This is a genomic window from Paenibacillus sp. GCM10027628 (assembly GCF_042676385.1).
Taxonomy (GTDB): Bacteria; Bacillota; Bacilli; order Paenibacillales; family NBRC-103111; genus Paenibacillus_E.
This window is the reverse complement of sequence record NZ_JBHTHA010000013.1, coordinates 57,672-115,342: the sequence shown is the minus strand read 5'-3', so window position 1 is coordinate 115,342 and position 57,671 is coordinate 57,672. Positions and strand designations below refer to the sequence as shown.

49 protein-coding genes (2 of these 49 cut by a window edge) are annotated in these 57,671 nt (G+C 50.1%); 36 read left to right on the top strand and 13 right to left on the bottom strand.

Annotation, left to right across the window (positions count from 1 at the left end):
- Window positions 1-279: the 5' end (the start) of an MFS transporter gene (locus tag ACFQZT_RS13905; RefSeq protein ID WP_379300749.1), read on the bottom strand. 933 nt of this gene lie to the left of the window's left edge; only the first 279 of its 1,212 coding nucleotides appear in the window; its start codon is at window positions 277-279; its stop codon lies beyond the left edge, outside the window.
- Window positions 280-348: 69 nt separating this feature from the next.
- On the bottom strand, window positions 349-1,389 hold the full coding sequence (locus tag ACFQZT_RS13900) for an LLM class flavin-dependent oxidoreductase (RefSeq protein ID WP_379300747.1): 1,041 nt from the start codon (window positions 1,387-1,389) through the stop codon (window positions 349-351).
- Between the two features lie 339 nt (window positions 1,390-1,728).
- Between ACFQZT_RS13900 and ACFQZT_RS13895 the strand changes: the two genes are divergently transcribed.
- The 13 genes from ACFQZT_RS13895 to ACFQZT_RS13835 all read left to right on the top strand — a co-directional run bounded on the left by ACFQZT_RS13895 (window position 1,729) and on the right by ACFQZT_RS13835 (window position 19,459).
- Window positions 1,729-2,151, top strand: coding sequence for a cupin domain-containing protein (locus ACFQZT_RS13895; protein ID WP_379300745.1), 423 nt, complete (start codon window positions 1,729-1,731; stop codon window positions 2,149-2,151).
- 230 nt (window positions 2,152-2,381) lie between these two features.
- Window positions 2,382-3,101: a 3-ketoacyl-ACP reductase gene (locus ACFQZT_RS13890; RefSeq protein WP_379300743.1), complete on the top strand. Its 720-nt coding sequence runs from the start codon at window positions 2,382-2,384 to the stop codon at window positions 3,099-3,101.
- Window positions 3,102-3,146: 45 nt separating this feature from the next.
- Window positions 3,147-4,175 (top strand): NADH:flavin oxidoreductase/NADH oxidase, encoded by a 1,029-nt coding sequence (locus ACFQZT_RS13885; protein ID WP_379300741.1) that lies wholly within the window; start codon window positions 3,147-3,149, stop codon window positions 4,173-4,175.
- A 175-nt stretch (window positions 4,176-4,350) separates the two neighbouring features.
- Window positions 4,351-5,283 (top strand): carbohydrate ABC transporter permease, encoded by a 933-nt coding sequence (locus tag ACFQZT_RS13880; RefSeq protein ID WP_379300739.1) that lies wholly within the window; start codon window positions 4,351-4,353, stop codon window positions 5,281-5,283.
- A gap of 15 nt (window positions 5,284-5,298) precedes the next feature.
- Window positions 5,299-6,132, top strand: coding sequence for a carbohydrate ABC transporter permease (locus tag ACFQZT_RS13875; RefSeq protein WP_379300737.1), 834 nt, complete (start codon window positions 5,299-5,301; stop codon window positions 6,130-6,132).
- Window positions 6,133-6,254: 122 nt separating this feature from the next.
- Window positions 6,255-6,680 (top strand): hypothetical protein, encoded by a 426-nt coding sequence (locus ACFQZT_RS13870; protein WP_379300735.1) that lies wholly within the window; start codon window positions 6,255-6,257, stop codon window positions 6,678-6,680.
- Window positions 6,634-8,085, top strand: coding sequence for a cache domain-containing sensor histidine kinase (locus ACFQZT_RS13865; protein WP_379300733.1), 1,452 nt, complete (start codon window positions 6,634-6,636; stop codon window positions 8,083-8,085). Before ACFQZT_RS13870 ends, ACFQZT_RS13865 begins: the two co-directional genes overlap by 47 nt.
- Window positions 8,078-9,700 carry a response regulator transcription factor gene (locus ACFQZT_RS13860; protein ID WP_379300731.1) on the top strand — a complete coding sequence of 541 codons (1,623 nt, stop codon included), beginning with the start codon at window positions 8,078-8,080 and terminating at the stop codon, window positions 9,698-9,700. Before ACFQZT_RS13865 ends, ACFQZT_RS13860 begins: the two co-directional genes overlap by 8 nt.
- Before the next feature lie 112 nt (window positions 9,701-9,812).
- Window positions 9,813-11,192 carry an ABC transporter substrate-binding protein gene (locus tag ACFQZT_RS13855; protein WP_379300729.1) on the top strand — a complete coding sequence of 460 codons (1,380 nt, stop codon included), beginning with the start codon at window positions 9,813-9,815 and terminating at the stop codon, window positions 11,190-11,192.
- Window positions 11,193-11,261: 69 nt separating this feature from the next.
- Window positions 11,262-13,283, top strand: coding sequence for a beta-galactosidase (locus tag ACFQZT_RS13850; RefSeq protein ID WP_379300777.1), 2,022 nt, complete (start codon window positions 11,262-11,264; stop codon window positions 13,281-13,283).
- Window positions 13,284-13,286: 3 nt separating this feature from the next.
- On the top strand, window positions 13,287-15,185 hold the full coding sequence (locus ACFQZT_RS13845) for a heparinase II/III family protein (RefSeq protein ID WP_379300727.1): 1,899 nt from the start codon (window positions 13,287-13,289) through the stop codon (window positions 15,183-15,185).
- A gap of 560 nt (window positions 15,186-15,745) precedes the next feature.
- Window positions 15,746-16,873 (top strand): glycoside hydrolase family 88 protein, encoded by a 1,128-nt coding sequence (locus ACFQZT_RS13840; RefSeq protein WP_379300726.1) that lies wholly within the window; start codon window positions 15,746-15,748, stop codon window positions 16,871-16,873.
- A 213-nt stretch (window positions 16,874-17,086) separates the two neighbouring features.
- Window positions 17,087-19,459 carry an S-layer homology domain-containing protein gene (locus ACFQZT_RS13835; RefSeq protein WP_379300724.1) on the top strand — a complete coding sequence of 791 codons (2,373 nt, stop codon included), beginning with the start codon at window positions 17,087-17,089 and terminating at the stop codon, window positions 19,457-19,459.
- Window positions 19,460-19,504: 45 nt separating this feature from the next.
- On the opposite strand, the gene ACFQZT_RS13830 is transcribed toward ACFQZT_RS13835, so the two are convergent.
- On the bottom strand, window positions 19,505-20,095 hold the full coding sequence (locus ACFQZT_RS13830; RefSeq protein WP_379300722.1) for a YitT family protein: 591 nt from the start codon (window positions 20,093-20,095) through the stop codon (window positions 19,505-19,507).
- A 105-nt stretch (window positions 20,096-20,200) separates the two neighbouring features.
- Complete coding sequence (locus ACFQZT_RS13825) at window positions 20,201-20,737, bottom strand: YhcN/YlaJ family sporulation lipoprotein (RefSeq protein ID WP_379300720.1); 537 nt, start codon at window positions 20,735-20,737, stop codon at window positions 20,201-20,203.
- Window positions 20,738-21,040: 303 nt separating this feature from the next.
- On the opposite strand from ACFQZT_RS13825, the gene ACFQZT_RS13820 reads away from it, so the two are divergent.
- On the top strand, window positions 21,041-22,282 hold the full coding sequence (locus ACFQZT_RS13820; protein WP_379300718.1) for an MFS transporter: 1,242 nt from the start codon (window positions 21,041-21,043) through the stop codon (window positions 22,280-22,282).
- 101 nt (window positions 22,283-22,383) lie between these two features.
- Here the strand turns inward: ACFQZT_RS13820 and ACFQZT_RS13815 are convergent, their stop codons facing one another.
- From ACFQZT_RS13815 to ACFQZT_RS13800, 4 genes are all read right to left on the bottom strand, one after another.
- Entirely contained in the window at window positions 22,384-24,312 is a 1,929-nt protein-coding gene (locus ACFQZT_RS13815; protein ID WP_379300716.1) for an ABC transporter permease, read from the bottom strand.
- A complete protein-coding gene (locus ACFQZT_RS13810) occupies window positions 24,287-25,057 on the bottom strand; it encodes an ABC transporter ATP-binding protein (RefSeq protein WP_379300714.1) in 771 nt (256 codons plus the stop codon). Before ACFQZT_RS13810 ends, ACFQZT_RS13815 begins: the two co-directional genes overlap by 26 nt.
- A 152-nt stretch (window positions 25,058-25,209) precedes the next feature.
- The gene (locus ACFQZT_RS13805; protein ID WP_379300711.1) at window positions 25,210-26,184 is read right to left on the bottom strand and encodes a sensor histidine kinase; all 975 of its coding nucleotides are present in this window, start codon (window positions 26,182-26,184) and stop codon (window positions 25,210-25,212) included.
- Complete coding sequence (locus tag ACFQZT_RS13800) at window positions 26,181-26,891, bottom strand: response regulator transcription factor (RefSeq protein ID WP_379300709.1); 711 nt, start codon at window positions 26,889-26,891, stop codon at window positions 26,181-26,183. The genes ACFQZT_RS13805 and ACFQZT_RS13800 overlap by 4 nt, the downstream gene beginning before the upstream one ends.
- Window positions 26,892-27,008: 117 nt before the next feature.
- Between ACFQZT_RS13800 and ACFQZT_RS13795 the strand changes: the two genes are divergently transcribed.
- The gene (locus ACFQZT_RS13795; protein ID WP_379300707.1) at window positions 27,009-28,013 is read left to right on the top strand and encodes a DUF3231 family protein; all 1,005 of its coding nucleotides are present in this window, start codon (window positions 27,009-27,011) and stop codon (window positions 28,011-28,013) included.
- A gap of 220 nt (window positions 28,014-28,233) precedes the next feature.
- Window positions 28,234-29,277 (top strand): Delta(5) desaturase DesA, encoded by a 1,044-nt coding sequence (gene desA, locus ACFQZT_RS13790; RefSeq protein WP_379300705.1) that lies wholly within the window; start codon window positions 28,234-28,236, stop codon window positions 29,275-29,277.
- Window positions 29,278-29,307: 30 nt separating this feature from the next.
- Here the strand turns inward: desA and ACFQZT_RS13785 are convergent, their stop codons facing one another.
- Entirely contained in the window at window positions 29,308-29,985 is a 678-nt protein-coding gene (locus ACFQZT_RS13785; RefSeq protein WP_379300703.1) for a helix-turn-helix transcriptional regulator, read from the bottom strand.
- 206 nt (window positions 29,986-30,191) lie between these two features.
- Between ACFQZT_RS13785 and ACFQZT_RS13780 the strand changes: the two genes are divergently transcribed.
- Both ACFQZT_RS13780 and ACFQZT_RS13775 read left to right on the top strand, forming a co-directional pair.
- Window positions 30,192-31,352, top strand: coding sequence for an MFS transporter (locus ACFQZT_RS13780; RefSeq protein WP_379300701.1), 1,161 nt, complete (start codon window positions 30,192-30,194; stop codon window positions 31,350-31,352).
- 100 nt (window positions 31,353-31,452) lie between these two features.
- Complete coding sequence (locus ACFQZT_RS13775; RefSeq protein ID WP_379300699.1) at window positions 31,453-31,608, top strand: NADPH-dependent FMN reductase family protein; 156 nt, start codon at window positions 31,453-31,455, stop codon at window positions 31,606-31,608.
- A gap of 492 nt (window positions 31,609-32,100) precedes the next feature.
- On the opposite strand, the gene ACFQZT_RS13770 is transcribed toward ACFQZT_RS13775, so the two are convergent.
- Window positions 32,101-32,712, bottom strand: a complete 612-nt coding sequence (locus tag ACFQZT_RS13770) for a flavin reductase family protein (protein ID WP_379300697.1) — start codon at window positions 32,710-32,712, stop codon at window positions 32,101-32,103.
- Window positions 32,713-32,908: 196 nt separating this feature from the next.
- Between ACFQZT_RS13770 and ACFQZT_RS13765 the strand changes: the two genes are divergently transcribed.
- The 9 genes from ACFQZT_RS13765 to ACFQZT_RS13725 all read left to right on the top strand — a co-directional run bounded on the left by ACFQZT_RS13765 (window position 32,909) and on the right by ACFQZT_RS13725 (window position 45,704).
- A complete protein-coding gene (locus ACFQZT_RS13765) occupies window positions 32,909-33,871 on the top strand; it encodes an ABC transporter permease (protein ID WP_379300695.1) in 963 nt (320 codons plus the stop codon).
- 18 nt (window positions 33,872-33,889) lie between these two features.
- Window positions 33,890-34,771, top strand: coding sequence for a carbohydrate ABC transporter permease (locus ACFQZT_RS13760; protein ID WP_379300693.1), 882 nt, complete (start codon window positions 33,890-33,892; stop codon window positions 34,769-34,771).
- Between the two features lie 154 nt (window positions 34,772-34,925).
- Complete coding sequence (locus tag ACFQZT_RS13755; protein WP_379300691.1) at window positions 34,926-36,509, top strand: extracellular solute-binding protein; 1,584 nt, start codon at window positions 34,926-34,928, stop codon at window positions 36,507-36,509.
- Window positions 36,510-36,606: 97 nt separating this feature from the next.
- Entirely contained in the window at window positions 36,607-37,647 is a 1,041-nt protein-coding gene (locus ACFQZT_RS13750) for a response regulator transcription factor (RefSeq protein WP_379300689.1), read from the top strand.
- Window positions 37,644-39,500, top strand: coding sequence for a cache domain-containing sensor histidine kinase (locus tag ACFQZT_RS13745; protein WP_379300687.1), 1,857 nt, complete (start codon window positions 37,644-37,646; stop codon window positions 39,498-39,500). Before ACFQZT_RS13750 ends, ACFQZT_RS13745 begins: the two co-directional genes overlap by 4 nt.
- A 527-nt stretch (window positions 39,501-40,027) precedes the next feature.
- On the top strand, window positions 40,028-40,795 hold the full coding sequence (locus ACFQZT_RS13740; RefSeq protein WP_379300685.1) for an SDR family NAD(P)-dependent oxidoreductase: 768 nt from the start codon (window positions 40,028-40,030) through the stop codon (window positions 40,793-40,795).
- On the top strand, window positions 40,792-42,852 hold the full coding sequence (locus ACFQZT_RS13735; RefSeq protein WP_379300683.1) for a heparinase II/III domain-containing protein: 2,061 nt from the start codon (window positions 40,792-40,794) through the stop codon (window positions 42,850-42,852). Before ACFQZT_RS13740 ends, ACFQZT_RS13735 begins: the two co-directional genes overlap by 4 nt.
- Window positions 42,853-42,869: 17 nt before the next feature.
- Complete coding sequence (locus ACFQZT_RS13730; protein ID WP_379300681.1) at window positions 42,870-45,173, top strand: DUF4962 domain-containing protein; 2,304 nt, start codon at window positions 42,870-42,872, stop codon at window positions 45,171-45,173.
- 126 nt (window positions 45,174-45,299) lie between these two features.
- Window positions 45,300-45,704, top strand: a complete 405-nt coding sequence (locus tag ACFQZT_RS13725) for a hypothetical protein (RefSeq protein ID WP_379300679.1) — start codon at window positions 45,300-45,302, stop codon at window positions 45,702-45,704.
- A 248-nt stretch (window positions 45,705-45,952) separates the two neighbouring features.
- On the opposite strand, the gene ACFQZT_RS13720 is transcribed toward ACFQZT_RS13725, so the two are convergent.
- A complete protein-coding gene (locus tag ACFQZT_RS13720; RefSeq protein ID WP_379300677.1) occupies window positions 45,953-46,627 on the bottom strand; it encodes an SIMPL domain-containing protein in 675 nt (224 codons plus the stop codon).
- 177 nt (window positions 46,628-46,804) lie between these two features.
- Between ACFQZT_RS13720 and ACFQZT_RS13715 the strand changes: the two genes are divergently transcribed.
- The 6 genes from ACFQZT_RS13715 (at window position 46,805) to ACFQZT_RS13690 (ending at window position 54,113) form a co-directional block, all read left to right on the top strand.
- Window positions 46,805-48,157 carry an extracellular solute-binding protein gene (locus ACFQZT_RS13715; protein ID WP_379300675.1) on the top strand — a complete coding sequence of 451 codons (1,353 nt, stop codon included), beginning with the start codon at window positions 46,805-46,807 and terminating at the stop codon, window positions 48,155-48,157.
- Between the two features lie 95 nt (window positions 48,158-48,252).
- A complete protein-coding gene (locus tag ACFQZT_RS13710) occupies window positions 48,253-49,143 on the top strand; it encodes a carbohydrate ABC transporter permease (protein WP_379300673.1) in 891 nt (296 codons plus the stop codon).
- Between the two features lie 15 nt (window positions 49,144-49,158).
- The gene (locus ACFQZT_RS13705; RefSeq protein WP_379300671.1) at window positions 49,159-50,040 is read left to right on the top strand and encodes a carbohydrate ABC transporter permease; all 882 of its coding nucleotides are present in this window, start codon (window positions 49,159-49,161) and stop codon (window positions 50,038-50,040) included.
- Between the two features lie 121 nt (window positions 50,041-50,161).
- Complete coding sequence (locus ACFQZT_RS13700; RefSeq protein WP_379300669.1) at window positions 50,162-51,022, top strand: PP2C family serine/threonine-protein phosphatase; 861 nt, start codon at window positions 50,162-50,164, stop codon at window positions 51,020-51,022.
- Window positions 51,023-51,052: 30 nt separating this feature from the next.
- A complete protein-coding gene (locus ACFQZT_RS13695; protein WP_379300667.1) occupies window positions 51,053-52,915 on the top strand; it encodes a sensor histidine kinase in 1,863 nt (620 codons plus the stop codon).
- A 7-nt stretch (window positions 52,916-52,922) separates the two neighbouring features.
- Window positions 52,923-54,113 (top strand): response regulator, encoded by a 1,191-nt coding sequence (locus ACFQZT_RS13690; protein WP_379300665.1) that lies wholly within the window; start codon window positions 52,923-52,925, stop codon window positions 54,111-54,113.
- Between the two features lie 52 nt (window positions 54,114-54,165).
- Here the strand turns inward: ACFQZT_RS13690 and ACFQZT_RS13685 are convergent, their stop codons facing one another.
- On the bottom strand, window positions 54,166-54,531 hold the full coding sequence (locus tag ACFQZT_RS13685) for a VOC family protein (protein WP_379300663.1): 366 nt from the start codon (window positions 54,529-54,531) through the stop codon (window positions 54,166-54,168).
- A 329-nt stretch (window positions 54,532-54,860) separates the two neighbouring features.
- Here ACFQZT_RS13685 and ACFQZT_RS13680 point away from each other — a divergent pair, with 329 nt between their 5' ends.
- The 3 genes from ACFQZT_RS13680 (at window position 54,861) to ACFQZT_RS13670 (ending at window position 57,070) form a co-directional block, all read left to right on the top strand.
- Window positions 54,861-55,397 (top strand): C40 family peptidase, encoded by a 537-nt coding sequence (locus tag ACFQZT_RS13680; protein WP_379300661.1) that lies wholly within the window; start codon window positions 54,861-54,863, stop codon window positions 55,395-55,397.
- Between the two features lie 458 nt (window positions 55,398-55,855).
- On the top strand, window positions 55,856-56,794 hold the full coding sequence (locus tag ACFQZT_RS13675) for a DMT family transporter (protein ID WP_379300659.1): 939 nt from the start codon (window positions 55,856-55,858) through the stop codon (window positions 56,792-56,794).
- Window positions 56,795-56,851: 57 nt separating this feature from the next.
- Window positions 56,852-57,070, top strand: coding sequence for a helix-turn-helix domain-containing protein (locus tag ACFQZT_RS13670; protein WP_379300657.1), 219 nt, complete (start codon window positions 56,852-56,854; stop codon window positions 57,068-57,070).
- Between the two features lie 4 nt (window positions 57,071-57,074).
- On the opposite strand, the gene ACFQZT_RS13665 is transcribed toward ACFQZT_RS13670, so the two are convergent.
- Window positions 57,075-57,671, bottom strand: partial view of a TetR/AcrR family transcriptional regulator gene (locus tag ACFQZT_RS13665; RefSeq protein WP_379300655.1) — the 3' portion only. 9 nt of this gene lie beyond the right edge of the window; 597 of the gene's 606 nt are visible here — the last part of the coding sequence; its start codon lies beyond the right edge, outside the window; its stop codon occupies window positions 57,075-57,077.

Below are 57,671 nucleotides of genomic sequence, written 5' to 3'. Positions count from 1 at the left end.
AAGCAGGCTTTTTTGAGGCAGCCTGTGGGTGAGCATGGCGAGAATGGGAGCGCCGAAAGCAACGCCCAGCGCATAGCTGGTAATCAATTGTCCGGCCTGCGAAATACTAACACCCAGGTCCGTTGCGACGTTAGGCAAAATACCCATAATGACAAATTCGGTCATGCCAATGGCAAAAGCGCCTGCCGTTAAAGAAAAAAGCGATACGGGCAGCTTATCTTTCGTTGCAAGTTGACCTTGCTGACTCTGCTGACCTTGTAGCGTTTGAGACGGGTTCATGGTGGTGGTACCAACCTTTCTATCATCAAAAAAATGAGAACCTAACGTGCTTCCGCACGTTAGGTAAGTTTATTGCCCTTTTACAATGTCCGCAACCAATTGATACGATTTTAAGCGGGCTGCATGATCGTAAATCGGAGCGGCTATGATCCATTCATCGGCTTGCGTTTGCTGATAAATCTGGCTTAACCTCTCCCGGACCGTGTCTTTATTGCCGACAATGGCGTAGGTCAGCATCTTTTGAACGTACGCCTTTTCCTGAGCGGTCCAAAGAGGCTCCATGCTGTCAACAGGAGGGTTTAACAGGCCGGTGCGTCCGCGCACAAGGTTGAGAAATTGCTGCTGCTGTGAAGTAGCCAACCGCTGGGCTTCTTCATCCGTATCGGCGGCAATGATGTTGAGGCCGACCATGGCATAAGGCTTCTCCAGTGCTTCCGATGGACGGAACTGGCTGCGATACAGTTCTAGCGCAGGGAGCAAATAGTCGGGGGCAAAGTGGCTGGCAAATGCGAAAGGAAGGCCTAGTTGACCGGCCAATTGAGCACTGAAACCGCTCGAGCCGAGCAGCCAGATCGGGATGTTCAGCCCTTCCCCCGGAATGGCGCGCACGCCCGGCACTCCCGAGCCCAGTTCGGGATGGAAGTAGCCGCGGAGCTCGCTGAGCATCTCGGGGAAGTCATTCCCGTCGCTCCCCAGACCGCGGCGGAGCGCACGGGCGGCGGGCTGATCGGAGCCGGGTGCTCTGCCCAGGCCGAGATCGATCCGGCCGGGATACATGGACTCCAGCGTTCCGAACTGTTCGGCAATGACAAGTGGCGCATGGTTAGGCAGCATAATGCCGCCGGAGCCTACGCGAATCTTGGTGGTGCCGCCCGCTACATAGCCGATAACTAACGAAGTGGCCGAGCTCGCAATACCCGGCATATTATGGTGTTCGGCGAGCCAGAACCGATGATAGCCCCATTTCTCGGCATGCTGTGCCAAATCGAGTGAACGATGAAACGAATCCTTCGGCGTTCCGCCAACTATGACAGGAGCCAAGTCTAATATCGAAATAGGAATCTCACCGATCCCCACGGGTGGCTGATGTGTAGCTATATGATCATTCATTTGGTAAAACCTCCTATTCCTAGACGGTTTGAAACGAGTGCCTATTCGTATATCATAGACCTAATCTGCCGAGAAGCAAGTACTTACTTTTTTGTGAATTAGTATACTTTATTATAGTGTAAAATGAAGCCGATGCTTATTTAGTAGCATGTGCGCAAGAGGCTTATTCGTTAATGGCATATGGATTATAGGACCGGTTTTTTGTTATGCAGCATATAGAAGAAAAATTCATTGGAAGGGTAACTTGGTATTGGCAAGATTAGCAATCGAGAAGAAACGATAGCACCATTTATATGTTAGCCTTAAATAGAAAATAAGATCTGAAGGGGTTGTTAAATCGTGGTTATTGGAACAAACTTTAATGTTGTGGAAGCGGGTTCTTTTGGAAGTCTTCTGAGTGTGACGGAGGGTCCTGCTGCAGGCAAGTACTTTCTGAAAGACAGGCTTGGACTAACGGGTATGGAAGTTTCTCTTAACCAACTGCCGGAGGGAGCGGCGGTCCCGTTCTACCACAAACATCGCGAGAATGAGGAGCTATACCTTTTCATTGGTGGCCGCGGTCAGTTCCAAGTGGATGGACAGATTATTGAAGTCAAGGAAGGTACGGCAGTTCGCGTAGGGCCTGAAGGCGAACGCACGCTCCGCAATAACGGAACTGGGGATTTATATTTCATCGTTATTCAAGTCCAAGAGGGCAGTCTCCGCCAATGGGTAATGACTGATGGCGTCATTCTGGATAAACCGGTGATCTGGCCGGAATAGGGAATCGAATAATGGAAACACAAGAAGGCCGTAGAGTGTGTGCATTACTCTGCGGTCTTTTTGCCTCCAATCGGAGATAGCGCCCCTTTCCGATGGGCATTCTTACGAGTTCCTCAAACACTCTATTTTCGTGTTATGGACTGCTTTTTGATCAGTTTGCGTAGTTCTTTGCTCAAATTGGGAATCCTGATAGGGTTAAACTTATGATTTATTCGATAGGAGAGATCCAAATGGATTTGTACAATAGAACGGCAATCATCACGGGTGCAGGAAAAGGCATCGGCAAAGCGACGGCAATCGCGCTTGCGAAAGCAGGTGTACACTTAGGCTTGATCTCCAGAAGCGGCGCAGATCTTGAATCCCTTCAGCAAGCGTTAATGAGCACGTGTGGCGTAAAGGTATACATTACTACAGCGGATATTTCGGATAAAGATGAAGTGCAGCAAGCCATTGAGGCGTTGTGGCAGGAATTGGGCAGGGTCGATATATTGCTGAATAATGCCGGCATTGCTCAATTTGGCACTCTGGTCGAGATGGATTCGGAGGATTGGGAGCGAATTATTCAAACGAATCTTATGGGCACGTACTATGTGACCCGCGCCGTATTGCCTGTGATGATTGAGCAGAACAGCGGGAATATTATCAATATCGCGTCGACAGCCGGAGAGCGCGGATTTGCGACGGGCTCCGCTTACTGCGCATCCAAGTTCGCAGTCTTGGGCATGACAGAATCGCTAATGCAGGAGGTTCGCAAATCGAACATCCGCGTAACGGCGCTGACGCCCAGCACGGTGAACACCGAGCTGGCGGTGAATGCGGGCTTGCCCATCGGCGAAGAGGACCGGATGATGCAGGCGGAGGATGTGGCCGAGCTCGTGCTGGCCGCATTGAGGTTACCTCAACGCGTTTTCATCAAAAACGCGGGCATTTGGACGACCAATCCGCAATAACCAAGAGAGGTTAGGCATAAATCAGACATCATTGGAGGGCGCAACATGGTTACTTCATTATTTTCTTCTTACCGGCTTAAAGGTTTGCAGCTAAAAAATCGCATAGTCATGGCACCGATGTGCCAGTATTCAGTGACAGCGAAAGATGGAAGCCCCAACCAGTGGCATTATGTCCATTATCTTAGCCGCGCAATCGGCGGAACGGGTCTAATCATCATGGAAATGACGGATGTAGACCCGGATGGGCGCATCTCGGATCAAGATCTGGGCTTATGGTCGGATGAGCAGATTCCGGCTTTTGCCCGAATCATCGATGGTGTGCATGAGCATGGAGCCAAGATCGGCATTCAAATCGCGCATGCCGGGCGCAAAGCCGAGGATGCTGCGGTACCTGTGGCTCCTTCTGCCATCGCGTATCCGGGATCGGCGTACAAAATGCCGCGTGCGCTAACGACGGAAGAGGCGGCCGGAGTCGTGCGGCAGTTCGGAGATGCTGCCCGCCGCGCCGTTCAAGCCGGCGTGGACACAATCGAGCTGCATGGTGCGCACGGCTACTTGATCCATCAGTTCCAATCCCCGCTAACGAATAAGCGGGAAGATGTGTACGGGAAAGACCTCACCCGATTCGGCGTGGAGGTCATTCAGGCGGTGAAGCGGGAGATGCCCGCGGATATGCCGCTGATCTTTCGCATTTCCGCCGTAGAATACGCGGACGGCGGCTACGATATCGATCACGCCATCGAGCTGAGCAAAGCGTACCGGGCAGCCGGCGTGGATGCCTTCCACGTAAGTTCCGGCGGCGAGGGCCCGGCCGGTGTGCGGAAACCGGGCAATTATCCCGGTTATCAGGTGCCTTTTGCCCGTCAAATCCGCGATGCGCTTGACGTCCCGGTCATCGCCGTCGGCATGCTGGAAGACCCGGCGCTGGCGCAATCCGTCGTCGGCAGCGAAGACGCCGACTTGGTGGCCGTCGCACGCGGCATGCTGCGCGACCCGTATTGGGCCACGCATGCGGCGGTAGCGCTGCGCAGCGAGCAAAATTATGCGCCGCAGCAATACGCGCGCGCATACTAATACAAGAAGCCTCCCAAGGATGAGTCCTGGGAGGCTTCTTCATGTACCGCAATTCGAGGAAGTGGTCAAAATAGGAGACGGAAAAATCAAAATAACGTTATGGTTCACCCTCCCCATTTCTCTATAATGAGTCCATACAGTCGCACAACCATCACGATTATGAGGTGAAGATGCCGTGAATACAACAACACAAACGCTTACTGAAGCTAAGGTTCGACATAAAAAAGGGGCTCTGCGCCGACACGAAAGCCTGGCCGGTTTTTTGTTCGTCTCCCCGATGCTCATCGGCGTAACCATTCTAACGCTGCTCCCGATTATAGCGACATTCGTTCTTAGTTTCGCCGACTGGAATTTTGTCGCAGGCTTGAAGGGTCTAAAATGGGTAGGCGCGGCTAACTTTACGAAACTGTTCACGGACGAGGTTTTTATCAAGTCACTGAGCAACAACCTGATTTTTCTCATTACGGTTCCGGTGTACATGATGATTTCTCTTGTGCTAGCCATTCTAATTAATAAGTATGTGTACTGGAAAAGTTTTTTCAAAGTCGCTTACTTCATGCCATACATCTCCAGCACCGTTGCGGTAGCCATTGTCTGGATGGTGCTCTTTCACCCGTCTGCCGGACCTGTCAATCAGTTCCTGATGTCCATCGGGATTCACAATCCGCCGAAATGGCTGGCAGATCCTTTATTTGCGCTCTCATCGGTCATGATGATATCGGTATGGATTTCCATCGGCTTTAACATGATTATTTATATGGCAGGCCTCCAATCGATTCCCAAAGATCTCTATGAAGCTGCCGAAATCGATGGCGCCGGCGCCTGGGTTCGATTTACCCGCATTACATTTCCGATTTTGTCGCCAACATCGTTCTTCCTGCTTGTTACAGGGATTATCTCAACGTTCAAAGTGTTCGAGCTGATTGCGGTTACCACATCGGGCGGTCCGCTAAACTCGACGAGCATGATCGTTTGGGACTTGTACGATACGGCTTTCATTAACCTTCGGGTTGGCTATGCGTCTTCCATGGCCGTTGTGCTGTTCGCCATCGTATTGGTGATTACCGTCCTGCAATGGTTCGGCCAGAAAAAATGGGTCAATTACTAAGAAGGAGGCATTCAAATGAAAGAACCACTCAAGTTGTCCAAACTCATCACGACCATCGTCCTGTTCATCATTTCGCTATTGTTCCTTCTGCCTTTTTTCTGGATGTTATCGGCATCCTTCAAAGTGGAAACAGACGTGTTTAAATATCCGATCGAATGGATTCCGACGCATTGGAATGCGATCGCGAACTACAAGACGGTGTGGTTTGGAAAAGCGGCTTTTTATCTCTACTATTGGAATTCGATTAAAGTTTCCGTCATTACAACGGCCATCTCGTGCGTGGTTTCTGCCCTTGCCGCCTATGGGTTTTCCAAAATCGACTTTCCTGCCGGGAAATGGCTGTTTCTGATCGTACTGGCCACCTACATGGTGCCGCCTCAAGCGATTTTGATCCCGCAGTTCATTTTGTACCGCAATATCGGCTTGTTCGATAATCACTTTGGCCTCATCTTTCTCGGCTGCTTCAGCGTTCTCGGGACCTTTATGCTGCGCCAATTTTTCATGGGCATTCACAACGAATTCATTGAATCGGCGAAAATCGACGGAGCCGGCCACTGGACGATTTTTTGGAAAATTGCCTTTCCGCTCGTCCGCCCGGCCGTCGCCACTTATGCGATTCTGCGTTTCATCTGGACGTGGAATGACTATCAAAATCCGCTGATTTTCCTAAGGACCGATAAACTGTTCACGATCCCGCTGGCGATGCAAAAGTTTGCTTCCCTGAACGGGGAATTTTACTCCCTGATCATGGCCGGTGCGGTATCCGCGATTGTTCCGCTCTTGATTATTTTCCTGATCGGACAGAAAAGCGTGATTGAAGGCATTGCGGTTGGCGGGGTTAAGGGTTAAAAAAGGGTCTGCATGTCGATTTTTGTCGGCAAGCGCATTCGTATATAATGATAGAGAGAGGGAGACGTTGTTTCTTCCTCTTTTGGCATATCATTGAGCGGTAGAAGGGATGCTGAACCCAGTTGAAAAGCAAATTAACTATGATTTCCTTTCGCGGCAAGCTTACCGCCGCTTCCATTATATGCATTCTGATCCCGGCGTTGGTAACGCTGGTCGTCTATAATTATTTGACCCGTGACGCGGTGAAAAATCAGGCCGTATCGAACGCGCAGCAGACGCTGCAGCTGGTGGACGGACATGTGACGAATACGCTGAAGCACATGCTGTATCTGATGAATTACTTCCAGGTGGAGCAGTCCGGTATCGGCCAGACGTTCAAGCAGTTTATATCCGGCGACTGGGGTACTGCCAATCCCGCTTATGAAGAATTTAAAGCCCGAACTGATATTATGACCAAGATTGAAAGCGTAACGGCAGCCGGGGGAACCGAGCTATTTAACCGTGCTTTTGAGCAATGGCACTTATTTTATGAATTACCGCAAGGATGATGATTTTGACCCGGCGCTTTTGACGAACAAGCCATGGATCACGAAGGTGCAAGCTTTTCAAGGCCTTGACTCGTACTGGGTGGGCGTCACGCCGACGGAATTTCGCCGGGATAAAGATACAAGTCCCTATCAAATCACAGCCGTCCGGCAGCTGGATAGCCGCAGTCGAACCGGCGTTATCGTCGTGACGATTATGGAAAGACAGATCGGCGACTATTTCCGTGAAGTGGCTGCGGTCCAAGGGCAAGAAGTCATGCTGCTCGACGCCAATGACCAGATACTTTCCCATGCGGACGTGAATCAAATCGGTACGAATTTCCCTTATTTAAAACAATTGAATAAGAAGGACGATAATAGCATCGTCCTGATCGACGGGAAGAATTATTTGATTTCCCAGCGGGTGCTTGCCGTCAATGGCTGGAAGCTCGTCTCACTAATCCCGTATAATACCGCCGTTTCAGCGATTAATTCGATTTTTGAGAATGTATTTACGTTTCAATTGATCTCGTTCATTTTCTTTTTTATGCTGCTCATGATGGCGATCCGTACCTTCACGAAGCCTTTAGTCAAGCTCGATAAAGTCGCGACTTCCGTGCAAAAAGGAGAGCTGCACTTGCGCAGCTCTATTCGCGGCCAAGACGAGATCGGCCGGCTCGGCAAATCGTTCGACCAGATGCTTGACCGCATCTCGGATATGATCATAGAAGTAACGCGGACGCAGGCGCGCAAGCGGAAGGCCGAGCTGGATATGCTGCAAGCGCAGATCAACCCGCATTTTCTCTTCAATGTGCTCAACTCCATCCGCATGAAAGTGCTCGGCAAAGGCGACCGGGAAAGTGCGGAAATGATCGCTTCGCTCTCGAAGCTGCTTCGCATGACGATCCAAGATCAAGGGAACATTCCCCTGCACGATGAGGTGGATACCGTCATTGACTACATGAAATTAATGAATATGCGGCAAAAAGAGAAGGCCATTCTGGAAATTGATATCGATAGCGATGTGTTTCTGGAGCAAGTTCCACGGTTTTTTCTTCAGCCTATCATTGAGAACGCGCTTATTCACGGGCTCAATCAGCAGGCGGGGACGATTCAATTGCGTGCCCACTCCGAGGACGATCACATCCGGATTTGCATCCGTGACAGCGGACAAGGGATGGATGCAGCGGCACTAACGCGGGTACGCGGCAAATTATCGATGTTTACGGATGAAATGCTGCTCACAGAACCCGAGAAGAAAAAGGGCTTCTCCAGTATCGGACTTCAAAATGTGAATGAACGGATGCGCATGACGTTCGGCGATGCGTTCAGCATGCAGGTCGATAGCGAAGTAGGCGTGGGAACGGCGGTTACGCTGATCATCCCGAAGCAGAAGCAAGAGCAAGAGGGGGTGCGTGAAGATGTATAAAGTCATGCTGGTTGATGACGATTACCCGGTGTTGGAGCTGTTATCCGGCGCGATCGAGTGGAATAAGCTTGGCATGGAAGTGATGGGGCTGTACGAAAACGGCGCTGTGGCGCTCGAAGCCGCCAATCAGGACATGCCGGATATCGTCGTGACTGATATCGGGATGCCGCGCATGAACGGACTGGAGCTCATCCGTGAGCTTAAAGAAAGGCACCCGCGTATTCGCATCGCGATTTTATCCTGTCACAGCGAGTTTCATTTTGCGCAGCAAGCGATGAAGCTGAATGTCCAGGATTATTTGCTCAAGGATACGCTGGATCCTGAGGATCTGCAGAAGCTGCTGCAGCAGTTCCGAACAAGCCTGGACGAGGAGAATAGCACGCTGACGCGACAGAACGAGCTTCGACAACTGGTGGACCGCAACCGGGAGCATCACAAGGAGAGCTTCCTGCGGGCGACGATTCATGAGCCCATGCTAAGCGAAGATGCCTGGATGAAGGAAGCAGCGTCTTTCGGGCTCGGCTTCAAGGGGCGCAGCTGTCTGCCGGTGGCCTGCTACGTCGACAGTCAGCGGCTGGCGAGACAGCGCTTTGTCAGCGATGACGTGCTGCGCTTTGCGCTCAACAACATCATGGAGGAGGTGCTGCGGAGCGAGGAGCCGGGGGCGGTTCATTTTGCCTATGACGTGCTGCGCTCGTTTATCTTCATTCCATCCGTCAGTGGGATCAAGACGAATCCTTACGATAAGGCCGTTCCGCTGCTTGCGAAGCTGCAAACGATGGTGGAGAAGACGCTCAAAATCCGAATCTCGTTTATGATCGGCCGCATTTGTTCGCATCCTTCTGAGATTAAATATGAACTGAACGAAATCCTGGGTGCTTACGGACAGCGTTTTTATATGAAAGCGAAATCAATTGTGAAAAAAGAGCTCCTTACATACTCGCAAAAGGATCTGTTTGCAGTCTACGATGAGGCGGTCAGCGCCTTGCGGGAGATGCTAATCGAGGGCAACCCGGATAAGGTGCAGCCTATGATCAGTTACTGGACTTCTTACCTGAGCGAGCATCGTTTTCCGCCCGAGACAGTCAAGGATTGGATTCTGAAGCTTGTGCTGGACTTGAAGCTGAAGCTGAAGAGCATGCGGCTGTTCAGGAATCATTTTTCCGTTGAAATTCTGCACAGGGAACTGCTCGACATGGATACGCTGGAGGAAATGGGCGAGTGGATGGTTCATTTTTTCACGTCATTCTTTGTCGTTGCGGAAGAAGTGAAGGTGCTGAGCAAGCGGCCTGAAGTGCTGGATGCCTGCCAGTATGTCTCCCTCCATTTGACGAAGAAAATCTCTCTGGATGAAGTGGCCGAGCAGCTCTTTTTGAACCCTAGTTATTTCAGCCGCTTGTTTAAAAAGGAGACCGGAGAGACGTTCATCGAGTACGTATCACGCATGAAAGTGGAACGGGCGAAGGAGCTTTTGGACCAGACGAATATGTCCGTCGCCAAGATCTGCGAGTCCTTAGGCTATGACAACCACAGCTATTTCATCAAAATGTTCAAAACCGTCGCAGGCGTCACGCCGCTCGAATATCGCGGGTCTTCGGAATCCAAGGAAAAGTAAAAATAACGTCGATAGTGGTCAAGATCGCGTCATCCTTTCGTTTGGACCTCTTGCTATAATGAGGTTGTTCATCAAGAAAGCGTTTTAGAAAACGAAAAACGGAGGGGCATATATGAAAAGAAGACTACTCACAGGACTCGTTTGCGGAGCGGTAACCGTCGGTTTGCTGGCCGGTTGCGGAGGCGCAAAGCCTGATGCGGCGGCTACGGGAGCACCTGCAGGCACTGCGGCGGCGAAAAATCCGGTTACAATCAAATTTCACGCTTATGGCAGCGAATCGCAGCAGAACTGGAGCAAAATCATTGCAGGCTTCCAAGAAAAATACCCGAATGTCAAGGTCGATCTCATTAACCTGAGCGAAAAAGGCGACACGCAGGAATATGCGAAAAAGCTGGATCTTTCCGCAGCATCCGGTGAAGATATGGACGTTATGATGTTCAGTGAAGCGGGTATGTACTCCCAGCGCGTTGCGCTTGGCATGGTGGCCCCTCTGGACGATTTTATCAATAAAGAAGGCTTTAAAGAGCCTGAAGAATATAAAGTGGATACGCAGCTGAACGGGAAATACTATGCCCTTCCAGGCAAGTTCAACCCTTGGTACGTGCTTTTGAATAAAGATCATTTGAAAGAGGCCGGTCTGGAAGTTCCGAAAGAATGGACTTGGGATCAATTCCAAGACTACGCGAAAAAGCTGACCAAAGGTGATGGCCCAACCAAACGTTACGGCACGTATTTCCACGGTCCACAAGGCGGAGGTTGGTTAGAGTTTGCCCGTCTGCAAATGGCGAATCAGGCTGATGGCGCAGATTATTTGAAAACGGACGGTTCGTCCAACCTGGACAGCCCGCTGTTCCGCAAGTCCATCGAAATGCGTTATAACATGGAAAAGGTCGATAAATCTTCTACGCCTTACGCAGATATGATTTCTCAAAAATTGAACTACCGTCCGCAGTTCTTCAACCAAAGCGCGAGCATGGTCGTGATCGGCAGCTGGATGAACTCCGAAATCGGCGGCACGGATCAATATCCGCTTAACTTCAATGTTGCTGTCGCTCCATTCCCGAAAAACAGCGCATCCGATCAAGGCGGCTACTCCATGGTGACAACGGACTTCTACGCGGTTTCCGCGAAAGCGAAACATCCGCAAGAAGCCTACAACTTCGTGCGTTACCTGACGACTGACGGCATGCTTGTTCAAGGCAAATATGTACCATCTTGGTCCAAGGTGAAGAATGATCAACTGGCAACGATTGTGGATACGATTCTAAAAGGCACCAAAAACCCTGAGAAAGTCGACAAAGAATCGCTGATCGCCGTGCTCATGAATGCCAAAGCATCCAAGCTCGTACCTCCGACATCTTACCAAGCGGACGTGTACAAAGTCATCAATGAAGAGTATGAGAAGCTGATTCTCGATAAAGAAAACCTGGATACGATGATTAAAAATACGCAAGAGCGGGCTCAGAAGCTTATTGACGCCAGCAAAAAATAAATAAGTCAAGGGAATAGAGAGGACTCCGGTTCTCTCTATTTCTCGATGCAGGAGAAAGCAGGAATGAGCATGATCAATACGAAGCTTCCGACCATCTGGTATGGCGGCGATTATAATCCGGATCAATGGCCGGAGCAGATTTGGCATGAAGATATGGAGCTGTTTCAAAAAGCGGGCATCAACGTCGTAACGCTGCCCGTGTTCAGTTGGGCTAAGCTGCAGCCGTCGGAGGATGTGTATACGTTCGAATGGCTGGATAAAATCCTTGATTTAATCGCAGCAAATGGGATCTATGCCTGCCTGGCTACCTCGACGGCGGCACAGCCGGCCTGGATGTCGCGCAAATATCCGGACGTGCTGCCGGTAGACATCGACGGGCGCAAACGAACGCACGGATCGCGGGTTAATTTTTGCCCGAACAGTACGGTGTATAGAGAGTTCTCGGTGAGGCTGGCTGCCAAGCTGGCTGAGCGCTATCGCAATCATCCCGCACTTCTCATTTGGCATATCGGGAACGAGTATGGTTCTCATTGCTATTGCGAGCAATGTGCAGCACAATTCCGTGTATGGTTGAAGGAAAAATATGGAACGATTGAAGAATTAAATAAGCAGTGGAACATGAGTTTTTGGGGGCATACCGTCTACGAGTGGGAAGACATCGTGCCGCCGACAAATCTCAATGGCGATAACCGCTGCTTCCAGAGTATGACGCTGGATTATAAAAGATTTATGTCCGACTCGATTCTTGCCTGTTACCAAGGCGAATACGATGCAGTTAAGCAGGTCACGCCGGACGTTCCGGTGACAACGAACATTTGGGGCCTGTTTAATGGCCTGGATCTGCAAAAATGGGGGCAGCGCATGGACGTGGTCTCGTGGGACAGCTACCCGCAGATGAACGAGCCGATGAGCAACGTCGCGCTGCGTCACGATTACATGCGCGGCCTCAAAAACGGGCAGCCGTTCATGTTGATGGAGCAGACGCCGAGCCAGCAGAATTGGCAGCCTTACAACAGTTTAAAGCGCCCGGGCGTAATGCGGCTTTGGAGCTATCAAGCCGTGGCGCATGGCGCCGACACGGTCATGTTCTTCCAGCTCCGGCGTTCATTCGGAGCTTGCGAGAAGTACCACGGCGCGGTGATCGAGCATGTCGGCCACGAGGATACGCGCGTATTCCGCGAGTGCGCACAGCTCGGTGCAGAGCTGAAGGAGCTGGGGGATACGCTGCTTGATTCCCGGCTGGAGTCCAAGGTCGCGCTGTTGTTTGATATCGACACGTGGAACGCGGTGGAAATCACAAGTGGCCCTAGTGTTGACCTGGATTACGCGAAGCAGGCGCAGAAGTATTACAAAGCGTTCTATGATCAGAACGTTGGCGTCGATGTGATTAGTCCGCTTAGTGATTTGTCGGGGTATGAAATCGTTGTTGCTCCTGTGTTTTACATGTTGAAGCCTGGCGTCGCGGAACGGGTTAAATCTTTTGTGCGCGCGGGCGGTACATTTGTAACTACTTTCTTCAGCGGCATCGTGAATGAGAACGATCTCGTCACGTTGGGCGGATACCCTGGAGAACTTCGTGACCTGCTAGGCGTGTGGGTCGAGGAGATTGATAGCTTGCCGCCGGAGATGAAGAACCGCATCGTCATGGAGGCGGATGGCTTCGGGTTCGTAAAAGGCGAGTACGAGTGCGGATTGCTATGCGACTTGCTGCACGTGGAGAGTGCGAAGCCACTGGCCGTATATGGCGACGATTTTTATGCCGGCATGCCGGCGCTGACAGAGAACGCATTTGGCGAAGGCAAGGCGTACTATGTGGCCGCTGACGCGGAGGAGCGGTTCGTCGCGGATCTGTGCCGGACGCTTTGCGAACAGAGCGGGTTGGCTGCCCCTTTCCGCGCCGATAGCGGAGTTGAGCTGACCCAGCGCCATAAGGCCGGGCGGACGTTTACTTTTGTTCTTAACCATAATAAAAGTAAAGCTAACGTGTATATGGATGGAGCGTATCGCGACCTTTTGAGCAAAAGAGAGTTTACTGGTGTTTCAGCCGTGGAAGTGGAGGCATATGGGGTTCTAATTCTGGAAGAGGTGTGAGGCATGAACGTGGCGATGAATGTAGCTTTAACTGCAGCTGAGCTTCGGCTCAAGCTGTCTGAGGTGAAGCTCAGTCCTACGGAGCTGCTGTTTGGCGATTCCAATGCGGAGCAGGTTCGAAAGGAGCTGTTGGACTCTGCTGTGAACCAGCCTTTGGTCGAAGAGATTCGTAAAGAAGCCGAGCTATTGCTTCAGGAAAGCATGCCGGAGCTTACCTACTCGCTTTTCCGGCTTTTTGCGGAGACGGGTTCGCGCAGCGAGTACGAGAAGGTCTATTTCCGTAGAAGGAAGCGGTTAACAACTTTCGGAATGATGGCTTGGTTGGCCCCTGAGCAGGGGGCTTACGCTGAAGCATTGCGGGAAACGATCTGGTCAATTCTCGATGAGTATACGTGGTGCTTACCCGCGCATCTTCTTCATGGACCGGAAATGAAGGAAACGGCGTTCGAGGGCCCGTTGCTGGAGGGGGCGTCTGAGGCGCTGCTGACGATCGATTTGTTCGCGGCGGAGACCGCGTTCGCGCTAAGCGAAATCGCAGCGCTTCACGGAGATGCGTTGCCCCCGCTGCTGCGGGCGCGCGTGCAAGACGAAGTGCTGCGCCGCGTACTGCGGCCTTTTGCGACGCAGCCTCCCTTTGGTTGGGAGACCGCGACGCACAACTGGGCCTCCGTCTGCGCCGGCTCGATTGCCGCTGCAGCGATTTACACGCTGCGCGATGATGATGAGCTCGCCGCAGTGCTGGGGCGAGCCTTCCCCGCGCTGGCCTCCTATTTGCGCGGCTTCGAGGCGGACGGTGCATGTACCGAAGGGTACATGTACTGGCAGTACGGGTTCGGCTTCTTCGTCTACGCTGCCGATTTGATCAAGCGCCGCACAGGTGGCGCGGTGGATGGGTTCGCCGACGACAAGGTGCGGGAGATCGCCTTGTTTCAGCAAAAATGCTTCATGGACGGCAAACGCGTGGTGAATTTTTCCGATTCTCTCGGGGATGCGGGCATTTTTATGGGGCTCAGCAGCTATCTGAAGCGGCTATACCCGGAGATGGACATGCCGGAAACCTCGCTGCGCGCGGCATTCAGCGAAGATCATTGCAGCCGGTGGGCGCCGGCTTTGCGCAATTTGATATGGCTGGGCGGCGATGAGGGAAGCGGGGCGGGTTGGACTTCCGCCACCTACTATTTGCCGGATGCGCAATGGCTTGTTTCCCGACAGGTGAGCGCTGATGGCGAAGGCGCCTATGTATTCGCCGCCAAGGGTGGGCATAACGATGAGCCGCACAATCATAACGATATCGGGCAATTTATTGTTTTTGCAGGCGGCGAGGCGCTGCTGACGGATTTGGGCAGCGGCCAATACACGCGCGATTACTTTGGCGCGGGGCGCTACGATATTTTATGTAACGGCGCACAAGGACACTCAGTTCCTGTGATTAACGGCCAGTACCAGCAATCGGGAGCCGGTGCTCGAGCCGAACTCATTGAATACAGCTCTACCGACGAGCGAGATGTGTTTCATATCGAGTTTTCCAGCGCTTATGCGGATATAACTCTTCAAAGCTTGCAAAGACGTTTCACATGGAACAAAAAGGCGCTTCCTACTTTAGAGCTTATAGATCGTTTTCAATTTTCCGAAACGCCGGTTGCCATTAGGGAGCGTTTTATGAGCTGGCATCAACCTGAGCAGGCTGAGGATGGGTGCATCCAGATTAAAGGTACGGATTCGCCTGCGGTGCTGTACATCACTTTTGATCCGAACAAGCTGGATTGGCAGGCGGAGCCTTTGATGCACATAGACCATTTCGGCCGACATGTGGAGTGTTATGCGTTGGATTTCAGCTTGAGACAGTTGCCGAAAGACGGGCAAACGCAAACTGTAGAGCTGGTATTTTCACTTGAAAGATAAGTTTCTTATACTGTTAAACCTTCTAATTGGCGGGAAAAGTTCACCTGATGCAGAATGGTAGCTCTCCGGGCGAGGGGAGTTCAGTGAAGCGGAATGGCTGCTCTCTGAGCAGGGGTGCTGAGTACATGTGATGCAGAATGGCTGCTCTGAGCAGGGTGTTGGGTATATGTAATGCGTATGGCTGCTCCGAGCTGGGGGTCGAACACATGTGATGCAGAGTGGCTACTCTCCGAGCAAGAGTTTTATGATCTAGTTATTGCTTAAGGGAGTCCTTCCTGGAGACTTCTTCATTAGCGTCAATTGGTCTCTAATAAAGAACTCTAGAGACGCTAAAAGTGTGAGGGATACACGAAAAAGATCGGATAGAGAACGGGTTTCCATAATTAAAGAATAACGTTCTTAAAAGAAGGAACTTTGTTCTTTCGAGCCATATTTTAGCCCAATTTCCACCAAACATGCGTCTCAAACGTTCGCTAATAAAGACCCTTGTTCTTTATTCGGCTGATGGAAGGGTAAGGAAGTATAATTTCTCTCATATAAACGGATAGGAAGTGGCAGAGATGAACATCGAGCAAAATTGGGCGCAGCAAGCGTGGCAAAAGACCGTTGCGAAAGTGGGAAGAACTAGTCAACGGATCGGCGACGGCTTTCCACATGCGAGTGTGGATGGAACCTACAAGCTAGAGCCTGCCTCTTGGTGGACGGCCGGTTTTTGGCCGGGGCTGCTGTGGCTCTTGTATCGGGAGACGAAGGATGAGAGGCTGAAGCAACTGGCGGAATCCTGTGAGTGGCAGCTCGATCAGGTTATCGCCGACTACGATAAGCTGGACCACGACATCGGCTTCATGTGGACGCTGACGAGCGTAGCGCGCTACAAGCTGCTCGGCGCGGAAGACTCCAAACGCCGCGGCTTGCTCGCGGCGAACCTGCTGGCTGCACGGTTCAACGTGCAGGGCAATTACATCCGCGCCTGGAACCCATGGCGCGAAGGAGAAAACAATGCCGGCTGGGCCATCATCGATTGCATGATGAACCTGCCGCTGTTGCATTGGGCCTCCAAGGTGACCGGAGACCCGCGCTACAAGCACGTCGCCGTTCGGCACGCCGATATGGCGCTGGAGCATTTCATCCGTCCGGATGGCTCCGTGAACCATATCGTGATCTTTGACCCGCACACCGGAGAGAAGCTCGAAGTGAACGGCGGACAGGGCTTCGCCCCAGCGTCCGCTTGGTCGCGCGGCACCGCGTGGGCGATCTACGGCATGGCCCTGAGCCATCATCACACAGGTGATGAACGTTATTTGCATGCCGCCAAGCGCGCAGCGCATTTCTTCATGGCCAATTTGCCGGACGACGCCGTCCCGCATTGGGATTTCCGTCTGCCGGAAGGAATCCCGGCATACCGCGATTCCTCCGCAGGCGCATGCGCCGCCTGCGGGCTGCTGCTGCTCGCCGAGCAGGTGAGCGGGCAGGAATCGGCGCTCTACCGCCGGGCGGGAGAGCGCATCCTGCATTCGCTGTACACGTGCTACGGCGCGTGGGACTCTGAGACCGAAGAGGGCTTGATCTTGCACGGGACAAGCCATTACCCGGAAGGCAAGAACATCGACGTACCGCTGATTTACGGCGACTATTATTTTGTGGAAGGCCTGCCCCGTTTGTTGGGGCATGGTGAGCTTTTTTGGTAGGAAGAGTCAAGGTCAAATTTGTTTCCTACGGGGCTGCTTCTGAAGTAGATTTATCTACTTCAGAAGCAGCCTCTTTTCGTATGATATTAATCGACATTATTTTCAATTATTTGTTTCATTTTTAGTTCGAAAGAACTATAATTAGTTCGTATTACATATAGGAAATTGAGATGAGACAGTATTTGATAGTGAAAACAAAAAAGGATGTGGATTATGTATTGGCTTAAAAGTAGAAAGTTTGTTTGGTTAGCAGGTTTGACTTTTGTTTTGATGATGATGTTAAGCGGGTGTGTAGCAAATAATGTGTCTAAAGTGAATTTCACTTTTGGTCAAGCTTTAGGCAGCACCGATCAAGTTTATGTTCGATATTCAGACAGTACGACATCAACGTCAACGGAATCTAATCTAGCTGGTAAATCTAGCGTAACGATTGATACATATTCTGATAGAACGATCGTAGGTGCCTATTTAAAAGACGGTGACATCAGCTGGGTACCGGATCATGGCTACGGTCCTGGTAATGGTCCTAATTCTTACACTGTTTCCGTCTATAATTATACAATTAATACCAATTTGGTAAACACTCCCTTTATAGGGGTTAATCCCATATCCAATACTATTCCTGCTATGCCCGGCAGTTTACCAATTAACATTATTCCTGGCGGCGGTGGAATTAGTACGACATCGAAAAAACCATCAGCGCCAGCTTCATATGCAGTTTTACAGGACCAGCCATCGAAGGATGTTAACCATGAGGGTTATACCAGTGTAACATTCGCTGTTTATACTGCTGCCGGTACCTTGGTAGATGGAAATACGGAAGTATTTGCCCATTCCTCTAAGGATGTAACATTTTTTAATATAGATCCAACTGACGCTACGATTAAGGGACCATTCAATTCGTCACCGATTTATACAAGAACAGACACAGTAAAAGAGGGTTATTCAAGCCATACAGAGAACGGTTTTGTAACTTTCGACATTCAATCTAATACTTCAGATATTTCTTCAATCCCATTGGAATTATACTCTGGTCCTAATTTATTACTGGATACCGCTGCGCAAAAAGCTGTTGCAGCCGACATAGCGTCCCTCAATATCGAGTATGCTTCCGGAGATGATGCATCCAAAGTAACGAATAATGTTACACTGCCAACCTCAGGAGCGAATGGCACGTCCATCTCGTGGAGCAGCAGCAATACGTCCGTTGTTTCAACTACAGGTGAAGTTAACCGTCCAAGCTATGACAGCGGTGACGCAAATGTAACCGTGACAGCAAGGGTATACAAAAACAATGCCAGTGAAGATAAACCTTTTGCTCTTATCGTAAAACGCACTGATCCTCCTAGTCATTCCACGGGATCAGGCGGCGGCTCAACAGCGCCAACCACAACCATCAAAATCCATGGTGTTGATGTAGATACTAAAGTTACGCATGAAACTTCTACAGATGGCCAACCTTCTACAAAAGTAGTTGTCGATGCCGATAAATTAACATCCGCTTTCGCTTTGGGACAAAATAAAGTCATTACCTTAGGAATAAGCAGTACCGATCCCATTGTTAAAGTAGAACTTCCAAGCAATGCTCTTTTAGATACAGCAAGCAAATCTCCAAATGCAATCGTACAAGTCAAAGTAGATGGTGCCAGCTACAGTCTCCCCGCAGATGTCATCAAGAATCTGCCAAAAGATTCAATCGTTACAGTGACGATTACTAAATTGTCCGGTAAATCAAGCGATGACGTAAACTCTGCAGCTCAAAAGCAAGGCTCGAAGCAGCTTGTCACTAACGCTATTGATTTTAAAGTTACCTATGGAGACAAGGAAGTAACAGATTTCAACGGAAAATACTTAGATCGTACGTTGTCGTTAACATCATCTGCAGATTTCAATAAATCTACCGCAGTGTGGGTGGACGCGAACAACAAGATGCATTTTATACCGTCGACCTTTACAACGAACGGCGGCTCAACGGAAGTAACCATTCATTCACCGCATAACAGCGTTTATACAGCGATTCAATCGGACAAAACTTTTGCAGATTTGCAAAAACACTGGGCAAAAGCAGACGTGGAATTGCTTGCGAACAAGCTTGTTGTTGATGGTGTGACATCGAACTCTTTTGCACCGGATAAGCAGATCACCCGGGCAGAATTTGCGGCTTTGCTCGTTCGCGCGCTAGGTCTTCTTGAAGTAAACGGAGGCTCTTCTTTCACCGATGTGAAAGCAACGGACTGGTATGCAGGAGCTGTAGGAACCGCTCAAAAAGCCGGGTTCATTACGGGATATGAGGACGGAACGTTTAAGCCTAATGCTAATATTACCAGAGAGCAAATGGTCGCAATGATTCAAAGAGCGATCAAATTTGCTGGAAAAGATGCCAAAGCAAATACGGCAGCACTCAATAAATTCAATGATCAATCCACAATCGCCGGGTGGGCTAAAGATGCAGCCGCTCAAGCCCTTGGCGCTAACATCATTGAGGGTACGTCAGATACAACCTTTGCAGCCAAAGAGAATGCTACTCGTGCGCAAAGTGCATCGATGCTAAAAAGAATGATGCAGTTCTTACAATTCATCAATTAGAAGCAGGATCCCCCTTCGGTACACTAGACCGGAGGGGTTTTTTCATTAATCCTTCAAGCTCTCCAGCGTACACAAGCTAGTCATCAAGCCTCCTGCCGTTATCGTGATAAGAGATAACAGGAAGGAGTCGGCTGAAAGCAGGAGTCCTCCAAAACAAATGATGATACCATCGAAAATAAATATCAGTATGCTAACGTTGATATGAATCTTTTTTGATAGAAATTGGGCAAGCAGATCGGTTCCCCCTGTGCTGGTTTTATATCTTAGCATAACGCCGATACCGGTGCCGACGATTACTCCTCCCAAGAGAGAACTGGCGAATGGGGATAGTTTGACATAAATAAGAAATGGATTCGGGAACGTCTCCAATAAATCAATCATGAAAGACGAAAACAATAATCCACGAACGCTATTGTAAAACATTTCACGGTAATATAACCAGGCTAATGCAAAAATAGGGGTACTGCACAAGAACATGACCAAGCCGACTTTGGTCCCGAATACGTAGTTGATGATCAAGGCTATACCAATAATCCCGCCATCTAATACATGATTAGGCACCAGAAAAAAATTAATGCCGATGGAGATACATAAACTACCTAATACGATGGCAGCCATTTTATGGAACGAAAGCAAATAAACCAGCTCCTAGAAAGGCATGTCTGATTTATATGCGTAGCAAAGAAAAAGAATCCCATAGTCTTCAAGACTATAAGGGATTCCTGTCCAATGCTAGATCCGTCATTTTGCCGTTGGAAAAATACGTTGAACCATCTCGCTAAACTGTTCAAAGAAACCGGAAACCGGTCTTCCTTGTCCTACATCGGTTACATAAGTTCTAACGCGATTCACGAATTCGGGATTCGTTGACACGTATACATTTTGGATATTGGGATCCGTAGATTTGACTTGTTGGGAGATTTGATCTTTAAGCCCTTGACTGATATCCCCCTGGCCTGTATTAATTACTGCTGCCACGTAAGCGTTTCGTCTAGTAACAAGGACGTTAGCTGATTTGATCCCGTTTAACTGAGTAATTTTAGCTGCCGCTTGATCTGCGACTTGGACACGGTTATCGCCCGTTGTGGTTGCATAAGGGTGGTATTGATTTGAGTTAGAGCCTGTGGTGCCTGTAGTACCTGTAGTTGCGGTAGTTCCTGGCTGAACGGCTTGCTGTTTGACTTGATTCCTAGCGGCGTTCGTACATCCAGTAGCGATAACCATGAAAGAAACGAGCAGCAGGGCGGCTCCTTGAATTTTACGTTTTTCTATAAGCATCTTTTTGCTCACCTCCAATTTGATGGTCTTATTATGATGCTAACGTGTTTTTTACATTCACGGGTTACCCGCTCCTGACGAATCAATCCTTCGTAGATTTCCGCTATATGAAAACTTTCCCTATCCAACACATACCGCCAAGCCCTTATAATTAAAACTAATTACTTTCGGAGGTGTTCGATCATGTTAAAAAACAAATTCGCTTTCTCCACACTGCTAAGATGGAAAAAATAAGCGGTAGATCGGTACTTTGCATGGATTTGGTCCAATCTGCCGTTATCAGAGAGGCGGATTCTGCTTATTATGAAACTACAAGCATCACAAGTGTTTACATGGATGGGCTTCATGACATCCCTTGCCAATTCAACGATGTTCACTACCTATGCGGTGTATCAGGTTATAGCATTAGGGCTTAACCCATTCCAGCTTCTGCTGGTAGGAATGGTTTTAGAAGTAACGGTTCTTCTATTTGAAGGCATCACAGGTGTTGTCGCGGATACGTACAGCCGTCGTTTATCTGTCATTATCGGAATGTTTATTTTGGGGGCAGGTTTTGTCCTTGAGGGAAGTGCGATGTGGTTGGGGGCGGCGACACCGATCCTAACGGCATTCGGATGGTTACTTATTTCACAGGTTTTCTTTGGGCTTGGAGCTACTTTTGTCAGCGGTGCGGATACCGCTTGGATCGTCGACGAGGCGGGTGAAGAGCAGGCAGGCAGCGTCTTCCTGCGTGCCAAACGAGTAGGTCTTACCGGCATGTTGCTGGGCATTGCACTTAGTGTAGGCTTGTCTGCGCTAGCCTCGAACTTGCCTTATATCATCGGGGGACTTCTGTATATCGTGCTGGGCATTTTCTTGATTCGCTTTATGAAAGAGACCAAATTCAAGCGTGCAGAGAATCTGTCCCATTCCTCACATTGGCAAAATATGAAAGGCACCTGGCTCTACGGCACACAGATCATCCGTCGCAAGCCGGTGCTTCTCATGATGCTCATCGTTACCTTGTTTAGCGGCGCCGCCTCGGAAGGGTATGACCGGCTCTGGCAGGCGCATCTCATTACGGATGTCGGCTTCCCGCATGGCGTCAAGTTCACGACAGCGTTATGGTTCGGTGTCATCGCATTTTTGTCCACGATACTCAGCCTATTCGTGATGCGGTTGGCAGAGAAGCGGATGGACATGAGCAGCGAACGGGTTGTTTTCCGCGGGATGCTCCTATTGATAGGAGCCCGTATCGCGGCCATTCTGTCCGTTGCCTTATCGCCCAATTTCGTCTGGGCGATAGTGTCCGTATTGTTCTTCGAAATCGTACGAACACTCAGCGGGCCGATTTACGATACATGGCTCAACTTGAACATCGAGAGTACGTCGCGCGCGACTGTACTTTCGATGATGAGCCAGTCGGACGCTCTCGGCCAGACGGCCGGCGGCCCAATCGTCGGCTGGATCGGCAAGCGCTTCTCCATACGCGCTTCCCTCGTGGTCGCCGCCGTACTGCTGACGCCAATCCTGGCGGAATTCACCCGAGCGCTGCGCAAACGATAAAGAGCAAAGATATAGTCAAAAGGCTGTCCCACTAGTAGCAATAACTACTGAGGACAGCCTTTTCTTATGGTGCGACAGAGACAGGCGTCATCGAGCCGCCCTTAAGCTATTTTCCGAACTAATTGCTGTAGATAGCGCCAGCGAATGGCTAGGAAATATACGACCTGCACGGCGATGAAAAAAACAAAAATAAGGATAGAGTTCTTAACAATCGAAAAATCGACAAGCAGCTGCAGCGCTGTGAAAGCGACCGCACTATGGATGAGAGCCATCAGAATCGGCAGGAAGAAGAGGATCAGAAGTTGCCGAGTTACGATTTTTCTTAATTCCGCCCGGCTTAAGCCGATTTTACTAATCATCTGATATTGCTTTTCATCCCGTTCCATATCGGCGTACAGCCGGAAGTAAATAAAGCTCGCGGCAAACGTAAAGAATACAATGCCGACCATCACGCTGACAATCAGCAGGATGCCATTTACTTGCTTGCCCATTAACCATGTAATCACAAGCGCATTAAAATAATAATGGCCGTCTCTATCATCCGGGATAGCTTCCTGTAGTTTACGCGATACATCTTTCGACGCTTCCCAATTAGGCACATTGAAAAAGTAATAGGTTTGCGATCGAAAGGTGGAAGCATTTTCTGCATCCGGGGGCATTTGATCATAGAGCGCATCCGTAACAACGATCATTTTGCCTCGATAGGGCATGACGATATAAGGCAGTGCTTCGGTCACATTCAGCTTTATATTCATTTTGCCTTGTATGAGCTGCATGGATGAAGGGACTCCGTTTGGCTTGCTGTACATGTTTTTTTGCGTCACATTGGTCGGAGCCAAAATCACATCATTCTCGCCGCTTAAGGAAGCGGGTTTATGCCCGAGTGCTTTCAGTAAACTATTGTAATCGGTGAGCTTGACAACCGTTAGCGAATTTTTGCTGTATTTGGGAGTGACAGAGCCCATCTGATAGGGAAACTGCGCATCTGTCAGCTGTTTTTGAATCTCGGTCAGATGTTGATCCCGCAGCTTGTCATCCGAGGAAGACGCATAGGTAAACGCATAGGGGTCAATCATTTCCGCCAAGCCAGGGCTTCCAATGGCTACGCAAGTGCCGATGCCAGTGAACGAAACCGCCGAGATGATGGAAACCATGAAAAACATGACGGAATTGTCCTTTAACCGGTAGGCCAGCTCGGAAATCGTTAGCAGATTCGTTTTTCTGAAGAAAAGACGATCTTTCCTTTTCAACGCCCGAATTGCATAGACGCTTAGTTGCGTGAACAAAAAGTAGGTCCCGAGCACGACCAAACCAACGCCCGCGCCTAGTAATGGCAGTAGGAATGCACGCGCCAAAACAAAGTAGAATACAGCCGCATATCCCAATCCAATAAGGATCACGGCCAGCAGGGACAGCCATATCGATGCTTGCGGTTCAGGCTTCGGCTTTTCTTCGGATTTCATCAGTTCAACGAGCTGAACCCGCTTGCCTAATGCGGCCGTGAACAAGGAAATAAGCAGAAAAAGGCAGATAAATGCTCCGGCGGTCGTCCATATGGCTTTCACAGGCACATAAAAAGGGAGGCCGTTCTCGATGTACAGCAGCGCAGCGCTGCCTAATAATATAAGCTTGGAAAAAATAAGCCCGACAAGGAGACCGGTTACGATGGAAGCGAGTCCAATGATCATATTTTCAATAAATACGAGCTTGTTGAGCTGACGAGGCGACATGCCCAAGGTTAAAAGAATACCAAACTCTCTTTTACGCATTTTCAAAAACGCGCTAACTGAGTACATCAGGAACAGAAATGAGAAAATAAGAATTAAATATTGCGAAATCTTCATCCCCATCGTCCCGAGCTGGCTCATCGTTCCACTGGTGGAACGCAGTTCCCCTTGCAGGTTGGGGTGGAACAGCAGCAGCGCATAAGTGAAAAAAACCATGACCGAGAAGGCGCTGCTTAGAAAATGGGCGATATACGTACGCTTATTGCGCACGATATTGTTAAACGCGAATTGTCGAAAATTCATGCCCGTTCCCTCCCATTAGCGACAGCACATTGATGATCTTTTGATAAAAAGAGGCGCGGCTGTCTCCGCAGTGAATCTCGTTGTAGAACTCACCGTCTTTGATGAAGACGACACGGTTGCAGTAGCTGGCTGCAATGGGATCATGCGTGACCAGCATCATGGTGGCTTCTTCCTCTTGGTTAAGTTTGGCCATGAGCTCCATAACATCGCGCGCCGCCTTGGAATCGAGGTTTCCGGTCGGTTCGTCAGCAAGCACCAAGTGCGGCTTATGGATGAGCGCCCTGGCAATGGCTGTCCGTTGCGCTTGGCCGCCGGAAATTTCATAGGTGCGCTTGTTTAAAATCCCCGCAATGCCAAGTTTCTCCGCCATAAGGTCTACCCGTTTGTTCATTTCCTTTAAATCAACGCCATCCAAGGTCAGAGGCAGTACGATGTTTTCCTTAACGGTTAATGTGCCTAGCAAATTGAACGATTGAAAAACGAATCCGAGCTCGCGCCGGCGGAAAAAGGCCAGTTTGTCCGGCGACAAGCGATGCGGATTTTCGCCGCGAATCCAGATTTCTCCGGATGTGGGGGCATCGATCGTCGAAATTAGATTGAGCAGAGTGGTCTTACCGCTTCCCGAAGGGCCCATGATGCCTACAAACTCGCCTTTTTGTATCGTCAAATCAATCGTGCGCAGGGCTTCATAAGGGACTTTCCCAGGATACACTTTACTTAAATCGCGAACATTCAATATGTCCATGTTTTTCATTCTCCTTAACCTATCTATTATTCTGTGATTAAGTGTAAATCAGCGTGCCCTTTTTTCCTATGAGCTAGCCTTTCATTTACCTAACAACTTTGTAAGGTTAGCTTGGAACAGAAAAAAGGCGAATGGAGAGCCATTCACCGAGACTAAGGAAACGTAATGCGTACTGTCGTTCCTTTGCCTACTTCAGATTGAATATCGATTCTATGATTCAGCTTGTCACTGACTTCTTTGACCAGATATAGCCCCATCCCTGTCGATTCTTTAAACATCCGTCCGTTCTCCCCGGTAAAAAAGGGGCGGAATACGCGGAATAGATCCGTAGCCGGTATGCCCACGCCGCGGTCGCGCACTTCCAGCCATACGGTACGGCCCTCAGAGGACGCGGTGACAATGATTTTATCCCGATTGCCGGCCGAGTATTTGATCGCATTGAATAGCAATTGCTGCAAAATAAAAGTGAGCCACTTCGCATCCGTTTGAACCGTAAGGTCCGCCTCAACCTGGATTTCCGGGTATACATAGTTCCGTATAAATAACCGCTTGTTGTCGCGGATGACCTCGTTGACGATTTCCCGCAGCGATACAGGCTCCACGCGAAAATCTTGCTCGAACGTCTCCAGTCTGGCCATGTACAGCACCATTTCCAGCCCTTTGCGCAGCCGGTCGGTCTCTTCCGAGATGCTTTGGAGCCGCTGATCCTCGTCGTCCTGTGTGATTAACTCAATGACGGACAGAGGCGTTTTCATTTGATGCACCCACTGATTCATGAAGTTCAGATGGTTCTGCTGCTTACGTTCCCAGGTTTTCAGTTGGTGTTGATAATGGTTGTATTGAGATACCAGCAATTGATTCATTGCCGCGGGCAAAGGAGCGTGCTCCAGGGTTGGGATCGTATCGTTGAGGGAGGCTGCTGGGTTAGACAGTCTTTCATAAAAACGGCGATGTCTGAAATACCGGTAAGTTAAATAGACCAGAAATATACAAACGCTTAGGAAAAAGGCATATAAAATGACCGATAGATGATGAAAACCGTCCAGCCAGCAGACGAGCAAGGCTACGAACAATTGAAGGATCGTAAAACCGATCAAAGGGAGGTGTTCGCGTACAAAAAGCTTCAAATTGACGCCCCCTGGTCCAGCCATGTCTGATTTAACCGATAACCGACGCCGCGCAAGGTTTCCAAAGCGTCATCGATCCCGAGCTCGGATAGTTTCTTGCGGATGCGGGTGATATTGACACTAAGCGTGTTCTCATCGACGAACGTATAGTCGTCCCATAGCTTGTCGAGAATCGTCTCCCGGCTGACCACGCGCGGGCTGCGTTCGAGCAAAGTCTCGATCAGAATCGTTTCTTTGCGGGTCAAAGCAACCATCTCGCCCTTCAGGTGGAGCTCCATGCGTTCCGGGTATAGGACTAGCCCGGACTGTTCGACCGTTCGCTCGATCATTTTGGCGGCATAATCGCCATAAACGCGCCGGAGCTGGCTGCGGATTTTGGCCATGACGACTTCGTAATGGAAAGGCTTTGTTATGTAATCATCCGCACCGTTTTCAATGGCTCTCACTTGATCCATTTCGCCGCTTCGCGCAGAGATGAAAATAATCGGGCACGTAGAGACTGTGCGAATTTGGCGGCACCAATAGAATCCGTCAAAGCTCGGCAAGTTGATATCCAGCAGCACGACATGCGGCTGCATCTCTTGAAATTGATCCAGTACACGTTGAAAATCGGTCACGATCAAGCCTCTATCTCCATATTTCTCAATATGCGATTGAAGGAGCTCGGCGATCTTGGGGTCGTCTTCGACAATCATAATGCGGTACATCGGGAATCCTCCTCTCATAGACCTATGACTAGGATAAATGATTTCAGTCAAAATACCAAAATTTCCAAGTGAACATATTTCTTATACTTTGGACAAAATATTTTTAGAGGTGAGGATATGGACAAAACTCAATTAAAACTAACATCGACGGAAATCGGAGCATTGTGGGGGCAATATGTAAATGGCACAATGGCAAATTGTGTGAATAAATACATGCTTACAATTATAGAAGACACATCCATTAGAGAGGTTTTTGACGACGCAATAAAAATAACGGAGAACCAAATGCAGCAGGTTTCTGCTTTTATTCTGGAGGATGGATTTCCATTACCGATAGGATTTACAGATGCAGATATCAACCTCCATATAAAAAGGCTATTTTCAGATATATTTTGTTTGGACTATTTATATCTCATGACCGTTCATGGTTTAAACGGGCACCTATATTCCCTTACTACAGCAGTCAGAAAAGATCTAAGGGACTTTTTCGATTCCTGTTTAACGGATGGAAAAAATATGTACCAGCGCACTGTTGATTTATTGCTTGAAAAGGGGCATTTTCAAAGAGACCCGTATTTTTTCCCACGTGCCAACCCGGAATTTATTGAAAGTAAAGATTATCTCGATGGTTTTTGGGGAGATAAACGTCCTCTTTCGGCGTTAGAAATCGGTAATATTTCCCTTAACCTGAAGAAGAGCATTATGGCAAAAACGCTTGGAATTGCATTTAGTCAAATTGCCGGATCCAAAGAAATAAGAAAATTTCTAACCGATGCCGTTCAAGCGTCAAATGACCACATCCAAACACTAAGTAAAAAACTAAAAGATGATAATTTACCTGTACCCATGTCCTGGGAAACGGAAATAACGGAATCCACAGATTCACCGTTTTCAGATAAACTTATCATGTATCACACTGGTTTTTTGTTTCTAACTGCTCAATCCTATCATGGGTTAGGACTAGCCGGCTCTATGAGGTCTGATCTGATTTTTGATTATGAGAAAATAATTCTCAAAGACCTAGCCGTAACCAAAAGTTGGTTTGATCTCATGGTCAAACATAAATGGCTGGAACAACCCCCAATCGCACCAAACCGAAAAGAAATTGCTCAACACCAATAATCGTTCAGAAGGGGTGCCTAAGGCGCCTCTTCTTTCGCTTTTTTATAATTCATCAATCTGACTTATATTGCATTTTACAAATAAAGAATTCCCCCTTATGATGAGGAGGTCGTGATCTCGTATAAAAATGCCGTGGGAACCTTTTCAATATTGCGGCGTAGTACATCAAGATAACTGCAAATAAGATCCGACTTGCATCGGAAGAGGGAGTTTTATAAGAATGACTTATAAGGAAAAAGGCGGATGGCGTTCTGACGTCGCGCCTTACGAAAGACCACATATGAAGCACAGTGTGTGGCAGATCATCAATACACTGGTGCCATTTTTTCTGCTCTGGTATTTCGCTTATCTGAGTCTTTCGATCTCGTTCTGGCTGACTCTTCCGCTAACGATCGTTGCAGGCGGATTCCTGGTACGGATATTTATTATTTTTCATGATTGCTGTCATAAGTCTTTTTTCAAAAACAAACTTGCCAATGAAATCCTGGGGACAATCACCGGTATTCTGACGTTCTGCCCTTACCATCAATGGCGGTATACGCATTCAGTGCATCACGCTTCCAGCGGGAACCTGGACCGCAGAGGTGTAGGGGATATTTGGACGCTAACCGTCGATGAATATTTGTCTTCTTCACTGCCGCGCAGGTTGTATTATCGGTTGTACCGTAATCCGGCAGTCATGTTTCTCATCGGTCCGATCTACATTTTCCTGATCGATTACCGGTTTAATCGCAAGCAGGCAGGGGCCAAAGAGCGCGTGAACACATATATTACCAACCTGAGTATTGCTGGCGCGGCGGCATTGCTTTGCTGGGCCATCGGTTGGCAGTCCTTCTTGCTGGTTCATGGACCGATTTTCTTCGTTTCGGGCATGGCGGGCATCTGGCTCTTCTACGTGCAGCATCAATTCGAGGAAACGTACTATGAGAATGAAGAAGAGTGGGACTATGTGAAAGCAGCTATGCATGGAAGCTCCTTTTACAAGCTGCCGAGAATCCTTCACTGGATCACGGGAAATATCGGCTTTCACCACATTCATCATCTAAGTCCGCGGGTGCCAAACTACTATTTGGAAAAGGTTCATAATAAAAACGAAGTGCTGCGGGATGTGCAGACGATAACGCTCTGGACAAGCCTGCAATCCCTGAAGTTCCAAATCTGGAACGAAGAAACGAAAAAGTTCGTAGGGTTCAAAGATCTCAAAAATCTCAAACAGTTTGCTTCGGTCAAGAAGCCAATCATCTCCATAAAAGCGGATTCATGAAAAAAAGCTGTCACCTAAAGTAGAGTTTGTCTACTTTGGGGGCAGCTTTTGTTTTTGAGTAATCGTATATACACAGCGATTTTCGCCGGAAAGGATATGCTCAACCCGTTCGACTTCGGCTTGCTCGCCCAGAACGGTGCGCAGCATGTTCAGTTCATTTTGGCATAGGCCTGAGCAAGACATCGCCGCTTCGCAGATGGGGCAGTGCTTTTCGATAAAAGAATAGCTTCCGTCCTCATGTGCCTGGATTTCCGCCATATAGCCTTCTTTTGTTCGCAGTTCGGCCATCGTTTGCAGCTTTTCCTGAAGCGGGAATTCTGCGGGAACGTGAGATCGGTACTGCTCGATTTGCTTTTTGTTCCGGACCTCCAGCAATTTCTCCAGCCCGGCTTCGCCGAAAGCCTCTTTCATCGAATCGATTAAACTAACCGTCAGCTCTGCGTATCCATCTTGGAAAAGCCGATTCGCCTCGGGCGTCAAACGCCACATTTTGGCCGGTCTTCCCATAGCCCGCGCTTCTTCCTCGTAGTCGACCAACTTCTCTTCCTGCAAAGCATAGAGGTGCTGCCGTACAGCCATCCGGGAAATATCCAATCGTTCCGCAAGCGCCGCAGCGTCCAGGCTCCCGTGCTCTTTGAGCAGGTTAACGATCGCTCTGCGGGTACGTACGGTGGTGTCTTTACTCGTTTCATCCGTCCTCTGTCTCATGGATACTCCTTGTCATAGATGGTATGTGCTTGTTGGCACTAGGGGGAAGTTCTCAAGGACATTGTAAAGAAAATTATTGACAAAGTCAAAGGGATTCACTAGCATATACTTTATAAAGTAATTTCTTTACAAAGTTCGGCGGAGAGGATGGATGAAGAGATGGGGATAACGACACGTATGAAGGGCTGCATGAGGGGTTGTATCGTATGAAGCCATTATGGACGCAGTCTTTTATTACCTTAACGCTATCGATGTTTTTCCTGTTTACGGGCTTCTATTTGCTAGTGCCTACGATGCCGCTTTTTATCAAGCAGCTGGGCGGAAGTGAGTCGCAGGTCGGTGTGGTGATGGGGTTGTTTACGATATCTGCCGTTGTGATTCGCCCGTTTGTTGGTGGACTGCTGGACAGGATGGGGAGAAGGCAGTTTGTCCTTGGAGGCCTGATTCTATTTGGGTTAACGATGTATTCGTACAGTTGGGTGAGCAGTATGTTTCTGCTGCTGGCGCTTCGTTTGGTGCATGGCGTGAGTTGGGCGATGGCGACGACTTCGATTGGCACGGCGGTTACCGATACCATTCCGGAAACGCGTCGCAGTGAGGGGATCAGCTGGTTCGGCATGTCAACGACTTTGGCTATGGCGGTCGGGCCGCTCATCGGTGTTTGGATGCTGCAGAAGCAATCCTTTCACGGGCTGTTCACCTTGTCGACGGTATTGATACTGATCGCTTTGGTGGGCGCGTTCCTTACGAAGATGCCGTTCCAGGCGAGACCGAAGGCAGGGCGCATGGTATTATTCGATAAGGCCATTCTCCCGGTTACATCCTCCATCTTCTTTCTGGCTTTCGCTTATGGCGGAGTGATGACGTTCTTACCGCTGTTCGCTGCATCCATCAAGGTCAACTCCGGCACCTTCTTTCTGGTCTATGCGATTGCACTCACGATCGTACGATTCATTTCAGGCAGGCTGGCCGACCGTTTCGGTGAAGCAGCCGTGATCGTCCCCGGCTTCCTGCTAGCCCTAGCCGCTTTAACTACGCTAGCCAGTTCCCATGGTCTCGTTGGCGTCGTTGCAGCCGCTATCCTGCTTGGCTTTGGTTTTGGCTCCGCACAGCCTGCGCTTCAAGCTGTCACGCTGCGTCTGGTGAAGCCCGATCAGAAGGGGATGGCGAATGCTTCCTTTCAGACGGCTTTCGACCTGGGCATCGGTATCGGCACGATTCTGCTGGGCTTGATTTCACAAGGCTTTGGTTACCCGACGCTGTTCGTGGCCTGTGCGGTAGCCGGCTTCATCTCTTTCATCATCTATGGTGCATTTTCAAGACAGGAGAAAAAAGCGCACAGAACCGGCGCTACTCTGGAGTCTTAATCAATATGGACTACGGACTACCTCACAATCGCGCGGGCAAAACATTCGGTTATACGCCAGAGGCGGCGACTACATCGATCCGACACGGGAGGCGAGTGAGATGGCCGTTAATTTTATGAAAAAAACGATGCAATTATTCGGCATAAGAAACTTGACGACCGTCATTGTCAAGGGTCATAATCAGAAGCCGGATCAATCGGCAGCGCTTATTCAAGCCAGCGTCAACGAAGCGGCGGAGGTTGCGCGTACGTTTTAAGCGGAGCAATGTATGAAATCGTATGACTAACGTGCGGAGCTGTCCCATAAGTAGATGATACTACTTGAGGGCAGCTCCTTTTTTGTATCAGCAACGTTGAGATGGCTTCTGGGATAGCGAATGCTGCCAAGTAGTCGGCAGCTATTATGATTTAGCGCCCCACGGTGCACTAATATAGAACTTTGGGGCGCTAATAAGTGGGAGAGTTGTCCGCTGAGAGGAGGGAGAGAACAAAAGTCCATATACAGCGAACATCGTTCGTTATTTATGGACTTTTGTTCGTTCCAGCAGGAAACAATGCGAGCTGACAAACATTAGCGTCCTTACAGTGCCTAATTTACGACCTTTGTTACTAATGCCACATCATCGCATCGCGATCCCATATCTTCCACATGAGCCAGCTGGTTGTTGATAGTGGCAATGGAATAGTCTTTTGGGGCTATCTGAAGGAGCTTCAGGGTCAACCTCTTTTTTTGCATTTTCCTGCGTTCATCAAGTCTCCGACTTAAACGTCTTTCCGAGCTCCCCGCCCAAGCCAAAGTAATGCCGGAAGTTGTAAATGAGCGGACTCCAAGCGGAGGGATCGATGTGGCGGTCGCCGAGGACGATAGGCTCATGCGCATGGACTTTGAGCGCCTCCGTCTCTACGATGGCAAAGGAGGCGTCATCCGACGTCAGTTGAATATGCCGCACCTGCGCCTCTATCTGCAAGGGGCATTCTGCCACACGCAGGGGCTTGACCGCCACTGATGGAAGCGGTGAAAGTCCGGCAGCGCCGAACTTGTCCTTCTCATACCGGTACTGTGCCTGCTTCGCAGCCGGAACAGGGTCACAGCCCGTGAGCGGAGCAAGCCGCTCGACGTGCTGCCAGAGCGAAGGATCGGGGAGATTCACGACGCATTCTCCCCGGCGTTGCAAGTTCATCAGCGCTTTGCCGCCGGCGCCAAGCCCCAGTACAATGTGCTGACCTAAGGCCCATGCCGAGGACATGGGGGTCAGATTGGTCGTTTCATCTTCGTTCAGCGTTGATAACAGGACGACGGGCGTCCCGAAATAAAGGATACTTGGCTGGACTTCACGTATGTGTGGTTGCTGTTGATTCATATATGATTCACCTCATAGCAAGTATAAAGGCGAATGTATTCGACCGGCATCGAAGTATGAATGAGATGAGGCGGAGGGCTTTTTCCACCTAAAAAAAACACAAGCAGGTGAAAAGGCATTCCATTGTTGGAAGCGCTTCAGAAAGGTACGATGTAGCTATATCATTGACGAAGAATCAAGTGAGGGGGACCCATAGATGGCGGTCAACGCACAAGTAGCAGAACAAGTAAACCGGCGTTCGCAAGTCAATAAAGGGCAGAGCTTTTTGCGAACGCTTTGGAAGTATAAGGCACTGTACCTCATTTCGCTGCCAGGCATTATCTACTTTATTGTTTTCAAATATGTACCGCTGCTCGGTTCCATCATCGCTTTCCAGGATTACAACATTTTCGATGGCTTTACGGGGAGCAAGTGGATCGGATTTGATAATTTTACGAGGATGTTCGCTCATTATGACTTCCTTAAAATTTTAAACAATACGCTGCTCATTGGCTTATACGACCTTGTGCTTGCGTTCCCGGCGCCGATCATCCTGGCGCTCCTTTTAAACGAACTGCACGTCGTGCTTTACAAGCGGGTGCTTCAAACCGTCGTTTACATGCCCCACTTCCTATCGTGGGTCATCGTGAGCGGGATTGCGATCGGCATCTTGTCCCCGTCGACCGGGGCGGTGAACCACTTCCTCAGTCTGCTGGGCTTTCAGCCCATCTACTTTTTAGGGGAAGAATCGTGGATTCGCACGGTGCTCATCTCCTCGGGGATTTGGCGGGATTCCGGCTACGGTACAATCATTTATTTGGCTGCACTGGCGGGGATCAACCCCGACTTGTACGAGGCTTCGGAAGTAGACGGCGCCAGCCGCTGGTGGCAAACGATTTCGATCACGATTCCGTCGCTGCTGCCGACGATTATGATTTTGTTCCTGCTGCACATTGGGAAGTTTCTCGACTTCGGCTTCGAGCGCGTTTTCGTGTTCTTGAACCCGCTCAATAAGGAGCACGGCGAGATTCTGGATACGTACATTTATACGGCGGGCTTACTTGGCCAGCAGTTCAGTTATACGACGGCGATTGGACTTTTCAAAGCGGTAGTCGGCCTGGCTCTCATTGTGACCGGCAATTTCCTAAGCAGGAAAACGACCGGCGAAAGCTTGTATTAAGACGGAGGTGAATGCGAGATGAATCGCAAGCCGACAGCCAGTTGGCAAGTATTTAATGTCTTCAATGTGCTCTTTCTATCGCTCTTGGCGCTCGCGATGTTCCTGCCGTTCTTGAACGTGCTGGCCCAGTCGTTCAGCTCCTCGGAGGCGATCGTGAACGGCAAAGTTTTTTTCATGCCGGTTGAATTCACGACGATTAATTACCAATATGTGTTTAGCGACGCAGCCATCTGGCGTTCCTTCGGCGTCACTGTGTATATTACGGTGGCAGGGACGCTCATCAACTTGATTGCAACGGCTTCGCTGGCGTACCCGGTGTCCCGGCCTGAGTATGCCGGCCGAAACATAATCGTCATTATGGTGTTAATCACGATGGTATTCAGCGTGCCGCTCATACCTAACTTTATTTTGATGAAAAACCTGCATCTGACCAACTCGCTATGGTCACTCCTATTACCAGGTGCGATCAGTGCCTTTAACTTCTTCGTGATGAGGTCCTTCTTCATGCAAATTCCGAGTGAATTGATTGACTCCGGGCGCATGGATGGCTGCTCCGAGCTTCGCATGATGTGGAGCATTGTACTGCCTTTGTCCAAGCCGGTGATGGCGTCTTTAGGAATCTTCTACGCCGTGGGCCATTGGAACACGTACCAAAACGCGTTGTATTATATAAATAAGCCTGCGCTCTGGCCGCTTCAGGTGAAGCTTCGGCAGTTAATTACATCGGACGATATCAGCATCGACCCGGCTGCCTCTCAATTCAGTGCGCTTGCCCATATGGATCCGGAAGGGATCAAAATGGCGACGATTATCATCGCAACGGTTCCGATCATTCTCATTTACCCGTTTTTGCAGCGCCATTTCGTCAAAGGGATGATGGTAGGGTCCGTGAAGTCATAATAAATTCCCATCGTAGATAAAATCGTTATTCTTTACCGCATTCTAAAAAAAAGACAATTCAAACCAAAGGCATTCCATAGTCGTGAGGTTGCACCGCTCTTACAATGAGGATATGAAAGCGCTATAATCCAAGTGAACTGAAATGAGGGGTACAATGAAAAAGTGGATTCCTGCCACAATGGCAACCGTTTTAATGGCGAGTGTACTGGCCGCTTGCTCCGCGAAGCCTGCGGAACAGCCAAGCGCATCGAACGCACCCGGCACTGCGAGTGCAAAGCCTGCAGAGAAAACGAAGTTTTCCATCTCTTTGCGTACATTGGCGTTCGGGCATGTTGAGAAATCGCCGAATATCAACGAAGACAAATGGGTGAAAAAGCTCGAAGAGCTGACGAACACCGATATGAATATCGTGCTGGTACCGCACAAGGAATATGAGCAAAAAATGATTCAAATGTTCGCAACCAACGACATCCCCGATGTCGTGCAGGGCAGCGGCGGCGTGAACGGCAAAGAAATGGCAGGTTCGGTCAAAGCGGGTGTTTTCATGCCACTGGACGATTTGCTCAAGCAATATGGCCCGAATCTCTTGAAAAAAGTGCCGAAAGAAGCTTGGGATAACGTCTCTTACCAAGGTAAAATCTTCGCGATACCGGAATACTTGTCCAATCCGTCCCGTCGTGCGATTTTTGTTCGCAAGGATTTGCTCGATAAAGCGGGCTTAGGCGTGCCGAAAACCGTGGACGAGTATATGGCCGTCCTTCGCAAATTCAAGGAAATGGGTGTGGAGAACCCGTACATGGGTCGCGAGAATTTCAAGTATGCGGATTCTTTCTTCGGCGCTTATGATGTATTCCCATACCTGTCCATGTTCGAGCAGCAGGGCAATCAAATCGTACCGAAGTTCTTCGATACAGAGAACATGACGAAAGCGCTGCAAACGTACAAAACTATGTTCGATGAAGGTCTGATCAATAAAGAGTTTGCGACGATCAACGCAACGGTGTTTAAGAATACAATCCTTGCCGGTAAAGCGGGCATGTGGTCCATGAACGCCAACGAGCTCTTGCAGTGGGAGGCGCAGCTCAAAGCAAACGTGCCTACGGGCGATATCGAGATAATCGCATCTCCGACCGGCCCCGACGGCAAAGGCGGACACTATCTGTACGGACCTGCGCCACGCGCTTACTTCATCAACAAGAACGTCAAAAATGCTGCGCAAATTATCCAATTCTTTGATTGGATGATGTCCGACCAAGCGGAGAAGTTCTTCACATTCGGTATTGAAGGCGATACGTACAAAACGGTGGATGGCAAAATCGACTACAAGAGCCCGACGGACCCGGCAGGCGTTGACGAAGAGCGTTACCGTCAATCATTCTTGTGGCTGGTACAAGACACAACTTATAATAAAGGTACGCTTAGCATGACGGAAGATGGCAAGAAATTAATGAACGTGTATGACACCACGCTGAAAAATGAAGGCCGCGATGGTATCTCGTTCGAGCCTCGTTTGGATTCCTTACAGAAAAACCCGGATATCTCGCCGCTTTCCGACCAAGCGCCTCCAGTTATTTTGCAGCATATGGTGAAGATGGTGTACGGCAAGGAGCCGATCTCCGATTGGCCGAAAGTGCTGGAGGAGTGGAAGTCCAAAGGCGGAATCGATGTGATTAAGGAAGCTACCGAGAAGTTCAATAATAAAGATTCCGGTACGACTGTGTCGATGCCGCGTAAATAATAAGCTCACTTAATCTGAGCCCTTACCGTCTCCTCACGAGCTCATTAGCCGTGGGGAGCGGGCTTTTATCAGGAAATAAAAGGAAGGAGCGTTCTTCATGTACCGCATACTCATTGTCGATGACGAACCGATGATACGCAAAGGATTGCAAAAGCTAGTGGAACAATCGGAACTGCCGATCGAAAGCTTGCGAACCGCCGAGAATGGCGTCGTCGCCCTGCAGCGGATTCAAGAGGAACGTCCAGACTTTCTATTCACCGATATCCGGATGCCCAAGATGGACGGCTTGGAGCTGTGCCGTCAGGTGGCGGAGATGGATGCCGATATTCAGGTTGTCGTCATTTCCGGTTTCGGTGATTTCGAGTATGCGCAGAAGTGTGTGTCCTACGGGGTGAAGGAGTACTTGCTCAAGCCCGTTAATATTAAAGGGTTTCAAGGCGTTTTGGAAAAATTAATCCGGACCAAAAGCAAGGTCAGTTCCGAAACGTTCATCGCCGTAACGAAGCTGGAGCAATGGGCCAGCCGGATGGAACAGACAGTGTGGATGCTCCAGGGAACTGAATTGAACGGTTTGCTGGATCAAATCCGGGCCGAGCTGCGTGAGTATAAGCTGAAGTTGAACCGGATTTGCGATATTTTACAGGAAATTCACACGCTATTGCATCAACGTTTGAACGTTCGCGATGTGTACTTTTTGCAAGGCGAGATGGATTTAACCGGGGCCAATAACGAAGAAGAGATCTGGCAGCGGTTCCGGTCGGCGGTACTATGCAGAATGGAAGAGTTGAAGACGAAACGCAAAGGCAAACTGAAGGATCCGGTTGAAGAGGCCAAGCAGTACATGGAAGAGCGCCTGGCGGAGGAAGTGTCTTTGGAGGAAGTAGCGGAATATATCGGGCTTAACGCTTCCTATTTCAGTCAATTGTTCAAGCAGTCAACGCAGGAGACGTTCGTGCAGTACCGGACGCGGCGGCGGATGGAAAAGGCGAAGAAGCTGCTGGAACAGCCGCAGTGGCGAATTACGGACATTTCCGGTGAGGTCGGGTACGCGGACCATCCGCATTTTACGAAAACCTTCAAGAAGTATGCGGGCTGTCTGCCCTCCGAATACCGGCAGCAAATGGGTATCCGCTCATGAAGAGGAAGACGCTTTCCGGGCAAATTTATTTGTATTTCATGATCGTGATCGTGTTGTCGCTTGTCTCCGTAGGCACTTTCTCTTATATACAGTCTTCACGGGCGCTTGACGTTCAGGTTAAGCAATATATGGAGCAAATGATCGATAGCGCCAACTACCAGACGGACAGCTATTTGCAGGCTTATGAGCTGCTCAGCAATGCATTTTCATCAAACTCGGACGTTCGGGCTTTCATGGAGATTATGCCGGACGATGCTTATGAATACTATTATTATTCGGACAAAATCAAGAAGTTTGCAGAAGCGTCCGTGTTGTCCATCGTCACGTTATATAAGCAGTTGAACATGATCTATGCCGTCGGTCAACATGGCCGCTCGGTGATTTATGAGAATCAGAACTTACTGAATTTCGATCCTGTGCTCGTCCAGGAGAAGTATGAAAATCTCATGAAGTCGACGCCGGTAGACGGGCGCATCGTACTGCTAAATATGAGTATCCGTCCCGTTGATCAGGGCTCGGTTGTGACGATGGCCCGCAAGGTTAGAGGGCCGTCCTACGGGGATGCTAACCGGGGCGTCGTAGCGATTGAAATCAAGCTGGCGGAGCTGGCAAAGATATGGGATCGTGTCAGTTTGGGTAAAGAGGGCTTTTTCTTTATCGTCGACGATGCAGGCAATTACATTTATCCGCCTTCCATGGGGCAGCGCGCACCGGGAGATGAGCTGGCTTCTCTCGTTCTGGCCAGCGGCAATCAAACCTTTTTGCATAAGTACAATGGCGAGGAACGTATGTTCGTTTCACGCAAATCCGGCTATTCCGACTGGAATCTCGTAGCTTCTATGCCGGTGCAGGAGCTTCGCCGCCCCGTAAATACGATTCGCACGACGACACTGATCGTCGGTTTGATCACGCTGGCTGCGGCCCTTTGGCTGGCTTCTCGATTCGGCCGTTCCATTATCGCTCCGATCCGCGGGTTGAAGGATAGCATGCGCGAGACGGAAAAAGGAAACTGGCAGTACATTGACGAAATCGGGCGCACCGACGAAATCGGCGGGTTGATTCACAGCTACAATCTCATGGTGACACGCCTTTCGGATATGATCGGGAGGGTGTACGAGGCCGAGCTGGAGCAGCAAAAGAATGCGCTGGTATTAGGGCAATCGGAACTGGAGCGCCAGCGCGCTGAATTTCAGTCGCTACAGCTTCAGATCAATCCTCATTTCTTGTACAACACGCTAGAAACGATCAATTGTTACGCGATTGTGCAGGACTCCGGCGAAATTACCGAAATGGTCGAGGCGATGGCATTCATGCTGCGCTACTCGGTGCAAACGAATTTGGAAGAGATTACAGTGGCTAATGAATTGAATCATGTGCGCAATTATATGATTATTTTGCAGCACCGGACAGGAAGCGAATTCGAGATTGATGTCGCCATACCGCCGAACTTGCTGCTGGAGCAAATGGTCCGCTTAACGCTGCAGCCACTCATCGAGAACATTTTTCAGCATGCGTTCCCGGATGGGGTGGAGGCACATCATTCCATCCGCATCGATGCAAGCAAGGAAAATGGCCTGTTCCAGGTGTTCATCGAGGACAATGGAACGGGTATCAAGCCGGAGCGGCTCGCCGAGCTTCGCATGAAGTTGGAACAGAACCGTTTGGCGGAGCCGGATGAAATCCAAGGGGCGAAACGCGGGGGCATTGGCTTGATGAACGTCCATCGGCGGATCCAGATGGTATTCGGCGAGGCGTACGGTTTATCCGTCGAGAGTGAGTGGGGGAAGGGAACGCGCATGACGATGACGATGCCGCAAACGGAGAAGCCAAAGCTGCGGGGCAAGGATGCTTAGGGTGGTGGTGAGTCGTCGAACGGGTAGATGCGTGCCCGGGCATTAACTTCCATCGTGCATCCTCTTGTGGACGGCCGATGTGATTTAGATGGAAAATAAACAGCTATTCTCGCTGTATTTAAGCAAAATTCGCATTTACATGGAAAAGCTCCAGTTAATCGGCTGCTTTGATAAGTTTTTATAGAATATGGCTGAAATTAGCGGGAAGTTTTCCAGGTAGTGTGCTTCTTACGCGAAAATAAGCTCAATTTGATGGAGCTTTTCCTGTTAACTTGGCTTCGTTCTTACTAGCTACATGGCCAGGGAACCTGGATCTCTTATTTGTTCAAAAAAGGGCAGCACAGGCGGGTAACGGAACGTGGATCCTTTATTTCTCCACAAATCGGCGGTTTCTAAAGGCCAGTTGGTGAATAGCGAATTGTAGCTCCGCTTCAAGATGCAACTTGGGCATTGGATCGGGAATAAAGGATCTTCGTTCCCGCTCATCCAGTACAACTTGTGAAATATCGAACTTAGGGGGAATTGGAATGAAAATCGATTTAACCGGTAAAATTGCACTTGTTACAGGGTCTAACGCAGGGATCGGGCGTGCTATCGCGTTCGCGCTCGCGAGCAACGGAGCGAAGGTTGGCGTGAACTGTTTAAACAACGTAGCGCAAGGACAGGAGGTCGTCGCTGCAATTCAAGCGGCAGGCGGCGAGGCCGTGCTTATCCAAGCGGATGTAACGGACGTGGAACAAATCGACCGATTGGTGAACGAGGTCGAGCAGGCATTTGGCGGTACGATTGATATTCTGGTCAACAATGCAGGGCATCTTGTGCAGCGTGTTCCTAACTCGGATATGACAGAGGATATGTACGAACGAATTATGAATGTAAACTTGAAGAGCACCGTGTTCATGTGCAAAAGAGTGCTGGTCGGCATGAAAGCCAAAGGCTATGGCCGGATCGTGAATATGACATCGGTCGCCGCACACAATGGCGGCGGGCCGGGCTCAAGCGTCTACGCAGCGAGCAAAGCGGCGGTGCTGACGTACTCCAAGGGGCTCGCCAAGGAAGTGGCGGCCAGCGGCATCACCGTGAATAACGTATCACCGGGCTTCATCGGCAACACGATGTTTCATGCGACGTTCACAACGGATACTGCCCGTCAGGCTACGATAAGCGGCATTCCGCTCCAGCGTGAAGGAACGCCGGACGATGTTGCAGGGGCGGTGTTGTACCTCGCATCGAATTTGGCGTCTTATGTGACAGGCGAAACGGTTGAGATTAACGGCGGGATGATGATGCGATGAGTGCGAGCCTAAATCTCGAGGGGAAGCTGGGACGACTCACTTGGGCGAAAGATTTGGTTCATGAATTAAAAGCGGAAATTGATGGGCTGCAGGAAGCGGGCAGCCTGTCCATTCCACACACACCTGGGGGTTGGTGGCACCAGTACGTCTGCCCGCACCATCACACCGAACTGGTGTTCGATGAAATGGTTGTAGATGCCGCAGTATTCACATGTCCTCAAGGCTGCCAAATCGAAGGAGAAGACTACCACGGCGCATGGCTTGTTTTTAAACATCAATCGCTAGTGAGGATCGCGCTACAGGCAGCAGCTGTGTATGCGGCGCTGCGCGAGGGGGCGTATGCCACGCTTGGCAAGCGGCTTCTGGTGGAATATGCAATGCAATTTCCACTGTATCCGGTGCATCCTGAAGCGCAGAGCTGGATGCTGAAGGGGCGGGCTTTTCACCAGGCGCTGACCGAAGCGATCTGGTCGACGACGCTGATTCGCGCGTATTTGCTGCTGCGCGATGAAGGGGTTGTTTTTGAACCGGAGGAACAGAAGGCCATCGACGTGTTCCTGGACCTGCTCGCCGGGAGCATGGAGGAATACCGGCGCATCCTCATCCATGAGCGGAACAATGCGGAGAACAATTACACCGCTTGGCTGAACGCGTCATTGTCTTGCGTCTATGCCGCCCGCGGGGAGCAGGCGGCGCTGGAGGCGCTGATTGAAGGCGAAGGCGGCTTCAAGCATCACCTCTCGATCGGCGTGAAGCCCGATCAGCTGGAGTTTGAAGGAAGCACGTACTACCACGTATTCGTGCTTCGTGCGTATTTAATCGCTGCCGAGATGGCGCAGCGCTTCGGCATAGACCTCTACGCCTGCGAGGGCCGCGCAGGCCAATCCATGCGCGGCATGCTCGCCGCGCTGGCCGATCTGGCCGACGAGCGCGGGGCACTGCCGGCCTTGCATGACGGGCCGCTGGCGCGCGTGCCGTACGCCCGCGAAATCGCTGAGATCGCCGAGCAGGGGATGGCGATCTATGGCCTTGCCGGCCTCGCGCCGGTCGCGCGCGAGGCGTACCGGCAGCTGGGTGCGCCGGATGGCGCACGCACCCAGCTGGAGGCGCTGCTGTACGGCGCGGGCGAAGCCGCCGTCTTAGCTGCCGAGCCGCATCCGCGCGGCTCGCGGCTCTTCGCGGACTCCGGCTTCGCCGTCGGCCGCGTGCCGGGGAACCCCTTATCGTTTCTCGCCGACTTTGGCGAGCATGGGGGTTCCCACGGCCACTACGACAAGCTGCATCTGACGGTGATGCACCCTGCCGGGACGCTCACGCCCGATTTCGGGATGGTGCCTTACGGCTCCTCCCTGAGGAAATCGTGGTTCGCGGAAACCGCGACCCACAACACCGTGTCGCTGGGCGGAGGGATCTCGCAAGCGGCGCATGAAGGACGCTGTGTTCGCTTCGAGCAGACGGCGTCCAGCGTCTATGCTTGGCTGCAGTCGACGGAAGCCTATGCGGATTGCAAGCTGGACCGTCATTTGCTGCTTACGGAGGGGTGGCTGCTCGATTGGTACCACGTCGAGCTCGGCCAGAACGTTCCACAACCGATCGAATGGTGGATGCACCCTGCCGTCGAGCCGACCTCCGAGCAGCTGCAGCCGCTCGGAGAGGCGGCTCAGGCTCCACTGCTTCGCATAGGGGAGCAGGCGCTGCCTGTGATCGGCCGATTCGTGCCGATCCATGAATCACGTGCGGCGCAGGTGCACGTGTCCTACATGCTCGGCGGCAAGGAAACCGCAGCCGCTGTGTACCATACGGCGCTCGTCCTGCCGGGCGACGAGCTGCTCGCGGTGCGCACGCCGGGCGACTCCGTCGACCCGAGCACACCACTTACGGCATTGCTGCACCGGCGCAGCGGCTGCCGAGCGGATTTCATCCATGTGTACCGTGCAGGCAGTCAGGCAGGGTTGAAATGGATCTCCGAAAACGAAATTGAGGTATCGGTTCCCGGTCTTTCTAGTATTTCCACGCGTATCCGGCTAACGAAAGATCAAGGTTTGCTTTTCACATAGATGGGAGGAGAATGGACATGACTTCGTTATTACCTTTATACGAACCGCAAAGCGGCGTATTGACCGTGCAATATGAGCCGAATGAGCAAACGGTACTGCAGGAAAATCCCCCGCGATTCACTTGGATTCCCGCACAGCTGGAAAATGATAGCTATGTGCTGCAAATTTCACGTTCCGACGCCTTCGATGAGGGGGAGACGCGAACGATTCAGCCCATTCCCTATAATCTTTATACGCCTGATGAAGTGTTAGAGCCTGGCACGTACTTCTGGCGCTACGCGCTGCTGACAGAAGTCGGTTTAAAGACTGTATGGAGCAAGACCCGACGCTTTGAAGTGCCCGAAGGACTGCCCGAGACCCCGCTGCCAAGTCGCGAAAACCGCTATTCGGGAGTCACTTCGGAGCATCCGCGGCTATGGCTGCAACCCTCCGAATTGTCCGAATTCCGTCACCGGCTAAATGCCGATCCCGCTTACTGCGGTTGGGATGTCTTCTATGCGAAATCCGTGCAGCAATGGATGGATCGGGAGCTGATCGCTGAGCCGCAGCCGTACCCGAACAACAAACGGGTTGCGAACCTTTGGCGCCAAATGTATATGGATACGCAGAAAGCATTGTACGCGGTTCGGCATTTGGCTGTAGCCGGCACTATACTCGAGGATGAGACCCTGCTGGAGCGGGCGCGTACATGGCTTCTGCACCTATGCAGCTGGGACGTCTGTGGCCCGACAAGCCGTGACTATAATGACGAAGCCTCGTTCCGCATGGCCGGCGCATTGGCGTGGGGCTATGATTGGCTGCATGCTCGTTTGACCGAAGAAGAACGCGCGCAGGTCCGAAGCGTATTGCTGGCGCGTACACGCCAGGTCGCACAACACGTCATTGAACATTCGAAGATTCATCATGTGCCGTTTGACAGCCATGCCGTCCGCTCTTTGTCCAGTGTGCTCGTGCCTTGCTGCATCGCAATGCTGGATGAAGAGCCTGAAGCCCGTGAATGGCTAGACTACACCCTCGAGTACTATGCGTGCTTGTATTCGCCGTGGGGCGGTCCGGATGGCGGCTGGGCGGAAGGGCCGATGTACTGGACGACCGGAATGGCATTTGTCACCGAAGCGATGAACTTACTGAAAAAATACACCGGCATCAATTTCTATCAACGGCCGTTTTTCTCAAAAACGGGGGACTTCCCGCTCTATACCTTCAGTCCAGACACGCTGCGCGCGAGCTTTGGCGACCAGTCCACGCTAGGCGATCCCGTCAGCTTGAAAACAGGCTTCAATATTCGCCAATTCGCCGGTGTGACCGGTAATGGACTTTATCAGTGGTATTTTGAGCGGGTGCGGGAGACCGATACCGATTCAGAAATGAAATTTTACAACTATGGATGGTGGGACTTCCGTTTCGACGATATGGTCTACCGCCACGATTACCCGCAGGTGGAGGCGGTCGTGCCGACGGATGCGCATATCGAGCCGGTCAAATGGTTCCGCGATATTGGCTGGGTGGCCTTCCATTCCAATATGGCCGATCCGGGACGTCACGTTATGCTGCTGACCAAAAGCAGCCGTTACGGCTCCGTCAGCCACAGTCATGGCGATCAAAACAGCTTCTTGCTGCACGCTTACGGGGAGCCACTGGCGATTGAAAGCGGCTATTACGTGGCTTTTGGCAGTACAATGCACATGAACTGGCGCAGACAGACGCGCTCGACGAATAACATTCTGATCGATGGCCGGGGTCAGTACGCCGAGAAGAATAAAGTGCTGAATATGGCTGCTTCAGGCGTTGTTGAAGTAGCTGAACAGCGTAAAGGCTATGGCTATTCACGTTGTAACGCAACCGCTGCCTATCTGGAGAACGTGCCGTACCTCGAGCGCTACGTACGTGAACTGTATTTCTTTGGTGGCTATGTGGTTGTCGTCGATCACATCGATCTGTCGCAAGCAGGCACCGTTGACTGGTTGTTCCAGACGCTACATGAAATGAAGCTGGATGGTCAAACTTTCAGGGTGCAGGGGCGCAAGGCCGATATGGATGGCCGTTTCGTCTATTGCTCCTCCGGTGAGCTCAAGCTTCAACAGCATCAGAGCTTCGCCGACGTGGATCCCGCAGAAATCGAGGGCTTGCCGCCGCAGTGGCACCTCAAGGCGACGACCAAACCGGCGCGCAGCCACCGGATTGCGGCACTGCTCGTGCCGATCAAGCACGGCGAACCGAAGTATGTGTCCTATTTCATGGACGACCAAGGCTTTGATACGCATATTTACTTCACCGAGGACGGGATCACCCATAGCGTGGAGGTTCCGAAGGCTTATTAGCTTGAATAGACCGGCTCTGCTCGCAGTGATTTGTGAGGGAGCCGTTTTTGTTCTTCGACGCCGATGTCAAAAAAAGGTAAAATAAATGCGGAGAAAAATTTTGTGAGTGAAGGAAGGGAGGCCTATATGTCTAACCTGATGAATGCCAAAACAATAAGCGTATCCATTAAAGCTGCGCCGCAAGCTGTATATGAGTTTGTCTACGATCTGCACAACTTCCCCAAATGGGTGACTTCGTTCGTAGAATCGATCCTGCAGAGTGACGGGGAATGGTGGACGCTTGCTACATCCGAAGGCGCTATGCAAATTCGTTTCGTGGCGAAGAACGAGTTTGGCGTATTAGATCATTACGTGCGAATAGCCTCAGGACAAGAGTTCTTCAACCCAATGCGCGTGATTGCGAATGGAGCCGGAAGCGAAGTCCTGTTCACCTTGTTCCAAACAGCAGACATGTCCGAAGAGAAGTTCCTTGGTGACGCAGCAATGGTGGAGCGGGATCTGCAAACGTTGAAGCGGGTAATGGAGAGATGAAATCCGGCATTGAGATTTACGCCGAACATGCATCAATGTTCGTGATTGGGCAGAGGGTGTCACTAGCTTAAAGTGATGCTTGTACAATCTGGATGCCAACCCGTTCTGCTCTCACCACTCCACATTTCCAGAAATGCTGGAACGAGCGTAAGAAGTGTTCTGACCGAGTGCGTGAATAATTTCAGCAGAAAAAAGCTTAATCGGAGCAGCAGACGCGCTGTCTGATTAAGCTTTGTTTGTTCCTGTATTCAAAAATATGAATACTTAGCCCTTACAGCAGCAGAGATTTTCAACTCTCCCGGTTGGATCGGGGTCGCTGCACTTTTTGCATATAGGGTAGTTTGATAAGGGATAGGCTCTGTTACATGAGATTCTTCTTGGATTTGAATCGGATTTTTTATCAACGTTGCGCCTAACGTTTTGGCGATAATAACGGCCTTATTTTCGGCATTTTTTATGGCTAACGAGAGGGCGTGGTTATAGTAGAGTTCGGGATGTGCCACAGTAAAGTGAATGTGGGAGACGGAGTTGGCGCCTTGGGCGACAGCCGTGTCGATAACAAGTCCTGTCATGTCGATTTTATCAATCGTGATTTGAAGGAGGTGTGTGACCTGATAGCCTTTAAAGATTTGTTTTCCGTCCTCATAGTTGTACTGAATGTCGATTCTGTAAGTGACGGTTTGAATTTGTTCTTTTGGAATATGGAGTTTTAGCAACGAGTCGATGATTGCGGATAGGGTGGCGGCATTGTCGGCCTGTGCTTTACTGAGGCTCATGTTATCTGTCACGGCGCCTAGTACAATGCTGGATTTGTCGGGGGCTGCAGAGATCGTCCCTTCGCCTGAGACCTCAATGATATGCCGGTTATTGTGAGAAAAAGAAGAAGCCTCCGGAGACGGATATATTGGCTGAGGATAATACATAGGCCATCAACCTTTCTTGCTTAAGGATTATACATCAATGTATTTGCGGTATATTTATAATATGCTTTGCCTACAACCTATAAAAAGCAAACATCATCCCTTAAGTTCCCACATTGTAAGTGCTGCCATTTTCGAGTGATAATAAACACATCCAAACAAAACGAGGGGGACTTACAAATGGCGACAAAATTCACCGCACTCAAAATGGTCATGGCAAGCACATTAGCGGTTAGCTTGACTGCATGCGGAAGCGCAGGCACAACGACGGGCGGTAAATCCGAAGCAACGGCAGCAGCGACTAGCGCAGCAACCGCAGAAGTGAAAAAGCAGGAAAATATTACAATCACGTTCCAAAACATATACCCGGATCCGACAGATCCGAAGAACGGTATGTTGAAAAAAATCGTCAACGATTACCAAACGAAAAATCCGAACATCAAGATCGAGTTGGACTCCCTGAATACGGATCAACAAAAGCTAAAGCTGAAAACGCAAGCCGCTTCCAAAGAAGTGCCTGATATTACAATCGTGAATCCGGCTGCGCAAATGAAGCCTTTCGTAGATGCAGGTCTTTTTGCGCCGCTGAACGATATGGTCGCTCAAAACGGACTGAAAGATACGTTCCAAAGCGGTATTCTCGATTGGTACACATTCAACAACAACCTTTATGCACTGCCTGACGGCAACAACATCGCCGTTGTTTATTACAACAAAGAGTTGTTCCAACAAGCTGGCGTAGAAGTGCCGAAAACTTTCGAAGAAATGGTGGACACGGTTAAAAAGCTTAAATCCAAAGGCATTCAGCCAATGGCGATCGGGGAGAAAGATTCCTGGACCGGTTCCTTCTTGTTCATGAACGTATTGCTTCGCACCAATGGCGGCCCTGGCTTCCTGAAAGACGTCGTTGACGGTAAGAAAACGTTCCAGGATCCTGCGTTCACGGATGCGGTTAGCAGCTTCCAAGACCTGATCCAGGCCGGCGCGTTCCAAGAAGGCGCAACATCCTTCGACTATAACGCAGGCGAGAACTTGTTCAAAACTGGCAAAGCCGCTATGTACTTCATGGGCAGCTGGGCAACAGGCGGTATCGAAACTTCCTCTGTAAACGGTAAAGTTGGCGTATTCAAGTTCCCTACTGTAAAGGGCAAAGGTAACCCAGACGAGTTCATGCTGGCACCAGGTTCCGCATTCGCAGTGTCCGCTAACAGCAAGCATTTGAAAGAAACGAAAGATTTCCTGAACTACTTCATGCTGAACTATCCGAAAGAAGCGTTCGCGGCTAAAGGCGCTGTCGGTGTCGCTCAAAAAGTAGACGGAGACTTCAAAGCAGCTGGTTACTCCGATATGGCGATGGAAGTGCTCGGATTGTTCAAACAAGTGAAAGGCGGAGACCTCGCGTTCGACAACACGATGAATCCGGGAACGGCGCAAGGTCACTTGACCAGCATCCAAAACCTGTTCGTACAGAAAAAAGATCCTGCCGAAGTGGCCAAAGAACATCAAACGGCTTACGAAACGAATAAAAAATAAATTGAAATAGCAGCCGAATCGGAATTTATCTACTGCCCCAAGCGGTGCAGCAGGTAAGTTCCGATTGGCACATTCAGATGGAGGAGGCGAGAATAGTGAATGTATTAAGAGTCTCCAAATGGACGATAGCCATGTTTGTGCTGCCGTGTTTGCTGCTCTATGTGTGTCTCGTTTTTGTACCGATTCTCGTTTCGCTCTATAGCGGACTGCTCGATTGGAACGGAATTGGCGAGTCGAAATTCATTGGTCTGAAAAATTTTCAAACCCTGTTATTTGCAGACCCGGTATTTTGGCCATCTGTCAAAAGAACCTTGATGTTCGCTGTGTTTTCCATGGCGGAAATTCCAGTTGCTTTATTTGTCGCTATTTTGTTGAACCGATTCATTAAGAAGCCGAATTTTCTCGTTTCGAGTTACTTCTTGCCTGTTATTTTATCTGTCGTAATCGTCGGCCAATTATGGAAAACGATCTATAACCCTGCAGCAATGGGGGGCATGCTGAATCAGGTGCTCGACATGCTGAATTTGCACAGTTGGACAAAATCCTGGCTGACCGATCCGAAAATTGCGATGTATTCTCTGTATTTTGTAGCACTGTGGCAGTACTTGGGTTATCACACGCTGATCCAGTTCACAGGCATTCAGAACATCCCTGCCGATATTTACGAAGCAGCCCGCATCGACGGCGCTGAAGGGCTGAAAGCCGACTGGCATATTACCTTCCCTATGAATATTCCGATTTTCAAAATATCGATTGTGCTCGCTTTTATCGGTTCCTTGCAAGCTTTTGATATGGTCATGGTCATGACGGCCGGCGGCCCGGCGCATGCGACAGACGTGATATCAACGCATATGTACAACATGTCGTTCTTGTCTATGAAATACGGCTATGGCAGTGCCATCGCGGCGTTCCTTGTAGGCTTGTGCCTGATCGCTACGGTTATCATCAACCTGATCTTCAATCGGTTAGAGAAGAAATTTACGTAAAGGGGGAGTGTGGCCATGAATTCAACGCTAGGTGTAGCCTCGGTGAAGCCCGCAGCTGCTGTCGGACGGAAACCGGTGTCCATTGTAAAAGTTCTCGTCATCGTTCTTTTGTCCGTTCTGGTGGTTACGCAGGTGTATCCGCTCCTCTGGCTGTTCATTTATTCCTTGAAAAATAACGAGGAAATTTTGTCGGGCCGATTTTTCGCGCTGCCGGCTTCGCCGCAGTGGAAAAACTTCACAGACGCTATTAAGGCGGGGCACTACTTTCAATATCTGAAAAACAGCTTGTTCGTCACTTCGGTGACGATGGTGGGAGTGCTGTTCCTTAGCTCGCTCGCATCCTTTGCGATTAGCCGGTTCAAGTGGAAATACGGTCAAGCCGTCATGGTCATCTTCCTGATCGGGATGATGATTCCGCTGCAGGCGACCTTGCTGCCGCTGATGATTATTTTCAAAAACATGAGCATTCTCAACACGCATCTGTCGATTATTTTGCCGTATATCGCGTTTCAGACGCCGATCGCCGTTTTCATTCTCAGCGGCTTTATGAAGTCGATTCCTAGCGAAATCGAAGAATCCGCGGTCATGGACGGTGCCGGTGTGTTCCGGATCTTCCGCAGCATTATTCTGCCGATCTCGGTTCCGCCGATGATGACGGTATGTATTCTGACCTTTATCAACATCTGGAACGAGTACATCCTGGCAGCCACCTTTATCTCGTCGGAACGGCTGAAGACACTTCCATTCGGCGTGAACAGCTTTGTTAGCCAGTATTCGGTCAATTACGGCGCGATCGGCGCTTTTCTCGTGCTCGGCGCTCTGCCGGTCATCCTCATTTACTTCCTGTTGGCGGATAAAATCACCAAGGGCATGGTCGCGGGAGCGGTGAAAGGGTAAGGTCGTGCAAAATTTCAAGCCCACATCTTGTGGGTCTTTTTCATTTGTAATGTCTTATTGCGCCCACATGGGGTTGTCGTTATGATTGAGAAATAACAGGCAATTGGAACGGAGGGTTCATATGCGGGTCGAATGGATCTCCATTCAAGGAAGCGGCGAATGGAACGAGGATGCCGTGGTGATCAATGAGGCACAGGGGCTCTATGGCGTCATCGACGGTGCGACATCGCTTGTTCCCTTCCGCGGGCCGAATCAGGAAACCGGAGGCAGACTTGCCTCCCAGCTGGTGAAGCGATATTTGGAAGATTACACGGGGGTAATCCCCGCGTATGGCGGATTAGAGAAGCTGCTGAAAGAAGCCAATTTGCTTCTGCGGCAAGAAATGGAAGTGTGCGGCATTGACCTGAACGCCAAAGAACAATTGTGGACGGCGGGGATTGCTTTGATCCGGGTTACGGAGACCCATGTTGAGTTTGCACAATTGGGAGACTGCATGATCTATGCGTTATACCAGGACGGCTCCATTCGGACTATAACCCGGGATCATGTCGCACATATCGATCAGGAATCCTTGCTCTTGATCAAGCAAGGTTTAGCTGCAGAATCGGGAGCCAAGGAGGGGCTCAAGACGCAGGTAAAAGCGAAGGTTCTCGCGAATAAGCAGAAGATGAATACGCCTGAGGGTTACTCGGTCTTGAACGGGGATCCTGCCGCGGAACTTTATATTGAAAGCGGCAAGCTTAACCGCATTATGCTGCGAGGGCTGATTCTGGTAACAGATGGCTTGTTCTTCCCACAAGACGTGGAAGACAACGACCAAGACCCGCATGAAACGATGATCCGGCACATGTCAGCAACTAACCTTCAGGCATACGCAGACTGGTTGCTTCAACTTGAGAACGAGGATTCCGCCTGCATTCGCTACCCCCGATTCAAAACATCGGATGATAAAAGCGCCATCTGGCTTCACTTCGGTGCATAAAAAGCCCATAACGAAAGGGGAACGTTCACATTGGCACGGGGCTTGCATTCCATTCATAACCGGTTATTTCTGCTGTTCCTCTCCTGCATGATGGTCCTCTTGCTCATTGTTAGCTTCCTCTATTATCAGAAGACGACGGATATCATCCATACGAAAATCAGCGATCTCGCCGAAAAAAATATTTCCCAGACCGTCGGCTTGTTCGATCTGCTGCTCCAGGGTTATGACAGCGTCACCAAATCGCTGAACAGCAACTACGAGATGCTTCGGCTGATCGAAGATCGCGAAGCGAACAAAGACCCGGCCGTTAGTGTGATCAACGAGCGGACGATCACGAACATTTTAGGCGCGATTTATTACTCGCGCGACGATATTATCGGCATTCATGTCATCACGAATACTGGCAAAAACTATAATTTCGAACGCCGATTCGCAGGCGTCATTGATGCGAATTATTCCACCTCCGACTGGTACCAGAAGCTGCAGGACTCATCAGGCGAAATGGTCTGGCTGGGGCTGTTCCCGGGCTCCGTCATCAATCGCTTCAATGAGGAGCCGCTTTTTGTGTTCGGGCGCAAACTGTACGATTTGACCGACCACCGGACGCTCGGCGTCATGCTGATCGAAACGAATCCGCAGCCGATTCTAGCTGCGCTTTCCAACGTGACGATCAGCCCGAACAGCCGCGTGTATATCGTTGACCGGGAAGACCGCATGATCGCTTCTACGGAGAAGGAGCAAGTGAAGCCGCCTTCTTTCAGCGGGCTGCCGCGTCCGCAAACCAACCAGATTATCGTGGATAATCGGACGGATCAGCTCATTGTCGCCGCTAAAGCGAAGATGGCGGATTGGACTGTGCTCGGATTGACCCCCAAGGGGGATATCAATGCCGAGGTTGTGAAGACGAGAGAATACCTGTATATCGTGATCGTTGTACTAGTTATTTTATCTACGGCGCTGGCGAGTCTCGTTTCACGCAGCATGTCCAATCCGCTCAAGCTCTTGATCCGCGAGATGAAGCAGGTGGAGATGGGGAATTTCAAAGGCTCGGTCAACGTCAAATCGTTCGAGGAGATTAATTTCCTCGTTTCCTCGTTTAACCGCATGGTGAACCGGATGGACGAGTTGATCGAGCGAATTACCCTGGCCTCTATCAGTGAAAAAAATGCGGAGCTGCAGGCGCTGCAATCGCAGGTCAATCCGCATTTTCTGTACAACACGCTGGATATGATTTATTGGATGTTGGATGAGCGGGAGAACGACAGGCTGGGCCGGGTCATCTTATCGCTATCGCATATGTTCCGGTACAGCAGCGATTGGGAAGAGGCGTCGAAGTCGACGCTCAGGCAGGAACTCGATCAAATGCGTCATTACATGACGATTATCGAGAGCCGTTTGGAAGGCCGGGTCAGCACGGAGATTGCCGTCGCGCCGGAGTGGCTGGATGCCGTCCTGCCGAAGATGACCATTCAACCGATTATCGAGAATGCGGTCAAATACGGGCTGGAGCCGCTGGATCGGCCTGGGTTGCTGCACGTTTACACGGAAGCGGGCGAACAGGAGCTGTACATCATTATTCAAGATAACGGCATTGGGATGGAAGCGCACGTACTCACTCGAATGCGGGAGTCACTGAATGCGGATAAAGTGTCCCTGGACGTACATGCCGGATATCGAGCAGATAGGGACAGCGGTCCGGTGACAGCCAACATTTCTATGACCGGCGAGCCGGTCGATACGTCGAGGAAAGGAAGACGCGGCATCGGGCTGACGAACGTGCACAGACGTTTGGTTCTCATGTATGGAGACAACTATGGGTTAAGAATAGATAGTCAACAAGGGGAAGGAACGACGGTCACCATTGTGCTGCCGCTTCCTCGGAAAGGAGGTTAGACAGACCATGGACATTCTCATCGTCGACGATGAAACGGTCATTCGCGAGGGAATCGAGCGGACGCTGAATAACCGTTTCCCGCAGTACCGGACTCATCTCGCCGCGAATGCCGAACAAGCGATGGCACTCCTTCGCAAGCATCATATCCATATCGTCCTTACCGATATTTTGATGCCAGGCATGACCGGGCTTCAGCTTATGAATATTTCCAGAGGGCGTCACCCCCATGTGAAATGGGTCGTGATCTCCGCCTATTCCGAGTTTGCCTATGCACAGGAAGCGGTCCGATTGGGGGCTAAGGATTATTTGCTGAAGCCGATCGGCAAGGACATGCTGACAGAGATGATCGAGAAGATCAGCGAGGAGATCATCCGGGAAACCGAACTAACCGAAGAAGCTCAGCTGCTGAAGCTGAACCGCAAATATTTGCAGGAGGCGGTGTTTCAGCGCTGGGCACTGGGCCTGGATACCGGGCGCATCGATATGGAGCCATTCATCGAACAGTTTCCGCATTTCTACTTGATTATGGTCAAAATGGAGAGCGATAAAGTCGTAAATCTCGAAAATTTCATAATCGAGAACGTGCTTCTCGAACTGATCGAGCGCTACGGGAAAGGCTTCGTCACGGTGCACGACAGCAAGAGTCTGCTCGGGCTGGTCACGTTGCCGGCGGGCAGCGGCTTGCCGGAGCTGATCGATGAGCTGCGCGGCCATCTTATCAAGTACTTGCGGGTGCCGTTCCAGATTATGCACACCGAACGGATCGAACAATTCCAGGCGGTGCCCGCCGAGGTGCAGCGGATGCGGCAAGCTTCGACGACGCAGGTTTACGAACACTACGCCAACGGCAGCGATCGCGCCATCGAAGTAGCGCTGCAGTACATCCGCACGCACTACCATGCGGATCTGTCGCTGGAGAAAGTAGCATCGATCGTCTACTTGAATCCTGTCTATTTCAGTCAGTTGTTCAAACAGAAGACCGGCCAAGGCTTCAAGGAGTACGTGATCCATCTGCGTTTGGAGCAGGCGAAGCAGCTGTTGATGAATCCGAAGTTCAAGCTCGCCGATATCGCCGAGCGGATCGGTTATCAGGATATGCGTCATTTCACGCAAGTCTTTCGCAAAAAATATGGCGCCACCCCTTCAGAATACCGCCAAGAACAGAACGTTGCCGCAAGTAAGCCGGATACATGCTAATAAGAAGAAACAGCCCCCTGGTCTATTAACCAGAGGGCTGTTTCTTTACCGTTTACTTATGCTGGCGCAATCCGAATTCGTTCCCATCCGGATCTCTGAACTGAGTGAAAATACCGAAGCCAAGCTCTTTTGGTTCATCAATATCAACGCCGTTTGCCTGTAGCTTCGCATAGGCTTCTCGGATGTCATCCGTTTGAAAAACGATGCCCACCTTGGTCTCGTTCCAGTTCTCCATCATCGATTTCGGATAGAGTGTGATGCAGCTGGCTGCGCCCGGAGGCGAAAGTTCCATCCAGAAGGCGTTTGGTCCCATTGGATTTTTTTTCTGCACCTCGAAACCTATCTTTTCTTCCCAGAATTTAGCGGATTCCTCCTGATTGTCTACATAGACAGTGACAGTTGCAATTTTATTAAACACGGTTACCCTCCTTAGCATTTTTGCCGGTAAAATTGGCATCGGAACCATGAGCTCCATCGTTACGCCATCATCATAGCATGCCCGATTCCTCACCGTCTTGTAAAAAATCGACAAGCCTGCCATTCGGTAATAACGGTTTTTCCAGTCGAGCCAAATCTGTCAAGGGTAGAATACTCAGACAATTCTCACGAAATTCTAAGAATGGCTGAATATGCTAGGCGGAGCTTGGCTTTCTTCCATCAACGGTAAATATTAGGAAATCCGAAATGTGCTAAGGTAATATCAGATTCATAGCCTAACACCACGATCCTAGAGGAGGAAGTCCAATCATGCTATTTATGAAGAAGAACCGCCTTAGCCAATCGTTAGTGGGGATAAGCCTTAGTCTTTCCTTATTGACCACAGGAAGCATATTATTCAATCCGCAATCGGCTCATGCCAATACCGTTTCAGGGAATGCAACGGCAGCTTACAGTGCAACAAGTTCGAGTAAAGCCGATCAGATCGTCCGAACAGCTGAATCGTATATCGGCAAAGTCAGATACGGATATGGCGTAAGAGATACGAACCGATTGATTCTGGATTGCTCAGCTTTCACACAGCTTGTTTTCAAACAAAATGGAATCTCCATTCCTTGGGGCTCAAAAGCCCAAACCAGCGTAGGTACTCGCGTTTATAGTAAAGCGAACCTGAAAAAAGGCGATCTGGTCATGTTTAGTGTAGGCACACCAGGCCGCATTAATCATGTCGGTATTTATGTCGGCAATGGTAAATTCATTAGCAACACGACCAGCTCTGGTGTCGTCATTAATGATATGAACTCAGGTTACTGGAAAAATCGATTCATCGAAGGACGTCACTTGTGAGAACAACGTCTATCGATCCAATGTGGTAAAAAAGAAGGCCCTTTGAGTCCATTTCCCCTTCGCATCGAAATGATTTTCGATCAAAGGTGAGATGGACTCAGGGGTCTTTTTTGCCTAGGGGACACAGCAAGCGCATGGCTGGAAAGATGTTTTGCATCGTTACAGCGGCGAGTGGGAAATGAAGTCGTGTCTCTAACAATATTTTTCATCTTTACAGACGAGAAGATGGAAGATTGACGAGGATGGACAAAGACAAGTTCGTTCCCAAACGTACGGCTTTAGACTAGGAACTAGCCATCCGCTAGGTAGTTTCATCATGACTTTGCCTTCGGCATATGTGCGTGCTTGCGGGGGGCAAAAGTGGTACTATCAAAATATGTCATTAACGGCTCTACCTAAAACCACTTTGCATTTGTTACTGTTTACATCAACAAATGCAAAAGAGGTGAAGCTTTGAAATGAGGAAACATCGAATTCATGCTTATTTGGAATTAACTATGGCTGCTACGCTCATAGGCAGTTCCGTCGTGGCCGGGAAGTTGATGACGTTGCGGATGCCTATCTTTTTATCACAATCGGCGAGCTTGGCGATCGCCCTGCTGCTTCTAATCCCGCTGTTGCTGGCGGAGCGCCATCGTTCGATCAAAGTAGGGAAGAGGGATGCGCTTCTCTTACTCCTGCAGTCGTTTCTTGGCATGTTTCTTTTTCGCGTCCTGATGCTGTATGGGTTACGATACGCTACCGCTACTGAAATCGGTATCGTAACCAGCTTGACTCCCGCGGCAGTTGCTTTGTTATCGTTTGTGGTACTGAAGGAAAAAATGACAACACGCCTTATACTAGGCATCGGATGTTCATTACTTGGAATCCTCATCATTCAGGCCCCGGGTTGGCTGATGACGTCTTCTACCCCATCAAAATCTTCATACATAGGGCTTTTGCTGATTTTGCTTGCAGTGATCGGGGAGGCTACGCTGACCATATTTCGGAAAATGACGTCCAGCGGTGTTTCCTCCTTGCTTGGAACGACGTACATCACCCTTTTTTCCTTCCTGATGTTCCTGCCGTTTTCGGTTGTTGAAGCCTTGCAGTTCGACTTTACTCGAGTAAGGGGAGAGGATATCGGGCTTCTTTTCTATAACGGCATTTTCGTCACTGTCGGCGGTTATCTTTTATGGTTCCGCGGCATATCGCGTGTGCAAGCTAGCACAGCAGCTGTATATACGGGATGCATTCCGGTCAGCACGCTTCTGCTTTCGTACACGGTGCTGCATGAGCCATTTTCGTTCCTTCATGTGGCGGGAGTCGGCTTAGTCTTCATGGGAATCCTGCTGATCTCCGATTTTCGGAAGCATAAGGAAACCAATGAAACTGCAACAGTTCAAACGAGTTATTAGTATTCTCACATATTTTGATTGCGTACATGTATAAACAAGAGGGGAGGGCCAGGCCATATGGAATTTAAACATAAACTGAAGGAACTGAGGCAGCAGCAAGATCTCACCCTGCGCAAATTGGGGGAAAAAGCGGGAGTCAGTTACTCGATCTTGAATGCCATTGAAAATGGGAGGATCAACCCCTCTGAAGATGTTGTTCTTGCTCTAGCCGCAGCTTTGAGGGTTGAGAATCGGGCAGAGCTGCTCGCCTTGGCGGGGCATAGTCCGGCGCAATAAGACGTTACGCCGGCGTACCCCGCAAGCACACTTGTTTCAAATAAGCGGAAAAGCTCTCGATATTCATAAGCATATGCCGGTTGTTACCTTCGAGCTTGCTCAGCATAATACCGCCTTCTAGGGTGGAGAGCGTGAAGGTAGCGAGCGCGTCAATATCCAGATCCGCTTTGAATTCGCCGCTTTGAACGCCTTCTTGAATAATCGCTTTCATCGAGTTCAGCGTACCGGTTAAACCCTGCTGGGCTCTTTGGCGTAGGACGGGATGTCCGTCATCGCTTTCAATCGCCATGTTCAGCAGCGGGCATCCGCCGATAAATGGCGGTGCTTCCACAACACGATCGTACACGCGGAAAAAGGCTAACAGCTTGTCAGACGCCGACTCTTTCGCGGCAATCGCCTGTTTGAACTGACCGTCTACGATACTCGCCGCGTAGTTGTAAGCTTCGATCGCAATTTCATCCTTACTGGCAAAATGGCGGTAAATGCCGCCTTTTTTAATGCCTGTTCGCTCCGTAATATCAGACAAGGATGAGCCTGAATACCCTTGTTGGTTAAAAAGCTCAGCCGATTTGGCGATGATGTGCTTGCGGGTATTTTCTCC

What these genes read in the sequence shown, in the direction of transcription:
- ACFQZT_RS13875 (WP_379300737.1), top strand. Translation starts at nt 5,299, where the DNA reads ATGAAAGAACCACTCAAGTTGTCCAAACTCATCACGACCATCGTCCTG.
- ACFQZT_RS13785 (WP_379300703.1), bottom strand. Translation starts at nt 29,985, where the DNA reads ATGAGACAGAGGACGGATGAAACGAGTAAAGACACCACCGTACGTACC.
- ACFQZT_RS13885 (WP_379300741.1), top strand. Translation starts at nt 3,147, where the DNA reads ATGGTTACTTCATTATTTTCTTCTTACCGGCTTAAAGGTTTGCAGCTA.
- ACFQZT_RS13800 (WP_379300709.1), bottom strand. Translation starts at nt 26,891, where the DNA reads ATGTACCGCATTATGATTGTCGAAGACGACCCCAAGATCGCCGAGCTC.
- ACFQZT_RS13825 (WP_379300720.1), bottom strand. Translation starts at nt 20,737, where the DNA reads ATGCTTATAGAAAAACGTAAAATTCAAGGAGCCGCCCTGCTGCTCGTT.
- ACFQZT_RS13890 (WP_379300743.1), top strand. Translation starts at nt 2,382, where the DNA reads ATGGATTTGTACAATAGAACGGCAATCATCACGGGTGCAGGAAAAGGC.
- ACFQZT_RS13730 (WP_379300681.1), top strand. Translation starts at nt 42,870, where the DNA reads ATGACTTCGTTATTACCTTTATACGAACCGCAAAGCGGCGTATTGACC.
- ACFQZT_RS13690 (WP_379300665.1), top strand. Translation starts at nt 52,923, where the DNA reads ATGGACATTCTCATCGTCGACGATGAAACGGTCATTCGCGAGGGAATC.
- ACFQZT_RS13760 (WP_379300693.1), top strand. Translation starts at nt 33,890, where the DNA reads ATGAATCGCAAGCCGACAGCCAGTTGGCAAGTATTTAATGTCTTCAAT.
- ACFQZT_RS13755 (WP_379300691.1), top strand. Translation starts at nt 34,926, where the DNA reads ATGAAAAAGTGGATTCCTGCCACAATGGCAACCGTTTTAATGGCGAGT.
- ACFQZT_RS13750 (WP_379300689.1), top strand. Translation starts at nt 36,607, where the DNA reads ATGTACCGCATACTCATTGTCGATGACGAACCGATGATACGCAAAGGA.
- ACFQZT_RS13670 (WP_379300657.1), top strand. Translation starts at nt 56,852, where the DNA reads ATGGAATTTAAACATAAACTGAAGGAACTGAGGCAGCAGCAAGATCTC.
- ACFQZT_RS13700 (WP_379300669.1), top strand. Translation starts at nt 50,162, where the DNA reads ATGCGGGTCGAATGGATCTCCATTCAAGGAAGCGGCGAATGGAACGAG.
- ACFQZT_RS13765 (WP_379300695.1), top strand. Translation starts at nt 32,909, where the DNA reads ATGGCGGTCAACGCACAAGTAGCAGAACAAGTAAACCGGCGTTCGCAA.
- ACFQZT_RS13860 (WP_379300731.1), top strand. Translation starts at nt 8,078, where the DNA reads ATGTATAAAGTCATGCTGGTTGATGACGATTACCCGGTGTTGGAGCTG.
- ACFQZT_RS13775 (WP_379300699.1), top strand. Translation starts at nt 31,453, where the DNA reads ATGGCCGTTAATTTTATGAAAAAAACGATGCAATTATTCGGCATAAGA.
- ACFQZT_RS13835 (WP_379300724.1), top strand. Translation starts at nt 17,087, where the DNA reads ATGTATTGGCTTAAAAGTAGAAAGTTTGTTTGGTTAGCAGGTTTGACT.
- ACFQZT_RS13720 (WP_379300677.1), bottom strand. Translation starts at nt 46,627, where the DNA reads ATGTATTATCCTCAGCCAATATATCCGTCTCCGGAGGCTTCTTCTTTT.
- ACFQZT_RS13745 (WP_379300687.1), top strand. Translation starts at nt 37,644, where the DNA reads ATGAAGAGGAAGACGCTTTCCGGGCAAATTTATTTGTATTTCATGATC.
- ACFQZT_RS13680 (WP_379300661.1), top strand. Translation starts at nt 54,861, where the DNA reads ATGCTATTTATGAAGAAGAACCGCCTTAGCCAATCGTTAGTGGGGATA.
- desA (WP_379300705.1), top strand. Translation starts at nt 28,234, where the DNA reads ATGACTTATAAGGAAAAAGGCGGATGGCGTTCTGACGTCGCGCCTTAC.
- ACFQZT_RS13850 (WP_379300777.1), top strand. Translation starts at nt 11,262, where the DNA reads ATGATCAATACGAAGCTTCCGACCATCTGGTATGGCGGCGATTATAAT.
- ACFQZT_RS13810 (WP_379300714.1), bottom strand. Translation starts at nt 25,057, where the DNA reads ATGGACATATTGAATGTTCGCGATTTAAGTAAAGTGTATCCTGGGAAA.
- ACFQZT_RS13725 (WP_379300679.1), top strand. Translation starts at nt 45,300, where the DNA reads ATGTCTAACCTGATGAATGCCAAAACAATAAGCGTATCCATTAAAGCT.
- ACFQZT_RS13900 (WP_379300747.1), bottom strand. Translation starts at nt 1,389, where the DNA reads ATGAATGATCATATAGCTACACATCAGCCACCCGTGGGGATCGGTGAG.
- ACFQZT_RS13715 (WP_379300675.1), top strand. Translation starts at nt 46,805, where the DNA reads ATGGCGACAAAATTCACCGCACTCAAAATGGTCATGGCAAGCACATTA.
- ACFQZT_RS13780 (WP_379300701.1), top strand. Translation starts at nt 30,192, where the DNA reads ATGAAGCCATTATGGACGCAGTCTTTTATTACCTTAACGCTATCGATG.
- ACFQZT_RS13675 (WP_379300659.1), top strand. Translation starts at nt 55,856, where the DNA reads ATGAGGAAACATCGAATTCATGCTTATTTGGAATTAACTATGGCTGCT.
- ACFQZT_RS13840 (WP_379300726.1), top strand. Translation starts at nt 15,746, where the DNA reads ATGAACATCGAGCAAAATTGGGCGCAGCAAGCGTGGCAAAAGACCGTT.
- ACFQZT_RS13770 (WP_379300697.1), bottom strand. Translation starts at nt 32,712, where the DNA reads ATGAATCAACAGCAACCACACATACGTGAAGTCCAGCCAAGTATCCTT.
- ACFQZT_RS13820 (WP_379300718.1), top strand. Translation starts at nt 21,041, where the DNA reads ATGAAACTACAAGCATCACAAGTGTTTACATGGATGGGCTTCATGACA.
- ACFQZT_RS13845 (WP_379300727.1), top strand. Translation starts at nt 13,287, where the DNA reads ATGAACGTGGCGATGAATGTAGCTTTAACTGCAGCTGAGCTTCGGCTC.
- ACFQZT_RS13735 (WP_379300683.1), top strand. Translation starts at nt 40,792, where the DNA reads ATGAGTGCGAGCCTAAATCTCGAGGGGAAGCTGGGACGACTCACTTGG.
- ACFQZT_RS13705 (WP_379300671.1), top strand. Translation starts at nt 49,159, where the DNA reads ATGAATTCAACGCTAGGTGTAGCCTCGGTGAAGCCCGCAGCTGCTGTC.
- ACFQZT_RS13740 (WP_379300685.1), top strand. Translation starts at nt 40,028, where the DNA reads ATGAAAATCGATTTAACCGGTAAAATTGCACTTGTTACAGGGTCTAAC.
- ACFQZT_RS13855 (WP_379300729.1), top strand. Translation starts at nt 9,813, where the DNA reads ATGAAAAGAAGACTACTCACAGGACTCGTTTGCGGAGCGGTAACCGTC.
- ACFQZT_RS13795 (WP_379300707.1), top strand. Translation starts at nt 27,009, where the DNA reads ATGGACAAAACTCAATTAAAACTAACATCGACGGAAATCGGAGCATTG.
- ACFQZT_RS13815 (WP_379300716.1), bottom strand. Translation starts at nt 24,312, where the DNA reads ATGAATTTTCGACAATTCGCGTTTAACAATATCGTGCGCAATAAGCGT.